The sequence below is a fragment of the Streptomyces sp. NBC_01591 genome, assembly GCF_035918155.1.
GTDB lineage: Bacteria > Actinomycetota > Actinomycetes > Streptomycetales > Streptomycetaceae > Streptomyces.
This window is the reverse complement of sequence record NZ_CP109327.1, coordinates 1,151,072-1,208,742: the sequence shown is the minus strand read 5'-3', so window position 1 is coordinate 1,208,742 and position 57,671 is coordinate 1,151,072. Positions and strand designations below refer to the sequence as shown.

General features: G+C 71.8%; 47 protein-coding genes and 2 pseudogenes (2 of these 49 running past the window's edge). 25 read left to right on the top strand and 24 right to left on the bottom strand.

All coding sequences use genetic code 11. The features are described from left to right. On the bottom strand, positions 1-2,279 hold the 5' portion of the coding sequence (locus OG978_RS05795) for an FdhF/YdeP family oxidoreductase (protein WP_326764147.1). Its footprint begins 55 nt before the window's first position; 2,279 of the gene's 2,334 nt are visible here — the first part of the coding sequence; it begins with the start codon at positions 2,277-2,279; the stop codon falls past the left edge of the window. Between the two features lie 297 nt (positions 2,280-2,576). Between OG978_RS05795 and OG978_RS05790 the strand changes: the two genes are divergently transcribed. Further along, positions 2,577-3,212 carry a DUF1345 domain-containing protein gene (locus OG978_RS05790; protein ID WP_326769945.1) on the top strand — a complete coding sequence of 212 codons (636 nt, stop codon included), beginning with the start codon at positions 2,577-2,579 and terminating at the stop codon, positions 3,210-3,212. A gap of 52 nt (positions 3,213-3,264) precedes the next feature. On the opposite strand, the gene OG978_RS05785 is transcribed toward OG978_RS05790, so the two are convergent. Together OG978_RS05785 and OG978_RS05780 are read right to left on the bottom strand one after the other, a co-directional pair. Beyond that, positions 3,265-5,475, bottom strand: a complete 2,211-nt coding sequence (locus tag OG978_RS05785) for a HelD family protein (RefSeq protein WP_326769944.1) — start codon at positions 5,473-5,475, stop codon at positions 3,265-3,267. A gap of 179 nt (positions 5,476-5,654) precedes the next feature. Further along, positions 5,655-6,743, bottom strand: coding sequence for a GH25 family lysozyme (locus OG978_RS05780; protein WP_326764146.1), 1,089 nt, complete (start codon positions 6,741-6,743; stop codon positions 5,655-5,657). Positions 6,744-6,872: 129 nt separating this feature from the next. Between OG978_RS05780 and OG978_RS05775 the strand changes: the two genes are divergently transcribed. Next, positions 6,873-7,745 carry a peptidoglycan DD-metalloendopeptidase family protein gene (locus OG978_RS05775; protein WP_326764145.1) on the top strand — a complete coding sequence of 291 codons (873 nt, stop codon included), beginning with the start codon at positions 6,873-6,875 and terminating at the stop codon, positions 7,743-7,745. Between the two features lie 143 nt (positions 7,746-7,888). Next, positions 7,889-8,509, top strand: a complete 621-nt coding sequence (locus OG978_RS05770; protein WP_326764144.1) for an L-threonylcarbamoyladenylate synthase — start codon at positions 7,889-7,891, stop codon at positions 8,507-8,509. Here the strand turns inward: OG978_RS05770 and OG978_RS05765 are convergent. Both OG978_RS05765 and OG978_RS05760 read right to left on the bottom strand, forming a co-directional pair. Beyond that, positions 8,493-9,248, bottom strand: coding sequence for a sirohydrochlorin chelatase (locus OG978_RS05765; protein WP_326764143.1), 756 nt, complete (start codon positions 9,246-9,248; stop codon positions 8,493-8,495). The genes OG978_RS05770 and OG978_RS05765 overlap by 17 nt on opposite strands. Beyond that, positions 9,245-10,372 (bottom strand): uroporphyrinogen-III synthase, encoded by a 1,128-nt coding sequence (locus OG978_RS05760; RefSeq protein WP_326764142.1) that lies wholly within the window; start codon positions 10,370-10,372, stop codon positions 9,245-9,247. Before OG978_RS05760 ends, OG978_RS05765 begins: the two co-directional genes overlap by 4 nt. Before the next feature lie 192 nt (positions 10,373-10,564). Between OG978_RS05760 and OG978_RS05755 the strand changes: the two genes are divergently transcribed. The 7 genes from OG978_RS05755 (at position 10,565) to OG978_RS05725 (ending at position 18,893) form a co-directional block, all read left to right on the top strand. Continuing rightward, the gene (locus OG978_RS05755) at positions 10,565-12,643 is read left to right on the top strand and encodes a molybdopterin oxidoreductase family protein (protein WP_326764141.1); all 2,079 of its coding nucleotides are present in this window, start codon (positions 10,565-10,567) and stop codon (positions 12,641-12,643) included. Next, positions 12,640-13,839 (top strand): NAD(P)/FAD-dependent oxidoreductase, encoded by a 1,200-nt coding sequence (locus OG978_RS05750; protein WP_326764140.1) that lies wholly within the window; start codon positions 12,640-12,642, stop codon positions 13,837-13,839. The genes OG978_RS05755 and OG978_RS05750 overlap by 4 nt, the downstream gene beginning before the upstream one ends. 66 nt (positions 13,840-13,905) lie before the next feature. Continuing rightward, positions 13,906-16,443, top strand: coding sequence for a nitrite reductase large subunit NirB (gene nirB, locus OG978_RS05745; RefSeq protein ID WP_326769943.1), 2,538 nt, complete (start codon positions 13,906-13,908; stop codon positions 16,441-16,443). After that, positions 16,440-16,841, top strand: coding sequence for a nitrite reductase (NAD(P)H) small subunit (locus OG978_RS05740; RefSeq protein WP_442817659.1), 402 nt, complete (start codon positions 16,440-16,442; stop codon positions 16,839-16,841). Before nirB ends, OG978_RS05740 begins: the two co-directional genes overlap by 4 nt. Then, complete coding sequence (locus OG978_RS05735; RefSeq protein WP_326764139.1) at positions 16,841-18,205, top strand: nitrate/nitrite transporter; 1,365 nt, start codon at positions 16,841-16,843, stop codon at positions 18,203-18,205. The genes OG978_RS05740 and OG978_RS05735 overlap by 1 nt, the downstream gene beginning before the upstream one ends. Positions 18,206-18,283: 78 nt before the next feature. Beyond that, entirely contained in the window at positions 18,284-18,439 is a 156-nt protein-coding gene (locus OG978_RS05730) for a DUF6131 family protein (protein WP_326764138.1), read from the top strand. Positions 18,440-18,485: 46 nt separating this feature from the next. Further along, positions 18,486-18,893, top strand: coding sequence for an amidohydrolase family protein (locus tag OG978_RS05725; RefSeq protein WP_326769941.1), 408 nt, complete (start codon positions 18,486-18,488; stop codon positions 18,891-18,893). Positions 18,894-18,975: 82 nt separating this feature from the next. Here the strand turns inward: OG978_RS05725 and OG978_RS05720 are convergent, their stop codons facing one another. Next, positions 18,976-19,512, bottom strand: a complete 537-nt coding sequence (locus OG978_RS05720) for a hypothetical protein (protein WP_326764137.1) — start codon at positions 19,510-19,512, stop codon at positions 18,976-18,978. 209 nt (positions 19,513-19,721) lie between these two features. Here OG978_RS05720 and OG978_RS05715 point away from each other — a divergent pair, with 209 nt between their 5' ends. After that, positions 19,722-20,609, top strand: coding sequence for a PucR family transcriptional regulator (locus tag OG978_RS05715; protein WP_326764136.1), 888 nt, complete (start codon positions 19,722-19,724; stop codon positions 20,607-20,609). A 149-nt stretch (positions 20,610-20,758) separates the two neighbouring features. On the opposite strand, the gene OG978_RS05710 is transcribed toward OG978_RS05715, so the two are convergent. Then, positions 20,759-21,457 carry a hypothetical protein gene (locus OG978_RS05710; RefSeq protein WP_326764135.1) on the bottom strand — a complete coding sequence of 233 codons (699 nt, stop codon included), beginning with the start codon at positions 21,455-21,457 and terminating at the stop codon, positions 20,759-20,761. A 28-nt stretch (positions 21,458-21,485) separates the two neighbouring features. Next, positions 21,486-22,649 (bottom strand): MFS transporter, encoded by a 1,164-nt coding sequence (locus OG978_RS05705; protein WP_326764134.1) that lies wholly within the window; start codon positions 22,647-22,649, stop codon positions 21,486-21,488. A gap of 186 nt (positions 22,650-22,835) precedes the next feature. Here OG978_RS05705 and OG978_RS05700 point away from each other — a divergent pair, with 186 nt between their 5' ends. Further along, positions 22,836-23,354, top strand: a complete 519-nt coding sequence (locus OG978_RS05700) for a nucleoside deaminase (protein ID WP_326764133.1) — start codon at positions 22,836-22,838, stop codon at positions 23,352-23,354. A gap of 46 nt (positions 23,355-23,400) precedes the next feature. On the opposite strand, the gene OG978_RS05695 is transcribed toward OG978_RS05700, so the two are convergent. Then, entirely contained in the window at positions 23,401-23,814 is a 414-nt protein-coding gene (locus OG978_RS05695; RefSeq protein WP_326764132.1) for a DUF5997 family protein, read from the bottom strand. 37 nt (positions 23,815-23,851) lie between these two features. On the opposite strand from OG978_RS05695, the gene OG978_RS05690 reads away from it, so the two are divergent. After that, positions 23,852-24,652 carry a LysR family substrate-binding domain-containing protein gene (locus tag OG978_RS05690; RefSeq protein ID WP_326764131.1) on the top strand — a complete coding sequence of 267 codons (801 nt, stop codon included), beginning with the start codon at positions 23,852-23,854 and terminating at the stop codon, positions 24,650-24,652. A 321-nt stretch (positions 24,653-24,973) separates the two neighbouring features. Here OG978_RS05690 and OG978_RS05685 read toward each other — a convergent pair whose 3' ends face one another. Further along, a complete protein-coding gene (locus OG978_RS05685; protein WP_326764130.1) occupies positions 24,974-26,302 on the bottom strand; it encodes a geranylgeranyl reductase family protein in 1,329 nt (442 codons plus the stop codon). Between the two features lie 400 nt (positions 26,303-26,702). Between OG978_RS05685 and OG978_RS05680 the strand changes: the two are divergent. Together OG978_RS05680 and OG978_RS05675 are read left to right on the top strand one after the other, a co-directional pair. Further along, positions 26,703-26,996, top strand: a pseudogene (locus OG978_RS05680) (amino acid:proton antiporter); the annotation flags it as partial. Positions 26,997-26,998: 2 nt separating this feature from the next. Continuing rightward, positions 26,999-27,574, top strand: a pseudogene (locus OG978_RS05675) (M20/M25/M40 family metallo-hydrolase); the annotation flags it as partial. Between the two features lie 25 nt (positions 27,575-27,599). Here the strand turns inward: OG978_RS05675 and OG978_RS05670 are convergent. The 6 genes from OG978_RS05670 to OG978_RS05645 all read right to left on the bottom strand — a co-directional run bounded on the left by OG978_RS05670 (position 27,600) and on the right by OG978_RS05645 (position 32,916). Then, positions 27,600-28,235, bottom strand: a complete 636-nt coding sequence (locus OG978_RS05670; protein WP_326769940.1) for a response regulator transcription factor — start codon at positions 28,233-28,235, stop codon at positions 27,600-27,602. After that, positions 28,235-29,371, bottom strand: a complete 1,137-nt coding sequence (locus OG978_RS05665; protein ID WP_326769939.1) for a sensor histidine kinase — start codon at positions 29,369-29,371, stop codon at positions 28,235-28,237. Before OG978_RS05665 ends, OG978_RS05670 begins: the two co-directional genes overlap by 1 nt. A gap of 374 nt (positions 29,372-29,745) precedes the next feature. After that, positions 29,746-30,408 carry a DedA family protein gene (locus tag OG978_RS05660; protein ID WP_326764129.1) on the bottom strand — a complete coding sequence of 221 codons (663 nt, stop codon included), beginning with the start codon at positions 30,406-30,408 and terminating at the stop codon, positions 29,746-29,748. 204 nt (positions 30,409-30,612) lie between these two features. Next, on the bottom strand, positions 30,613-31,044 hold the full coding sequence (locus tag OG978_RS05655; protein ID WP_326764128.1) for a pyridoxamine 5'-phosphate oxidase family protein: 432 nt from the start codon (positions 31,042-31,044) through the stop codon (positions 30,613-30,615). A gap of 67 nt (positions 31,045-31,111) precedes the next feature. Further along, on the bottom strand, positions 31,112-32,068 hold the full coding sequence (locus OG978_RS05650; RefSeq protein WP_326764127.1) for a DUF3048 domain-containing protein: 957 nt from the start codon (positions 32,066-32,068) through the stop codon (positions 31,112-31,114). A gap of 401 nt (positions 32,069-32,469) precedes the next feature. Then, positions 32,470-32,916 carry a LysR substrate-binding domain-containing protein gene (locus OG978_RS05645; protein WP_326764126.1) on the bottom strand — a complete coding sequence of 149 codons (447 nt, stop codon included), beginning with the start codon at positions 32,914-32,916 and terminating at the stop codon, positions 32,470-32,472. Positions 32,917-33,012: 96 nt separating this feature from the next. On the opposite strand from OG978_RS05645, the gene OG978_RS05640 reads away from it, so the two are divergent. Then, positions 33,013-34,458: a helix-turn-helix transcriptional regulator gene (locus OG978_RS05640; protein WP_326764125.1), complete on the top strand. Its 1,446-nt coding sequence runs from the start codon at positions 33,013-33,015 to the stop codon at positions 34,456-34,458. Positions 34,459-34,518: 60 nt separating this feature from the next. Here the strand turns inward: OG978_RS05640 and OG978_RS05635 are convergent, their stop codons facing one another. From OG978_RS05635 to OG978_RS05620, 4 genes are all read right to left on the bottom strand, one after another. After that, a complete protein-coding gene (locus OG978_RS05635; RefSeq protein WP_326769938.1) occupies positions 34,519-38,001 on the bottom strand; it encodes a M28 family peptidase in 3,483 nt (1,160 codons plus the stop codon). Between the two features lie 240 nt (positions 38,002-38,241). After that, complete coding sequence (locus OG978_RS05630; protein ID WP_326764124.1) at positions 38,242-38,805, bottom strand: hypothetical protein; 564 nt, start codon at positions 38,803-38,805, stop codon at positions 38,242-38,244. Positions 38,806-38,965: 160 nt separating this feature from the next. Further along, complete coding sequence (locus tag OG978_RS05625) at positions 38,966-40,195, bottom strand: serine/threonine-protein kinase (protein WP_326764123.1); 1,230 nt, start codon at positions 40,193-40,195, stop codon at positions 38,966-38,968. A gap of 254 nt (positions 40,196-40,449) precedes the next feature. Next, positions 40,450-40,935 (bottom strand): Lrp/AsnC family transcriptional regulator, encoded by a 486-nt coding sequence (locus OG978_RS05620; RefSeq protein ID WP_326764122.1) that lies wholly within the window; start codon positions 40,933-40,935, stop codon positions 40,450-40,452. Positions 40,936-41,189: 254 nt separating this feature from the next. Here OG978_RS05620 and OG978_RS05615 point away from each other — a divergent pair, with 254 nt between their 5' ends. The 7 genes from OG978_RS05615 to OG978_RS05585 all read left to right on the top strand — a co-directional run bounded on the left by OG978_RS05615 (position 41,190) and on the right by OG978_RS05585 (position 49,710). After that, positions 41,190-42,167, top strand: a complete 978-nt coding sequence (locus tag OG978_RS05615; protein WP_326764121.1) for an alpha/beta hydrolase — start codon at positions 41,190-41,192, stop codon at positions 42,165-42,167. After that, the gene (locus OG978_RS05610; RefSeq protein ID WP_326764120.1) at positions 42,160-43,323 is read left to right on the top strand and encodes an acyltransferase family protein; all 1,164 of its coding nucleotides are present in this window, start codon (positions 42,160-42,162) and stop codon (positions 43,321-43,323) included. Before OG978_RS05615 ends, OG978_RS05610 begins: the two co-directional genes overlap by 8 nt. 25 nt (positions 43,324-43,348) lie before the next feature. Then, entirely contained in the window at positions 43,349-44,719 is a 1,371-nt protein-coding gene (locus tag OG978_RS05605; RefSeq protein ID WP_326769937.1) for a sensor histidine kinase, read from the top strand. Further along, positions 44,716-45,387, top strand: a complete 672-nt coding sequence (locus tag OG978_RS05600; protein ID WP_326764119.1) for a response regulator transcription factor — start codon at positions 44,716-44,718, stop codon at positions 45,385-45,387. Before OG978_RS05605 ends, OG978_RS05600 begins: the two co-directional genes overlap by 4 nt. 166 nt (positions 45,388-45,553) lie before the next feature. Beyond that, on the top strand, positions 45,554-46,687 hold the full coding sequence (locus OG978_RS05595) for a glycosyltransferase family 4 protein (RefSeq protein WP_326764118.1): 1,134 nt from the start codon (positions 45,554-45,556) through the stop codon (positions 46,685-46,687). Positions 46,688-46,977: 290 nt separating this feature from the next. Continuing rightward, positions 46,978-48,486, top strand: a complete 1,509-nt coding sequence (locus OG978_RS05590; RefSeq protein WP_326764117.1) for an FUSC family protein — start codon at positions 46,978-46,980, stop codon at positions 48,484-48,486. Between the two features lie 153 nt (positions 48,487-48,639). Then, complete coding sequence (locus OG978_RS05585; protein ID WP_326764116.1) at positions 48,640-49,710, top strand: lactonase family protein; 1,071 nt, start codon at positions 48,640-48,642, stop codon at positions 49,708-49,710. 99 nt (positions 49,711-49,809) lie between these two features. Here the strand turns inward: OG978_RS05585 and OG978_RS05580 are convergent, their stop codons facing one another. Together OG978_RS05580 and OG978_RS05575 are read right to left on the bottom strand one after the other, a co-directional pair. After that, the gene (locus OG978_RS05580; RefSeq protein ID WP_326764115.1) at positions 49,810-50,733 is read right to left on the bottom strand and encodes a sirohydrochlorin chelatase; all 924 of its coding nucleotides are present in this window, start codon (positions 50,731-50,733) and stop codon (positions 49,810-49,812) included. Positions 50,734-50,852: 119 nt separating this feature from the next. Beyond that, entirely contained in the window at positions 50,853-51,929 is a 1,077-nt protein-coding gene (locus OG978_RS05575) for an N-acetylglucosamine kinase (RefSeq protein ID WP_326764114.1), read from the bottom strand. A gap of 152 nt (positions 51,930-52,081) precedes the next feature. Between OG978_RS05575 and OG978_RS05570 the strand changes: the two genes are divergently transcribed. Then, positions 52,082-52,759, top strand: a complete 678-nt coding sequence (locus tag OG978_RS05570; RefSeq protein WP_072486448.1) for a uracil-DNA glycosylase — start codon at positions 52,082-52,084, stop codon at positions 52,757-52,759. A 116-nt stretch (positions 52,760-52,875) separates the two neighbouring features. On the opposite strand, the gene OG978_RS05565 is transcribed toward OG978_RS05570, so the two are convergent. Together OG978_RS05565 and OG978_RS05560 are read right to left on the bottom strand one after the other, a co-directional pair. Further along, positions 52,876-55,719: a hypothetical protein gene (locus OG978_RS05565; protein ID WP_326764113.1), complete on the bottom strand. Its 2,844-nt coding sequence runs from the start codon at positions 55,717-55,719 to the stop codon at positions 52,876-52,878. A gap of 281 nt (positions 55,720-56,000) precedes the next feature. Then, positions 56,001-57,089, bottom strand: coding sequence for a WD40/YVTN/BNR-like repeat-containing protein (locus OG978_RS05560; protein WP_326764112.1), 1,089 nt, complete (start codon positions 57,087-57,089; stop codon positions 56,001-56,003). A gap of 215 nt (positions 57,090-57,304) precedes the next feature. On the opposite strand from OG978_RS05560, the gene OG978_RS05555 reads away from it, so the two are divergent. Then, positions 57,305-57,671: the 5' portion of a cupin domain-containing protein gene (locus OG978_RS05555; RefSeq protein WP_326764111.1), read on the top strand. Its footprint extends 350 nt past the window's final position; 367 of the gene's 717 nt are visible here — the first part of the coding sequence; its start codon is at positions 57,305-57,307; the stop codon falls past the right edge of the window.

Here is a 57,671-nt window from a genome sequence, read left to right as displayed (position 1 = left end):
TGGGAGCTGTAGTCGCCGAGCGCGCACAGCACGTTCATTTCCGGCATGTAGCCGGCCGCACAACCGCGAGGGATGTCGTACGGGATGGCGAGGTAGCCGTTGAGGGACCGCTGACTGCCGTCCTTGGCGGTGCTTTTGATGTCGACGGGGCCGAGGTCGGCGATACCGCGTTCACGCATGTCGGCCCGGTTCATGAAGACGAGCGTGCGCAGGTTCTTGATGCCGCGGTAGCGGTCGTTGTCGGAGTAGATGGTGGTGTTCCACTGGTCGTGCGACCGCATGGTGCACAGCGCCAGGGTGCCGGGGGCGGGAACGACGTCGGGCAGGGCGGCGGCGGAGAACTCGGCGCGTCCGGACGGGGTCAGGAAGACCAGTTCACGGGCGGGCTGCTTGATACGGAAGCCCAGAGGCAGGCGCACCCGGCGGTTGAAGTCCTCGAAACCGTCGAGGACCCGGGCCATGGTGTCGCGGATCCGGTCGTAGTCCTCGATGTACCACTGCCAGGGCGTGGCGCTGTCGGGCAGGGCGGCGCGGGCCATGCCGGCGACGATGGCCGGCTCGGACAGCAGGTGCGACGAGGCGGGGCGTTTCATGCCGATGGACAGGTGGACCATGCTCATCGAGTCCTCGACGGACGTGCTCTGGACGCCCTTGCGCTGACGGTCCTTCTCGGTACGGCCGAGGCACGGCAGGATGAGGGCCCGGCGGCCGTGGACGAGGTGGCTGCGATTGAGCTTGGTGCTCACCTGGACGGTGAGTTCACAGGTGCGCAGCGCCGCGTAGGTGGCCGGGGTGTCGGGTGCCGCGAGGGCGAAGTTGCCGCCCATACCGACGAACACCTTCACGTCGCCGCGCTGCATCGCCTTGATCGTATTGACGGTGTCCAGACCGTGCTCACGGGGCGGCCGGATCTTGCAGACCTCGGCGAGGCGGTCCAGGAACTCGTCGGCGGGGCGGTGATCGATGCCGCAGGTCCGATTGCCCTGGACGTTGCTGTGCCCCCGCACGGGGGCGGGGCCCGCGCCTTCCCGCCCCAGATTGCCGCGGAGCAGAAGCAGGTTGACGATCTCCCGTACGGTGTCCACGCCGTGCTCGTGCTGGGTGAGCCCCAGGCACCAGCTGACGATGGAGCGGTCGGCCTCGCCGTACACACGCGCCGCCTTGAGGATGTCGGCGCGGCCCAGCCCGGACTGCGTCTCGATCTCCTCCCACGAGGTGGCCTCGCACAGCGCGCGGTACTCCTCGAAGCCGTCGGTGTGCCGGTCGATGAACTCCCGGTCCAGCGCCTTGGGATCGGATTCGGACTGCTCCAGGATCGCCTTGGCCATGCCGCGCAGCAGAGCCATGTCGCCGCCGATGCGCGGTTGCAGGTTGAGGGTGCTGGTCCGGGTCGTCTTGAAGAGGGCCATGTCCGTGAAGTCGTGGGGGACGATGGTGCGTGTGGCCGCTGCCTCGACGAGCGGATTGATGTGCACGATCTGTGCGCCACGGTGGTACGCCTCGGCGAGGGCGGTGAGCATCCGGGGCGCGTTGGAAGCGGCGTTGACTCCCAGGATGAACAGGGCGTCGGCGGACTCCCAGTCCTTGAGGTCGACGGTTCCCTTGCCGGTGCCCAGGGATGCCTGCAGGGCTCGGCCGCTGGCCTCGTGACACATGTTGGAGCAGTCCGGCAGATTGTTCGTGCCCAGCTCACGGGCCATCAACTGGTAGAGGAACGTGGCCTCGTTGCCGAGCCGGCCGGAGGTGTAGAACGATGCCTGATTCGGGTCGTCGAGCTCACGCAGGGTGCTGCCGACCAGCTCGAACGCGTCCTTCCAGCTGATCGGGACGTAGTGGTCCGACTCGGGGTAGTAGACCATCGGCTCAGTCAGCCGGCCCTGGTTCTCCAGGTCGTAGTCGCTCCACCCGGACAGCTCGGTCACCGAGTGGGCGGCGAAGAACTCGCGCCCGACCCGCTTGCGGGTCATCTCCCAGGTGACGTGCTTGATCCCGTTCTCGCAGATGTCCAGGTGCAGGCCCTTGGTGTCGTCCGGCCACGCGCATCCGGGGCAGTCGAACCCGGTGTTCTCGTGGTTCATCCGCATGATGGCCCGCGGACCGTCGACCAGGGCGCCCTCGCGCACCAGGAAACGGCTCACACTCTTGGCCGCGCCCCAGCCCGCGGCGGGGTGGTGGTAGGGGCGGAACTCCGGATCGCCCTCGGGGGCGGGACCGACCGCGGGCTCCAGGGGCTGCTGCTCGTCTTGGTTGGCGCTCAAGGCCTTCAACCCTTCCGCCATTCGAGCGCGAGGTGAAAAACGATCCTGAGGTGAAAAGAACCTGAGGTGAAGAACGATCCTTTCGGGCAGGCTATGCAGGCGGATCCGCACCTGCCACTCGGCTTCCGCCGGTGCGGTACGCGGACCGCGGCCGGGGGAGTTCTGGGCAGGGTGCGCCCGTGGTGCTGCCGGGCTGCACCACGGCGCGTGCGCGGATAGTCTGCGATGTACTTTTTTGTTCGCCCTGTGTCTCAAGGGCGGCATCCCGGCCGGGCACGGTGATCCACCGAGCCATCGAGGTGGTCACCCGTGACGTCCATGAACCATCGGCCGGCGCTCTCCGCCGTTCCCCGGCTCCTCGGCTCCGCGATCGCCGGCACGGTGATCGGCGTGGTCACCGGTGTACTGGCCCACGCGCCGCTGGGAGTGCTCGCCGGAATCGCCGCGGCGGAGACGATCTTCGTGGTGACGGGATGGCTGGTGCTGTGGCCCATGGACGCGGCCACCACCCATCACAACGTCCGCCGCGAGGAGTTCCGGCCCGTCCTCGAAGAGCTCGTCGTCGTCGCGGCCGCCCTGTGCGGACTGGTCGGCATCGTGGTGCTGCTCCTGGTCGGCCGCTCGGACCTGAGTCACGTCGCGGCCGCGACGGCGCTCTGCGGCGTGTTCATGGCCTGGGCGTCGCTCCACCTGGTGTACGCCACCCGCTACGCGTACCTCTACTACCTGCCGTCCGAAGGCGGGATCGACTTCAACTCCCAGGACCGGCCGAAGTACGTCGACTTTCTCTACTTCAGTTACAACCTCGGGATGACCTACCAGGTCTCCGACACCGACGTCTCCAGCTCCACCATCCGCGCGATCGCCCTCCGGCACTGCCTGCTGTCCTATGTGTTCGGCGCGAGCATCCTGGCCACCACGATCAATCTCGTCGCCGGGATCGTCACGAGCTGATGCCGCGGCACCCACGGCCGGGGCCGCCCGGGGGTGCCGTGCCCCGACACCGTCAGCGCAGCGCCTCGGGCAGCTCCTCCCGGTGGACGATGCCCAGGCGCCGCGTGGCACGGGTCAGAGCCACGTACAGGTCGCCGGCCCCGAACCCGGCGGGCTCCACGACCAGTACATGGTCGAATTCGAGCCCCTTGGCCTGCCGCGGACCGAGCAGTACCACCGGCCGGGTCAGATCCGGCTCGGCACCGGCCGTGACCCCGTCCAGCGGAGCCGCGATCTCCTCGTGGAGCGCCTGCGGCGCGATCACCGCGAGGCGTCCCTCCTCGGGCGTCAGCTCCGCGACCGCCTGCGCCACGGCACCCGCCAGATCCTCCCCTGCGTCCCGCGTCCACGGCACCTCGCCGGTGGACCGCACCGAGCCGGGCGGCTCGAAGGAAGGGTCCTCGGCCCGTACGACCCGGGCGGCCAGCTTCATGATCTCGGCGGGCGTGCGGTAGTTGACCTTGAGCTGGACGTGTTCGAAGCGGTCACCGACGTACGGCTCCAGGATCTTCTCCCACGAGCCGACACCGGCCTCCTCGGAGGTCTGTGCCGGGTCGCCGACGAGGGTCATCGAGCGCGTCGGCGAACGGCGCATCAGCAGCCGCCACGCCATCGGCGACAACTCCTGCGCCTCGTCGACGATGATGTGCCCGAACGCCCAGGACCGGTCCGCGGCGGCGCGCTCGGCCGCGGTGCGGTGATCGTCCTCCTCCTGCCGCTCCGCCATCCGTTCGGCATCGACGATGTCGTGGGCGGCGAGGACCTCGGACTCCTCGTCCTCGAACTCGTACGTCTCCGAGCCCCTCGAAAGCTCCAGCACGCCCTGCGCGTACGCGATCCGCTCCTGGCGCTCGGCCTCGGCCGCCGCCCGTTCGGCACTGTCGTCGACCCCGAGGAGTTCCGCCGCCTCGTCGAGCAGCGGAACATCGGCGGGGGTCCACGTCCCGTCGCCGGGCGTGCGTCGGATGGCTTCGGCGTCCTCGTCCGGTACGTGCACGGGGTCGGCCAGATAGTCGGTGAGGAATCCCTCCGGGGTGAGGGCCGGCCACAGCTCCTCGATGGCGGAGTGCACCTCCTCGGCGGCCGCGACGCCCTTGCCGAGCTGGGCGATGTCGTCGGGGCCGAGGAGGTTGGGACCGCCGTACGGGTCGGCGCCGATCCGCTCGGTGAGCTGCGAGGTGAGGGCGTCGATGATCCGGAAGGCGAAGTACGGGCGGGCGAGATTGTGCGGCAGGCGGGTGTCGCGGGCCGCCTGCCGGGCTTCGTGGGCGATTTTCCGGTCGAGTACGAGATCCCCGTCGTCGTGCGGGAGGACCAGGGGTGCGCCGGGTTCGGGCAGCTGCTGCCGGTCGCGGACGGCGAGGGCGAGCGCCTCCGCCATCCGCTCACCACCCTTGACGGCGGCGGCGCGGGGCGTGTCGGTGCCGCGGGCGTGGACCCCGGGGAAGAGTTCGGCCTGCGTGGCGAGGAGGGCGCCGGTCTCGCCGAGCGCGGGCAGCACCTCGCCGATGTAGTGCAGGAAGGCGGGGTTGGGGCCCACGATCAGGACAGCGCGCCTGGCGAGCAGCTCACGGTGCTCGTACAGCAGGAAGGCCGCCCGGTGCAGCGCCACCGCTGTCTTGCCGGTACCGGGGCCGCCCTCGACGACGAGGACCCCGCGGTGCGGGGCACGGATGACGCGGTCCTGCTCCGCCTGGACGGTCCGCACGATGTCGCCCATGCGGCCGGTGCGGGCGGAGTTCAGGGCGGCGAGCAGCACGGCGTCGCCGCTCGGGTCCTCGAAGCCGGTGCGCTCCCGGTCCCGGAGGTCGAGGATCTCGTCGTGCAGTTCGGTGACGGCGCGGCCCTCGGTGGTGATGTGTCTGCGTCGGCGCAGCCCCATGGGGGTGTGACCGGTGGCGAGGTAGAAGGGGCGGGCGACCGGCGCACGCCAGTCGATCAGCAGAGGCGTGTGCGCGGTGTCGTCCTCGCGGATGCCGATACGGCCGATGTGGTGCGCGGCGCCGTCGGAGAGATCGATGCGGCCGAAACACAGCGAGCCGTCCACCGCGTTCAGGGCGGCCAGCAGACCTGAGCGTTCGGCGACGAGCACATCGCGTTCGAGACGGGCCTGCAGGCCGGTCCCGACCGGTGTCAGCGCGTCCTCGACGTCCCGCGCGGCGACTCCGCGCAGGGCATCGACACGGTCGTAGAGCCGGCCGATGAATTCCTGTTCCTTCTGCAATTCGGCGCGTTCCCGATTTGACAAAATGGCTCCCTGCCGGATACGGTGTTTCTTAGTGGCCCCCGGTGTGGGGCCTTTTCTGTGGGCACACAGAAACACTCAATATACCCGGGAAAATCCCCGGCCCGCATTACGGGCCGGGGATTTTCTTTGCTGTCGGTACCGTCGGTCCCCTGGTTTCAGTCCCAGCGGTCCTGGTTGATGAAGCGGCTGAAGCCCCGCCAGGAGCTGGGTCCCATCACGCCGTCGATGGGTCCGGTGTAGCCGTGTGCGGCGGCCAGTCGTTGGACCGCGGCCCAGGTGTTGGGTCCGGGTGCGCCGTCCACGGGTCCGGTGTAGCCCCAGTTGCGCATGTTCCGCTGGAGCGCGGCGTAGGTGTTGGGGCCCGGGATCCCGTCGATCGGGCCGGTGTAACCGGACTCGATCCGCAGCCAGTTCTGCGTCCGCTGCCACATCACGGGACCGGGAACACCGTCCTGCTCCGTCGCCGTCTTCGGCAAGGGGTCGTCCCCGGGGAGGGGCGGGTCGGTCGGCTCGGTCGGGTCGAATGCCCAGGGGCGGGCGAGGTTGAGATCGACGGGAGAGATGCCGCCGACGGAGCCCACGGAAGCGTACTGGTGGGCGGCCCAGTCGGGGTAGCGGCCGCCGAGGTCGGGCGGGCCGGGCCAGGTGCCGTCGTTGGCGCCCCAGGAGGCCGCCCAGAGGTGGGCGCCGGCGGCGACGGTGCGGGGCCAGGTGCCGGAGCGCAGCGCGCTCGTGCTGATGTAGAACCAGGGCACGTACGTGCCGACCCGTTCCCGCACCCGGTTGAACCAGGCGGACACGTCCGTGTCGTCCCACAGGCGGGTCGAGTCGTCGAGCACCTCGACGTCCAGCGCGAGCACGTCGCCGGTGCGGTAGTCGTGCAGATGGTCCACGAAGTAGTCGGCGGCGGCGGTGGGGGCGAGGAAGTCTCCCGACAGCCAGTAATGACCCACCCGCAGGCCCGCGGCGCGGGCCCCGTCGACATGGCCGGGATAGGAGGACGAGGTGTAGGGGCCCTCGGCGAGCTGGCACCCCCCGGCCTTGGCGATGACGAAATGCAGGCCCTCGGCGGCGGCGCGGGCGTAGTCCATGCCGGCCTGGTAGTTCGAGACGTCCACGCCCCGCAGTTCGTCGGCCTCGGCGGGGGTCGGCCCGGGGGTGGCCACGGCGCTGGTGGCCGTGATGATTCCGGCCGGGGTCAGGGCTGTCGCCACAGCTCCGCGGATCAGGGTTCTCCTGCGCATGTCTCCTCCGGTGGGGCGGGGTTTCGCGACAGTGGAATGTCATGCTCGTATCAAAATCTATGCGCGTAGGCTACCGTGGTACCGCGCCGCACTTCCAGGTCAAGTCACAGTATTTACAAAGGAGTTGCTGTGTGCGAGAACCATGAGGCCGACGACGGCCGGAAGAACCGGTCACGGACCGGAATGAGCCGGCGCACGCTGCTGCGCGGCTCGGTCACCACGTTCGGTCTGGCCGCTGGTGGTGTGCTGTTCTCGGCGGGCTCCGCTCGGGCTCTGGACATCTACAACCCGTTCAGCGCCTACCAGATCACCGGCAGCTGGCAGGAGCACCTCGACCGCGGTTCCCTGGGCGGAATCGACTACGGGATGGGTGTCGGCACCGCCCTGCCGGCCGCGGGAGCCGGTGTCGTCACCAACATCCCGTACAACGGCACCGGCGGACACACGGTGACCATCACCCACAGCGACGGGTACCGGACGCAGTACATGCATCTGTCGGAGTTCCTGCTGCCCGACGGCACCTCGGTCGGCAAGGGGGACATCGTCGGGCGCTCAGGCGGTGCGGCCGGCGCCCCGGGTTCCGGAAGTTCCACCGGACCGCATGTGCACTGGCATCTGATCACCCCGGGCGGCACCCGGGTCAACCCGCTGAACTACCTGGGCGGTGGCGGTGGCGGTGGGTTGCCGAAGACGGCGACGGAGCAGGACGGTGTTCCCGGTCCCGTGATGTGGCAGCGGACGCAGAACTGGCTGCGGATCGAGTCCGGTTACACCGGCCCGATCGACGGGATCCCGGGCCCCAACACCTACGCCGCGCTCCAGCGGAACATGCGCAACTGGGGCTACACCGGACCCGTGGACGGCGCACCCGGACCCAACACCTGGGCCGCGGTCCAACGACTGGCCGCCGCACACGGCTACACCGGACCCATCGACGGCGTGATGGGACCCAACTCCTGGCGGGGCTTCAGCCGCTTCATCAACCAGGACCGCTGGGACTGAAACCAGGACCACCAGGACCGGGACCGGAAGCACCGTCACGCGCCCGTCGGCGCCGACCGCGATACCGTCGGCGCGGACGGGAGACGCGGCCACACGCCCGCCGATGAGCGGACCGGTCCACGGACAGCCCTTAGACTCCGCGAATGGCGAAGTACTTCGACGTGCACCCCGAGAATCCTCAGCGGCGCACCATCAGCAGCGTGGCCGACAGCATCCGATCCGGCGCGCTCGTCGCGTATCCGACGGACTCCTGCTACGCACTGGGGTGCCGGCTGGGCAGCCGTGACGGCATCGGCCGGATCCGGTCGATCCGGAACCTCGACGATCGTCACCACTTCACGCTCGTGTGCCAGAACTTTGCGCAGCTCGGGCAGTTCGTGCACGTCGACAACGATGTGTTCCGTGCGATCAAGGCGGCGACGCCCGGCAGTTACACCTTCATCCTTCCCGCGACGAAGGAGGTGCCGCGCCAGCTGCTGCACCCGAAGAAGAAGACGGTGGGAGTCCGTATCCCCGACCATGTGGTCGCTCAGGCACTGCTCGCCGAGCTCGGGGAACCGCTGCTCTCCAGCACCCTGCTCCTCCCCGACGAGGACGAGCCGATGACGCAGGGCTGGGAGATCAAGGAGCGGCTCGACCATGTGGTGGACGCCGTCGTCGACTCGGGCGACTGCGGCACCGAGCCGACCACGGTCATCGACTTCTCCGGCGGCGAACCCGAGATCGTCCGCCGAGGGGCCGGTGACATCACGCGGTTCGAGTAGCCGCGCCGGGCGGACGCCACGCCATCTCCGCGGACGCCTTGTCGTAGCGCTTCAGCACCAGGCGCGCCACGTCGGGGTGCGCGCCGAGCGGGGCCGAGGCGAGGCAGCCGCCGGCTCCCTGCGCGCGGCGGGCGAAATGGCCGGGGGCCATCAGGTAGCGGGCCACCGCCACCCGCCGGTGGCCCGCTGCCCGCAGGGCCCGCACCCCCTCGGCCGGTGTCGGCGCGTTCGCGCAGAGGTGGCCGACGACGACCGGGCGCCCGATCCGTTGCCGCAGCAGACCGGCCATCACCTCGGTGTCCGCGCCGGCCGCCGGATCGGTGGACCCGGCGGCCGCGAGCACGACGGCGTCCGGCCCGGACGATCCGGGGCCGCCGGGTGTCCGGCCCGCATCGGCGAGCCTGTCCGCCAGGGCGGCGGCGAGCAGTGGGTCCGGGCCGAGCGGTGCCGTCTGCCGGATGTCCAGGTGGGGTGCGGCGGCCCGGACGGCGGGCAGGTCCACCGTCACGTGATAGCCGGTGTTCAGCAGCAGCGGGACCAGCACCACCGGTCCGCGCGAGCCGGCGAGCACCTGAGCCGGCGTCGGCAGGGCGAGGTCGAGGAAGGACAGATGGGCCGTCAGGCCGGGCCGCTGGGCACGGACCAGGTCGAGCAGCGCCCGGTAGGTGGCGATGCCCGCCAGGTCGCGGGTGCCGTGCGCGACGGCCAGCAGGGTCGGGGCCGCGGGCTCGTCCCTCATACCGCCGCCGCCAGGCTGTAGCCGCGCTTCGGGACCGTGCGCACCAGCCGGGCGTGCGCGTCCAGTGCCCCTCGCAGCCGGGCGACCGCCGCCTCCACCGCGTGCTCGTCGGCCTGGCCGGTGACCCAGACGCGGCGCAGCAGTTCGGCCCGGCTGAGCACCCGCCCCGGCTGCTCGGCCAGTGCCCGCAGCACCGCCGCGAGCAGCGGCGGGAGTTGCACGGGCGGCTCGTCGTCGATCAGTACGGCGTTGCCCTGGAGCACCAACAGGCTCGGACCGGCGCGGACTTCACGCCTGCCGTGCGCCGGCAGGGCGGCCTCGATGGTCCGCACCATGGCGCCGAGCCGTCCCCTTTCGGGGTGGAGCACGGCGACTCCGGCCTCCTCCAGCCGCCGGCCACAGACCGGACCCACACAGACCGACAGCACGTCCTTTCGCAGTACGGTCAACACCTCCTCGCCGAGCCCGAGTCCGTCCGCGGCGGCGAGGAAGGCGTCGATCGCCGGCGCACTGGTGAAGGTCAGCGCATGCAGTTCGCGACGGACGGTCTGTTCGACCAGCCGGCGCAGCGGCGACGGATCGTCCGGTGGGCCCCACCGGTAGACCGGAATCGGGATCACCTCGGCCCCCCGCTCGCGCAGCGCGGCGGTGAACGTGTCCAGCGGCACCCCGTGCTCCTGGACGGCGATCCGTCTGCCGGGCAGATCGCGCGCGAGCAGCCAGGCCAGCAGCTCGTCGGTGGTCTCGGTGACGGGGGAGAAGGTCTCGCTCAGGCCTCCGGCGCGCACCGCACCGGTCGCCTTCGGGCCGCGGGTGAGCACCACGGCCTCCCGGCACACCTCGGCCAGGCGCGCGCCGTACCCCCAGCCGTCGGCCGCGCTCAGCCAGCCGCGCCAGCCGACCCCGGTGGTCGCCACCACGTAGTCGAGCGGCCCGGTCAGACAGTGCGCGGTGGCCCGGCGCAGCGCCGCATCGTCCTCCAGCGGGAGGATCCGCAGGGCGGGCGCCTCGACCACCTTGGCGCCGCGCCGGCGCAGCAGTGCGACGAGCTCCTCCCGCCGGCGCGCGGCGGTGACCCCGACGGTGAAGCCGACGAGAGGGCCCGCCGGCTGGGTGCTGTTCATGTCCTGCAGGTTCGGACGGCGCTGTTTCGGCCACGTTGCGCCCCGATCACGTCGCCGTAAGCGGGCGGCCTTCGGACGTTACGCAAGATTTCCGCCACGTCACCCTGGGCCCGGCGGCCGGTGAAGGAGCCGTACCCCCGGCGCAACAGGGGCGACCCGGTCGCGTAACGGCGTCCGCCGACGCTCGGAGGCATGACAACGACCGACACCCACTGCCCGTACTGCTCGCTGCAGTGCGGCATGCGCCTGCGGGTGCCGCAGGACGGCGGCGAGGCGCAGGTACTGGAGCGTCCCGACTTCCCCGTCAACCGCGGCGCGCTCTGCGGAAAGGGCCAGTCGGCCACCGCCGTGCTCGGCGCGGGGGTCCGGCTGACCGCCCCGCTGGTACGCGACAAGCGGGGCGGCGAGCTGCGCGAGGCGTCCTGGAGCGAGGCCCTCGACCGGGTGGCATCCGGTCTGGCGGCGGCCGGGCAGCGCCACGGGCGGGACGCGGTCGCGGTCTTCGGCGGAGGCGGGCTCACCAACGAGAAGGCCTACCTGCTCGGCAAGTTCGCCCGGGTGGTGCTCCGCACCCCGAACATCGACTACAACGGCCGGTTCTGCATGTCCTCGGCGGCCGCCGCGCACCGGATCGCCTTCGGCCTGGACCGCGGACTGCCCTTCCCGATGGCCGACATCGCGACGGCGGGCTGCGTGATCCTGGTCGGCGCGAACCCGGCCGACACCATGCCGCCCGCGCTGCGGTACTTCCGCGAGCTGCGCGCGAACGGCGGCACCCTGATCGTGGTGGATCCGCGGCGTACCCGTACCGCCGAACAGGCCGACCTGCACCTGCAGCCGGTCCCCGGCACCGATCTGGCACTCGCGCTCGGCCTGCTGCACCTGGCGATCGCCGACCACAGGGTGGACGAGGCGTTCGTCGCCGAGCGCACCACGGGCTTCGAGGCGGCCCGCACCGCGGCGATGGCGCACTGGCCGGAGCGGGTGGAAGCGCTGACCGGCGTCCCGGTGCACCAACTCCGCGAGGCCCTACGGCTGTTCGCGGACGCCGACACCGGCATGGTGCTCACCGCGCGCGGCCCCGAGCAGCAGAGCAAGGGGACGGACACCGTCGGTGCCTGGATCAACCTCTGCCTGGCGCTGGGCAAGGCCGGCCGGCCGGGCTCCGGCTACGGCTGCCTGACCGGGCAGGGCAACGGCCAGGGCGGGCGGGAGCACGGCCAGAAGGCCGACCAGCTGCCCGGCTACCGCTCGATCGAGGACCCCGCCGCCCGCGCGCACATCGCGGACGTCTGGGGCGTGGACCCCGACGACCTGCCGGGAGCGGGCCGCTCGGCCTACGAGCTGCTGGACGGCCTGGGCACGGCGGACGGGGCCCGCGCACTGCTGGTGATGGGCTCCAACCCGGTGGTCTCCGCGCCGAACGCGGGCCACATCACCGAGCGGCTGCGGGCCCTGGACTTCCTCGCGGTCAGCGACCTGGTGCTCTCCGAGACCGCGCACCTCGCCGACGTGGTGCTGCCCGCCGCGCAGTGGGCGGAGGAGACCGGCACGACCACCAACCTGGAGGGCCGGGTGATCCTGCGCCGGGCCGCGCTGGCCCCGCCACCGGGCGTACGCACCGACCTGCACGTGCTGCGCGAGCTGGCCGCCCGGCTCGGTACGGCCGAAGGCTTCCCCGAGCAGGCCGAGGAGGTCTTCGAGGAGCTCCGCCGAGCCTCGGCCGGCGGCCCGGCCGACTACGCCGGGATCAGCTACCCGCGGATCCGGGCCGAGAACGGGGTCTTCTGGCCCTGCCCCGGCGAGGAGCACCCCGGCACACCCCGGCTGTTCCTGGACCGCTTCGCCACCCCGGACGGCCGGGCCCGCTTCACCCCGGCCACCCACCGCCCGGCCGCCGAGGAACCCGACCGGGAGTACCCGCTCCACCTCACGACCGGGCGGGTCCTCTCCCAGTACCAGAGCGGCGCCCAGACCCGCCGGGTGCCCGAGCTGAACAGGGCCGCGCCCGGACCGTTCGTGGAACTCCATCCACAGCTGGCGGCCCGGCTCGGAGTGAGCGAGGGGGAGCCGCTCAGGGTCATCAGCCGGCGCGGCCGCGCGGTGGCCCCCGCCCGGGTGACCGGGACCATCCGGCCCGACACCGTCTTCATGCCGTTCCACTGGGCGGGCGCCGGGCGCGCCAACACGCTCACCAACCCGGCCCTCGACCCGGTCTCCAGGATGCCCGAGTTCAAGGTCTGTGCCGTACGTGTGGAGCGGGTCCGATGAGCCGCCGGATCGCGGTGGCCGGCGCCGGGATGGCCGCCGCAAGGTTCGCGCAGCAGTACCGGGCGCACGGCGGCGACGCGGAAGTGGTGCTGTACGGCGCCGAGCCGCGCGGCCCGTACAACCGGGTGCTGCTGGCCGACGTGCTGACCGGGCGCCACGACCCGGAGGCGATAGCGCTGCCGCACGGTGCCGGAACGATCGTGCGCGCCGGCTGCGAAGTGGTCGGTCTGGATCTGCCGGAACGCCGGTTGCGGCTGTCCGGAGGCGGGTTCGCCCCCTACGACGAACTGGTCCTGGCCACCGGCGCCAACCCCGTACTGCCGCCGCTGCGCGGCCTGTACACGCCGGACGGGCTGAAGGAGGGCGTACACGCCTTCCGCACCCTGGCCGACTGCGCCCGCCTCGCCGAGGACGCCGCCGGAGCCGAACGCGCTGTCGTGATCGGCGGCGGGGTGCTCGGGGTGAGCGCCGCCCGGGCGCTGGCCGCGCTCGGCCTGCCGGTGGAAATCGTCCACCAGGCACCGCACTTGATCGAACGACACCTGGACGAGCAGGCCGGGAACGCACTGCGCGGCCACCTCGCCGCGCTGGGCGTGGAGACCTACCCGGGCAACCGGGCGCGGGCCCTGCGCGGGGGAGCGCGGGTGACCGGGGTCGAACTGGCCAGTGGCTATCTGCTGGACGCGGACCTGGTGGTGCTCGCCTGCGGCGTCCGCCCGCGCACCGGCCTGGCCGGCGCGGCCGGGCTCACGGTGCGTTCCGGAGTGGTGGTGGACGACCGGCTGGCGGCCTCCGCGCCCGGGGTGTACGCGATCGGCGACTGCGCCGAACACCGGGGAACCGTCCACGGGCTGGCCGGCCCCGCCTGGGAGCAGGCCGATCTGCTCGCGGCCCGGCTGGCGGGCGCGGACGAGGACGCCCGCTACACCGGCTCGCGCCCGATGACCCGGCTCACCGCGGGATCCCTGGAGTACGCGGCCTTCGGCGAGGTGGGCGAGGACGCCCCCGGCACCGACGTGCTGCGCCTGGTCGACCCGACCCGTGGCTCGTACAAGAAGCTCGTGCTCCGCGGCGACCGGCTCGTCGGCGGCATCCTGCTCGGCGATCTGTCCGCGGTCGGCGACCTGACCCGCGCCTACGAGCGTGACGATCCGCTGCCCGAGAACCCCCTCGACCTGCTCACCACCACCCGATGACCTCCGTGACGCCAATCGAGGAGACCGCCCGTGATCGAGAAATCCCTGATCCTCGTCGGCCACGGCATGGTCGGACAGCGCTTCCTGGAAGCCCTGTTCGAGCAGCCGGCCGCCGAGCAGAACCACCGCTGGCGGGTCACCGTGCTCGCCGAGGAACCGCGCCCCGCCTACGACCGGGTGCACCTGACCACCTGGTTCTCCGGCACATCGGCGGAAGAACTGACCCTGTGCCCGCCCGGGTTCATCGAGCGGCACGGCATCGATCTGCGGCTGGGCGACCCGGCCACCGGGATCGACCGCGGGGCCCGCACCGTCACCACCGGCAGCGGTGACGTACTGCGCTACGACGCCCTGGTGCTGGCCACCGGCTCCTACCCGTCCGTACCGCCGGTGCCCGGCCACGACGCCACCGGCTGCCATGTCTACCGGACCATCGAGGACCTGGAGGCGATCACCGCGAGCGCCGGGCACGCCACGGTCGGCGCGGTGGTCGGCGGCGGACTCCTCGGCCTGGAGGCGGCCGGTGCGCTGCGGGCCATGGGTCTGGAGACCCATGTGGTGGAGTTCGCACCCCGGCTGATGGCCCTCCAGGTGGACGACGGCGGCGGCGCGGTGCTCCGGCGCAAGATCGAGGACCTCGGCGTTCATGTGCACACCGGGGCCGGAACTCAGCGGATCGACACCGACGAGCACGGCCGGGCCCGCACCATGGCGCTCTCCGACGGCACCGACCTCGCCGTCGACCTGGTGATCTTCTCGGCCGGCGTGCGACCGCGCGACCAGCTGGCCCGGGACTGCGGACTGCCGGTGGGCGAACGCGGCGGCATCGAGGTGGACGAGCACTGCCGCACGGCGGACCCGCACATCTGGGCGATCGGTGAGTGCGCGCTCGCCGTCGACGGCCGGGTCTACGGCCTGGTCGCCCCCGGCTACGCGATGGCCGACACGGTGGCCCGCGAACTGACCGGCACCGCAGCCGAGTTCACCGGATCCGACACCTCCACCAAGCTCAAGCTGCTGGGCGTGGACGTGGCCAGCTTCGGCGACGCGCTGGGCGCCACCGAGGGCGCCCTGGAAGTGCTCTACGCCAACAGCAGGGCCGGAATTTACAAGAAGCTGGTGGTCAGCCCGGACGGCCGGCTGCTCGGCGGCGTACTGGTCGGCGAAGCCGAGTCGTATGCCACACTGCGCCCGCTCGCCGCAGCCCGTTCCCAACTGCCCGCCCCGGCAGAGGAGTTGCTGGTGCCGGCTGCGGACGGGCGGCGCGGCCCCCTGGTACTGCCGGACGAAGCGGTGGTCTGCTCCTGCCACAACGTCACCAAGGGCGCCATCCGGACGGCCGTTTCGGAACAGGGCATGCGCACCGTCCCCGAGATCAAGAAGTGCACCAAGGCGGGCACCGGATGCGGCAGTTGCGTCAAACTGCTGGGCTCCGTCGTGACCGAGGAACTGGAAGCGGGCGGGCACGAGGTGGCCCGCGGCCTGTGCGAGCACTTCACCCACACCCGTGTCGAGCTCTACGAGATCATCCGGGTCAAGGGCATCACGGGCTTCTCCCGGCTGATCGACGAGCACGGCAACGGCGAGGGCTGCGACATCTGCAAGCCGACCGTAGCCTCCATCCTGGCGGGCCTGGGCAACGGCCATGTGCTGGACGGCGAACAGGCCGCCCTGCAGGACACCAACGACCACTTCCTGGCCAACCTCCAGCGCAACGGCTCCTACTCCGTGGTGCCGCGGATCCCGGGCGGCGAGATCACCGCCGAGGGCCTCATCACCATCGGCGAGATCGCCCGCGACCACGGCCTCTACACCAAGATCACCGGCGGCCAGCGGATCGACCTGTTCGGCGCCACCGTCGACCAGCTGCCGGGCATCTGGCGCCGCCTGGTGGAAGCCGGCTTCGAGTCCGGCCACGCCTACGGAAAGGCCCTGCGCACGGTCAAGTCCTGTGTCGGGCAGACCTGGTGCCGCTACGGCGTACAGGACTCCGTGGCCCTGGCGATCGAACTGGAACTGCGCTACCGGGGCCTGCGGGCACCGCACAAGCTCAAGTCCGCGGTGTCCGGCTGCGCACGGGAGTGCGCGGAGGCACAGAGCAAGGACTTCGGGGTGATCGCCACGTCGGAGGGGTGGAACCTCTACGTCGGCGGCAACGGAGGCATGACGCCACGTCATGCCGATCTGCTGGCGGACGGCCTGGACCACGACACCCTGATCCGCACCATCGACCGGTTCCTGATGTTCTACATCCGCACCGCCGACCGCCTGGAGCGCACCGCCCCCTGGCTGGAACGCCTGGAGGGTGGCCTCGACCACCTGCGCGCCGTCGTCCTGGACGACTCGCTCGGCATCTGCGCGGACCTCGACGAACTGATGGCACGGCACGTCGAGACGTACGAGGACGAGTGGGCGGCGACCCTGGCCGACCCCGAACGGGTACGCCGCTTCGTCTCCTTCGCCAACGCCCCGGGAACACCCGACCCCACCGTGCGCTTCGTCCACGAACGCGACGGGATCCGCCCGGCCCGCCCCGACGAGGACGGGTTCCCCCTCACTCCGGCCCTGATCGCCGGCCCGGCCCTGGAGGTACGCACACGATGAGCGGGACCATTCCGAACGAGAACACCGAACCCATGGTGGAGATCGACGACGGGCAGGGATGGGCGCCGGTCTGCCGATACCGGGATCTGTTCCCGGGACGCGGAATCGCGGTGCTGGTCGGCCCGCGGGGCGACCAGGTCGCGGTCTTCCGCGAGCGTGGCGGCACGGTGCACGCGCTGGCCAACCGCGACCCGTTCAGCGGCGCCCATGTCATCTCCCGCGGCCTGCTCGGCAGCCGGCTCGGGGTACCGGTGGTGATCTCGCCGATGCTCAAGCAGGCCTTCGAGCTGCGCACCGGACGCTGCCTGGACGAGGAGTACGCCCCTGACGGCACCCCCGCCGACCTGCGCGTCTGGCCGGTGCGTGTGGTCGCGGCGGTCCCCGCGGAGGTGTGCTGATGAGCACCGCGACCGTACCCGTGACCACCGGCCGGACCGGCTCCCGGCGGATCGAGGACTGGGACCCCGAGGACACCGAATTCTGGACCCTGGCAGGCGCCCGGATCGCCCGGCGCAACCTGATCTACTCGGTCATCGGCGAACACATCGGCTTCTCCGTCTGGAGCCTGTGGTCGGTGCTGGTGCTCTTTCTCGGCCCCGAGTACCACATCGACGCAGCCGGGAAGTTCACCCTCACCGCCCTGCCCACCGCACTCGGAGCGGTGCTGAGGATCCCGTACACCGTCGCCGTGGCACGCTTCGGCGGGCGCAACTGGACCGTGTTCAGCGCCCTGTTGCTGCTCGTGCCGACCCTGCTGGCCGGAATCGTGCTCAAGCCCGGCGTCTCGTACGGCACGCTGCTGGCGGTGGCCGCCGTGGCCGGTGTCGGCGGCGGCAACTTCGCCTCCTCGATGGCCAACATCAACGCCTTCTATCCGCAGCGGCTCAAAGGCTGGGCGCTGGGCGTCAACGCCGGCGGCGGCAACCTCGGCGTGCCGGCCGTCCAACTGCTCGGCCTCCTGGTGCTGGCCACCGCGGGCGCCGGCCACCCACGGCTGGTGATCCTCGTCTACCTGCCGCTGATCGTGCTGGCGGCGCTCGGCGCGGCACTGCGGATGGACAACCTCGCCACCGGACGCGCCGAACGCGGCGCCATGCGCGAGGTGCTGGGGGACGCGCACAGCTGGGTGATGTCGCTGCTCTACATCGGCACCTTCGGCTCGTTCATCGGCTTCGGCTTCGCCTTCGGGCAGGTTCTCCAGGTGCAGTTCCACCAGCAGTTCGACACCGCGGTGAAGGCGGCGGCCCTCACCTTCCTCGGACCACTGCTCGGCTCGCTCTCCCGTCCGCTGGGCGGTCTCCTGGCGGACCGCTACGGCGGCGCCCGGGTGACCTTCTGGACCTTCGCGGCGATGGCGCTGGGCGCGGGCGCGGTACTGGAGGCATCACGGCAGCACTCGCTGCCGCTGTTCCTGGGCGGGTTCATCGCGCTCTTCGTCCTCAGCGGGGCGGGGAACGGCTCGACGTACAAGATGATCCCGGCGATCTTCCGGGCCAGGGCACGGGCGGAGATCGCCCAGGGCGCGCCGCCGGACGAGGCCGAGCGACGCTCGCGACGCCGGGCCACGGCCCTGATCGGAGTGGCGGGGGCGATCGGCGCCTTCGGCGGGGTGCTGGTCAACCTGGCCTTCCGGCAGTCCTTCCTGGAGACGCAGAACGGGCAGGCGGCGTACGTGGCGTTCCTCGGGTACTACGGCCTGTGCCTGGTGGTCACCTGGGCCTGCTACCTGCGCCGTTCCGCCCGCCGACTGCCCGGTGTGTGATCGCGGCCGCGCCGCCTCGGCGGCGCGGCCGAGGGGCCCGGGCGCATACTGGGAGAAGCCGCACGATTGGAGGACGCCATGATCGTCCTCGGTGTCATCCTGCTGCTCATCGGCCTGGTGGCCGGAATCTCGATCCTGTGGACCATCGGGATCGTGCTCGTCGTGATCGGCGCCATCCTGTGGATCCTGGGCGCCGTCGGGCACGCGGTGGGCGGCCGGCGCCACTACTGGTAGCGCTGCCGCACCGGCTCCGGGGTACGGGGTCACAGGGGACGGACTTCTGGCGGCGCTGGGACCCGAACGGTCCCGACTGGTCTACCGGATGCGGTCGTTCCTCGACGCGGGCCTGGTTCCGCCCGGCTCCTCGGACGCCCCCGCGGTCGCCTCCGACCCGTTGCTGAGCATCCACGACATGGTGAACCGGCGGACCGCCTCGGGTGCGCCGATCGGCCCGCACGAGGCGGTGACGGCACGGGAGGCGCTGACCGCGTACACGGTCGGATCGGCCCACGCCGTCCACGAGGAGCACATCAAGGGGACCCTCGCCCGGGGCGCGCTCGCCGATTTTGCGGTTCTCAGCGACGACCTGCTGGGTGTGGCCCCGGAACGCATCGGAGAGCTGACGGTGGGGGCGACCGTGGTCGGCGGCCGGGTCGCCCACGACACGGGCGCACTCAAGGTCTCCTGAGCGCGCCCGGCGGCGGGAGCGGCGCTGTCGGTGCCGTACGGGGGGTGCTCCGGCCCGCCCCGTACGGCCCGGGGCCGCGGGCTCAGGCCCGGAAGGCCGAGGCGAACACGGCCGGCATCCGTGTCCAGGACGGCCGCTGTGCCAGCCGGGTGAGTCGACGGCCGGTCAGGGCGCCGCTGCGCGCCGTGACGAACCACGGCGGCTTCGGGAACAGCGCGAACTCGCCTCCCGCGACGGACCTCGGGAAGGGCCGGAACGGGCCCCGGACGACGGTGCGTTCCGGTGCGTCGATCAGCAGGGCGTTGTGCACGACACCGATCCCGCTCCCGGCGTCCGCGACGGTGTGGCCGGGGAAGGCACCCCAGGGAGCCGTCGCGGTGAGGAAGCCGAGCGCGGTCCAGGCGTTGACGGCGACCGTTCCGTACCGCAGCGCCGCCACCGCACGGTCGAATGCCCCGCCGAGGCGCTTCATGGTGGCCGGGTCGATCACGATGTTCGCCCCGAGGGTGCCGAAGAGGTCCCGGTTGGCCCTCTCGACGGCCCGGTCGAGGAACTCGACGCCCCGGCCGGGCAGGGTGAGGACGCCGAGCACGGGTGCGAAGTACTCGGTCGTCCCCACCTCCGCCGTGGCGTCGCCGTCGCCGAGCTCGACCAGCAGGCGTGAGCCCTCCGCGCCCTGCCACTCGGCACCCGGGTGGCTGCGCGCCGCGTCGGCGAGCCGGTCCGCGCTGCCCGGATACCAGGCGGGGCGCGCCGGAGCCGTCCGCAGGGCCTCCCGGAGATGCCCGAGGAACGCCTCGCGCTGCGGACGCCTTCCGGCTCGGCGGCATGGAGATCTGGGAATGGGCGATCGCCCGCGCCACGACCGGCGACCAGGCCGACGCGCTGCTGCGCCGCTCCACGCACTTCTGGGCCGTGCTCGACGGCTGCTCCACGGCCGCCACGGAGGCCTACCGAGAGGTCGCCGACGACCGGGAACGCCAGGAGCAGGTGGCGCGACGGGTCACGCTGCTCAGCGTCTTCGAGGGATCGAACGATGTCCGGTTCGGGAGCGCCGCGGGCGTCCAACGAGCCCTGGGCCTGCCGGAACGGGCCTCGTACCGCGTCGTGGCCGGCGAACTCGGCCGCAATGGCGAGGATCCGCTTCCCGGGGTCACCGCCCGGCTGGCGAACGTCGATGTGGCGTCCGTGTGGACCACCGAACTGGGCGAGCGACTGGGCCTGGTCGCCCCGACCGGCGAGGCCGAGGCCGCCGTGCTGCTCAGGACCGTGCAGCAGGCGGCGACCGCACGGGTGGGGGTGAGCCGGCCGTTCCCCACGCTTGCCGCGGCGCCGGAAGCGGTACGCCAGGCGCGGATCGCCCTGGAGTGCGTGCCCCCGGCCGGGGTGGGCGTCCACTGCTACGGCAGCGCCCCGATCGACTCCCTGATCGCGGCCCACGCCGAGTCCGCGGCCGAGCTCAGCGAGAACGTACTCGGACCGCTGCTGTCCGGCGAGGGAGGCGAAGCGGCCCTGCTCGACACCCTGGACGCGTGGTTCACCGCGGACGGCTCGACCGCCGAGGCGGCACGGCGGCTCCACTGCCACCGCAATACGGTGCTGTACCGGATCGCCCGCATCGCGGAGCTGACGGGCCGCGCTCCGACCCGTCCGGTCGACGCCGCCGAGCTCTATGTCGCCCTGCGGGCGCGGCGGCTCGCCGGCGGCGCCCGGTAGCGCTCCGCAGCGTACGGCGGCGGAAGGGGCCGCGAACCGCGCGCCGCGTGGGGTGCCCTGTGGTCGCTGTTCGCGCTGTCCCGGACGGTTCCGCTCTCGTTCGCGCTGATGGCTTGCATCGGGTTGATGAGCGCCTCGTTCGGGGTGCTTCAGACCACCTTGCTGCTGATGACGACCGAGCCGGAGGTGCGAGGGCGCGCCCTCGGCCTCCAGGAACTCGCCATCGGTGTCATGCCCTTCGCCTCGCTCGGGCTCGGCACGGCGGCCCAGCTGGTGGGGGTCGGTACCACCGCGTTCCTCAGCGGACTCCTGCTGGTCGCGGTGCTGCTGACGCTCGCGGTCCGGGTGCCCCAACTGCTCGGGTACAGCGGCGTGCACGTCCCGTAGCGCGGCCGTGTCGCGGGGGACGGCTTCGCGGCATCGCCGTCGAACGCGGCCACCGCCTCGCGGACGACCTCGATCCCGCGCAGTCCGACACCGAGGTCGACATCCACGTGGCTGCGTACCGCCGTCGTGCCGTGCCGGAGGAACTCGCCGAGCACGGCGGTGGCCGAGGGCACGCTCGGGATACCGAGTCCGTCACGCTCCGCGCGTTCGTGGGAAATGCGCCCCTGGGTCGTGGCCTCCCCGCCGTAGGAAACCCATGGCTGCCCCCACCAGCTCTTGTCGAGATGGGCGTGCGCGTTGATGAAGCCGGGCAGGGCGAGGAGACCGCCGCCGTCGAGGCGATCGCCGTCGTCGCTCGCCGTTCCGGCGGGCACTACGGAGAGGATCTCGGCGCCGGACATCACGATGTCCACAGGCGCCGCACCCCAGGGGCGGACGTTCGGCAGTATCACATGGACCATGAAGCGATGGTATACCAAATGCCTCGGTTCAGCCGGCCGAGTGGCGGGGGCCGGTGCCGCGTCGACGGGCGAAGGCGAGGGGCAGCGTGACGAGGGAGAGCACGGCCGTGGCCACGAGTGCCAGGGAGAACGAGGCGCCCGTCGCGAGGTAGCCGACGAGCAGGGCACCCAGTCCCGTTCCGGCATCGAATCCGATGTTCCACACGGCGCTCGCGACACCGCTGGACCGGCGGTCGACGGCGGCGAAGGCATCCACCAGGGTCAGGTTCTGGAGTCCGCCGTAGCTGACCCCGGCCAGGGCCATCCCGGCCAGCAGCGGAACCACGCCCGTCGCCTCCGGTTCGCTGACCGCCCAGGCCGTCAGGATGAGCCCGACGGCCGTGACGATCACGAGCGGCCAGAGGAACGGCCGGGTGCCGTACCGGTCGGCCAGAGCCCCGAACCGCCAACGGGAGACGGCCGCCGTTCCCGTCAGGAGCAGCAGCCCGGCCAGCGTCGCGGTGGGGTCGCTGCTCATCTGCGGGGCGAAGGTGATCAGGGCGCCACCGGCCGTTGTGGCACCGAGCAGGAGCAGCATCGGCGGGAGGAGAGGAAGGTACGCGGCGCGCCCGCCCTCCGCGGCGTCCCGGTGCGGCGGGTCCTCGGTCCCGGCCGGGTGCCCGCTCAGTCGGCGGGCGAGCCGCAGTGCGGGCAGTACGCCGAGCAGGGGCAGCGCGCCGACCGCGAACACGACCTCGAAGCCGAGGTTCTCCGCGGCCCAGGACGCGGTCGAGACCAGGATGAACTGAGGCCCCGCGATCGCCAGACCGTACGCACCGACCGCCTTCCCGCGCCGTGCGGGCTCGACGAGTTCGGCGACGGCGGTGGCGCCGCAGACCGTGAGCACCCCGAACCCGAGTCCGCGGACCGCGGACAGGGCGAGCACCACGCCGAGGTCCGTGGTCAGCAGGTGCGGGAGCGCGGGTGCGCCGAGCAGGACCATCCCGCAGACCAGGGTGGTCCGCCAGCCGAGGCGGCGTATCGCCGTCGGAACCAGGGTCTGGGCGAACACGGTGCAGAGCATCAGGACCGCGTTGACCGAACCGGCGCCGGCGGCGTCGGCCCCGCCGTGCACGGCCCAGAGCGGCGCGGTGGGCAGCAGTACCGCGAAGCCCGAGAATCCCGTGGCCGTCAGGAGCAGCAGTGCGGGCATGCCCGGTGCGTTCCAGACCGTTCCCCGCGCGGCGCTGTTCGCCGGAGCATTCCTCACTGGCTCGTGCCTCCGTGGCGCCGTCGACGGACCGGCTGTCGCGGCCCGGTCGGCATGTGAAGGAGGGCCGCAGCGAGGCCGTCCACTGTGACGCAAATGGTATACCGTTGGGCTGTTAGCCTGGTGCTCATGAGCACAGTGAACGAGTCACGGACTGTCACAGAGGGGGACCGCGAGTTCCTCCGCCGTTGTGTCGACCTCGCACGCGAGGCGCTCACGGCCGGTGACGAGCCGTTCGGCTCGCTCCTCGTGGACGAGCACGGCACGGTCCGGTTCCAGGACCGCAACAGGGTCAAGGACGGCGACGCGACCCGCCACCCGGAGTTCGAGATCGCGCGCTGGGCGGCCGAGAACCTGTCCCCGCAGGAGCGGCGCACCAGCGTCGTCTACACATCCGGTGAGCACTGCCCGATGTGCAGCGCGGCCCACGCCTGGGTCGGCCTGGGCCGCATCGTGTACGCGTCGAGCAGCGAACAACTCGTGGCGTGGCGCCGGAGCTGGGGCTTCGACGCGGGGCCGGTCGCGGCCCTTCCCATCAACACCGTCGCTCCGGGCATCCCGGTGGCAGGCCCCGAGCCGTCGCTCGCCGACGAGGTCCGCGCGCTGCACGCCCGGCTGCTGGGCGTCGACATGGACATCGACGGATAAGGGCCTGCCCGGCCGGCGGATCAGGGCCAGAGGCCTGCCCGGCGGATCAGGCCTGACGGTCGTCGCGCGCCGCGTTCTTCTCCTTGATGCGCACCGCTTCCTTCCGGACCTCCGCCTGGGTGGCGCGTTCCTGCTGGAGCCAGTCGGGGGCTTCGTCCTTCAGCGCGTCGATCTGCTCCGTCGTGAGGGCCTCGGTGATCCCGCCACGGGCGAGACCCGAGATCGAGATGCCCAGCTTCGCGGCGACCGCCGGCCGGGGGTGCGGGCCGTTGCGTCGCAGTTCCTGCAGCCACTCGGGCGGCTCGGCCTGCAGTGCGTTCAGCTCGGTGCGTGAGACGACACCCTCCTGGAACTCGGTGGGGGTGGCCTCGAGGTACACACCCAGCTTCTTTGCCGCGGTTGCGGGCTTCATCGTCTGGGCGGTCTTGTGCGACGTCATGCCGACAAGGGTATCGAGCATGTGCGCTACCTCTGACCAGGGCCGGTAACCTGGCGGAGTGACAAGCTCGGAAGAAACCCCTTCGTTCCGGCTCGCTTATGTCCCGGGGGTGACCCCCGGCAAGTGGGTGCGGATCTGGAACGAGCGGCTGCCCGACGTCCCGCTGACCCTCGTGGGGGTGTCGGCCGCCGAGGCGTCCGACGCGCTGCGGGGGCGTGCGGCCGACGCCGGTCTCGTACGGCTGCCGATCGACCGGACGGCCCTCAGCGCCATCCCCCTCTATACCGAGACGACGGTGGTCGTGGTCCCGAAGGACCACGTCATGGCGACGGTCGACGAGGTCTCCGCCGCGGACCTGGCCGATGACATCGTGCTGCACCCCCTCGACGACACCCTCGCCTGGGAGCAGCGCCCGGGACGGCCCGCCATCGAGCGTCCCGCCACCACGGCGGACGCCGTCGAGCTGGTGGCGGCGGGGGTGGGGCTGCTCGTCGTACCGCAGTCGCTCGCCCGCCTCCACCACCGCAAGGACCTCACGTACCGGCCGGTTTCGGACGCCCCTGAATCGGGCGTCGCGCTGTCGTGGCTGGAGGACGAGACCACCGATCTGGTGGAGGAGTTCATCGGGATCGTCCGGGGGCGGACCGTCAACAGCACGAGGGGCCGCCCCAAGCCCCCGGCGCAGCAGCCGAAGAGCAAGCGCGCCGATGCGAGCGGTGCGCGGCGGAAGCCCGCAGCCGGCAAGACGACCGGCAAGTCGGGCAGCAAGACGACCGGCAAGTCGGGCGGGAAGAGCCCGCGGACCGGCTCCGGTGGCCCCAAGGCCGCCAAGCGAGGCAAGCCCCGCCGTCGGCCGTAGGGCCGGCACGCACCGCCCCGGCCGTCGGCCCGGGGCGGGCGGAGTCCTGACCGCGGCGCGCTCTCCGTACAACCCTTTTGCCTCACGCGCGGTCAAACAGGACGCCGGACAGGAACGGGCCCTTTCAGGCCACTGCCCCCGCACCCGCCCGGTCATCCTTGGACCAAGGAGCCGCTCGTGCGCAAGTACCGTTCGGCCGCCGTTGTCGCGGCCTCATTCCCGGCACCGCCGAGAAGGGCGACCGCTGGGGCGGCCAGGTCAGGCTGACCGATCCGAACCGGGACGACCGCTACGGCCTGCTGGCCGCCGCACCGGCCCGCCTCAGCGCCTGCGCCGCACCTTCGGTTCCGGTACAAGACGCACGACGCCGTTGAGCAGATGGTCGACCAGGTCGTGCGAGGGCTTGTCCGTGAGGTTGGTGAGCAGCCGGGCCAGGGTGTTGAGCAGGAACGGCGACCCCATGACGTAACGGTTGAGGACCGGCTGGAAACCGGAACGGCTGAAGACCAGATCGGCGGCCGTGTTGCCGAGGCGGTAGTAGCGCCCCCAGCGGCGGTTCATCTCGACCGGGTAGCCGCGCAGCACCTGCTCGCGCCTGGGTCCCCGGGGCAGGGCGAGGGCCAGCGTGGCGGTCTCGGCGGCGACCTCACCGGCTTCCATGGCCTGGCCGATCCCCTCGCCGTTCCAGGGGCTGATCATGCCTCCGGAGTCGCCGACGAGCAGGAGCCCGCGGGTGTAGAGGGGATGGCGGTTGAAGCCCAGCGGAAGGGCCGCGCTGCGGACGGGGCCCTCCGCGTTCTCCTCGCGCAGTCCCCAGGCCTCGGGAGTACGGGCCAGCCACTCGTCCAACGTGGCGCGCAGGTCCGCCTTTCCGTGCCGTCGGTGCGGCAGCGCGCCGAGACCGACGTTGACGCGGCCGTCGCCCATGGGGAAGATCCAGCCATATCCGGGCAGGTAGTGATCGCTCCCGGGGAACCGGAGGTCCGCCCACAACTCCAGGTACTCCTCCTGGGAGCGCTCGGGACTGCGGTAGTAGCGGCGGGCGGCCGTCGCGATCTGCCTGCTCGTGTCCCGCTGCAGCCCCATGGCGAGGGCGAGGCGGGCGGAGGCGCCGTCGGCGGCGATCACGATCGGTGCGTGGAAGGACAGGGGCTCCTTCGCCTCGGTGACGGCGGTGACACCGGTGATGCGTCCGGCCCGGTCGGTCAGCGGCTCGGTCACCTTCACACCGCTGCGCAGCCGCGCTCCGGCGGCGACGGCGTGCCGGGCGAGGATGTCGTCGAAATCGTGCCGGCTGCGCGAGAGGCCGAAGTCCGGGTAGCGGCCGAGCGCGGGCCAGTCGATGTGCACCTGATGGTCCCCGGCCACCCAGCGCATACCGCGCGAACGGGTCCACCCCGGAGCCTTGATGTCGACGCCCATCCTGATGAGCTGGTGCACCGCACGCGGCGTCAGACCGTCCCCGCACACCTTCTCCCGGGGGAAGTGGGACTTCTCCAGCAGCAGGACATCGACGCCCGCCCTGGCGAGGTGGAAGGCCGCGGCCGATCCCGCGGGCCCCGCCCCCACCACGATCACCTGGGCCTCCTCGTCCGGGCCGTGGTCGGACCGGGCGTCCGACTCGGACCGGTCTGGCGTCGTTTCCCGCATGGGAACCCCTTCCTGGAGCCGGTGCCGTACCGGGGACGGCAGTCATCCGTTTCATCATCGATCAAGGGCGGCCGGTGCGGAGCCCGGTCCGGAAATCCGGCGCCATCCTGTGCGGACCTCAAGATGCGAAACGTCTGAAACCGTGACAATTTACCCTTGCTGACCAGCTGCTCGGGTGAAAGGGGCACTCTGATGGAGCGTCGTCCGGTGGGTCGAAGACTCTTACGCGATCGCAACTCCCCGAGGGTTCCGGCACCGCCGCACCGGCCGACGCCGCGTCACCCGGCACCGCCGCGCCGCCGCACGCCGAGGCTCCGTCCCGTCCGCACCCGCCGCGCCGCCGCATGAGTTCCGTCGCCCCTTCCCGCCAGCACAGTTCTGCCGCCGCAAGGAGTGCCGTATGAGCACCATGGACGTCCCCTCGGAAGCCGAGTCGGAGATCCCCGCATCGCAGCCACGGGCCAAGAAGCCCGCGGTGCCGGGGATGACCTGGGTCACGCTGGCGCTGATGACCACCGCCTCGGTGGCCAGCCTGCGGTCCGCCCCGACGATGGCCGTGTACGGACTGGCCTGCGTCTTCCTCTATGTCGTCCCGGCGATCGTGTTCCTGATGCCGACGGCGCTGGTCTCCGCCGAGCTGGCGTCGGGGTGCAACGGCGGTGTCTACCGCTGGGTGAGCGAGGGGCTGTCCAAGGTGAGGAGCAGTTCCGCCGCGACGCCGACGTGCTGGACGGGGTGTCGCTCACCGGTTCCGGCACCGTCTCCGACCGGCTCTGGGCCCGCCCCGCCGTCACCGTCCTGGGCATCGACTGCCCGCCGGTCGTCGGCTCGTCCGCCGCCATCCAGGGCACCGCACGGGCCCGGGTGAGCCTGCGCGTACCGCCGGGAACGGACGAGGATGCAACCCTGCTGGCCCTGACCACCCACCTGGAGAAGGCCGCCCCGTGGGGCGCCCGGGTCTCGGTCGAACCGGAGGGGACCGGCGCACCGTTCCGGGCCGCCACCGACGGTCCGGCCTACGCGACCCTGGGCCGGGCCATGGCCGATGTCTACGGAAAGCCGATGGCCGCCCTCGGCCAGGGCGGCTCCATCCCGCTGTGCAACGTCTTCACCAGCGCGTATCCCCGTGCCGAGATCATCCTGATGGGCGTGGAGGAACCGCAGTGCCTCATCCACGCCCCCAACGAGAGCGTCGACCCCACCGAGATCCAGCACATGGCCCATGTCGAGGCCCTCTTCCTGAGCCGGTACGGCGCGGCACGGCGGAACTGAGCGGTGGCCGAACCCGCCGGAGGGCCTAGGACTCCAGATAGCGCAGGACTGCCAGCACCCGCCGGCTGTAGCCGGTGGTGCGTGGCAGATCGAGCTTCTCGAAGACCGCGTTCAGGTTCTTCTCGACCGAACTGAGCGAGATGTGCAGCTGCTGCGCGATGGCCGCGTTGCTGCGGCCCTGCGCCAGCTCCTGCAGGACACTGCGCTCCCGGGGAGTCAGCCTGGCCAACGGGTCGACGTGCGTGGTCCGGACCACCAACTGCCGTACGACTTCCGCGTCGATGGACGCCCCGCCCGCGTGGATCCGTTCCAGCGATTCCAGGAACTCGTCGACCTGCGCGACCCGGTCCTTGAGCAGATAGCCGACCCGCTCGGCGTTCTGGGACAGCAGCCGGACCGCGTAGTTGCGCTCCACGTGCTGGGAGAGCACCAGCACACCGACCAGGGGCCAGCGCTCGCGGATCTCCAGCGCGGCCCGCAGCCCCTCGTCGGTGTGGGTCGGGGGCATCCTGATATCGACGACGACGAGGTCCGGCGGGTCCGCCTCGACCGCCCGGACGAGGGAGGTGCCGTCACCCACCGAGGCGAGGACCTCATGCCCCTCCTCCGCGAGCAGCAGGGCGAGACCCTCTCTGAGCAGGGTCGAGTCCTCGGCGAGCATTACGCGCACGGCAACTCCGCGGTGATCGTGGTGGGGCCCCCGCAGGGGCTGTCGATGTACAGCCGGCCATCCAGCGCGTCCACCCGGCTGCGCAGCCCGGACAGTCCGCCGCCCAGGGGATCCGCGCCACCGGTGCCGTTGTCCTCGACGGACACGGACACCCGGTCCCCGTCGCCCCCGACGCTCACCCGGATGCGGGTTGCCCGGGAGTGCTTGGCCGCGTTGGTCACGGCCTCGCAGACCACGAAGTAGGCGGCGGTCTCCACCGGCCGGGGCAGTGGCAGCGGCAGGTCGAACTCGATGTGCAGGGGGATGCCGCAGCGTTGGGCCACCCCGCCGAGCGCCTCTTCGAGCCCCAGGTCGTCGAGTGCCGACGGGTAGACGCGCCAGGCCACTTCGCGCAGTTCGGTGAGGACCTCCTGGGAGGCATGGTGGGCCTGCCGAAGCAGCAACTCGGCCTGCTCGGGCGTCCGGTTGCGGCGGGCCCGGCCCAGCAGCATGGCCAGAGCCACCAGCCGCTGCTGTACGCCGTCGTGGAGATCGCGTTCGATGCGCCTGCGTTCCGCGTCGACCGCCCGGAGCACACCGGCCCGGCTGGCGGCCAGTTCGGCGATGCGCCGCTCCAGCAACTCCCGCTCGGAGGGCCCGAAATGATCGCGTGCCAACCGGGTGTCGAGTGCGTTCAGCGAGAAGAGCCCCTGGAGGTCCAGGAAGAGCAGGACACCGCCGAGGACCGCCTGGGGCAGCAGCCCCTGCCAGTCGGTGGGGTCGCGGAGCACACCCGCGGCCAGCAGTCCGGCCAGCGCACCCCCGTATCCCAGCAGTGCGAGCACCCCGGCGAACAGGGTCCCCGCGCAGGTGCGGGCGGCCAGATACCGAAGGACATCCCGGTCGGACGCGTGGTGTGCCGGGAACACATCGCCGAAGAAGACACTGCGGCGGATCCGTTCCAGGCCGGTGAGCCTGCGCGCCCCGGCACTCAGCAGGGCCAGAGCGCGCAGCCGGGTACGGGGCCACAGCACGAACGGCAGCGACAACAAGCCCGGCACGGCGAAATACAGCAGCCCGACCAGGGCGGTGCAGCAGCCGAGCAGCGCGCCCGCTGCTCTGCGGGGCCATGGATACGGGTGCCCCACGACGTCACCCGCCTCCTCGCGCCACGGGCCGGTCAGACCCGGAACATGACCGGTCGCACCGTCCGCGAAGTCCCCCTCCACGCCTGCCGACCCCAGGGCCTCTCGTCTGGACGACACCGGGCTCGCGTGCCCCGGTGCCGCGCCTTGCCGCGTTGTCGTCGGTCGCCAGGGCTCCTTCCCCGAGCTCTCGGCTCCGCTCGAGCAGGGGAGACCCCATCTGCCTCCGTCCTCCGCCTTGCGATGCACGGCACCGGACCCCACTCCCTGATCCGACCTGATCCGAACGAAAGACCCTAGCCGTGCGGCATGACCACGGCAAGATCGTTCCGACCGGGCACGGGAGACCGCCGGAGTGGGGGCCCCTGACGCCGGGCTCAATGGACCCGGCGGTGCTGCGCCCGGCCGCGGGACCGCAACCGCACGGTCAGGTACCCGGCGAAGGCCACCAGGACCAGGACGAGAACGGCCTTGGACAGGACCCCGACATAGGTCTCCACCAGATCCCACCGGTCGCCGAGCCAGTAACCGGCCATCACGAGCACCGAGTTCCACATCAGGCTGCCCAGCGCGGTCAGTGTCACGAAGAGCGGCAGCGACATGCGCTCCACGCCGGCGGGCACGGAGATGAGACTGCGGAAGATCGGCACCATGCGGCCGAGGAGGACGGCCTTGGTACCGTGCCTGGCGAACCACCGTTCCGTACGTTCCAGATCGGAACTCTTCACCAGCGGGAGCCTCGCCCAGATAGCGTGCATGCGCTCGCGGCCGAAGAGCATTCCGATCCAGTAGAGAGCCACCGCGCCCACCACCGAACCCAGCGTGGTCCAGAAGAGCGCGGAGGCCAGAGTGATGACACCCTGCCCCGCCGCGAAGCCGGTCAGCGGGAGAATGACCTCGCTGGGCAGTGGCGGAAAGAGATTCTCCAGGGCGATGGCGAGGCCGGCTCCCGGACCTCCCATGGTGTCGACGAGGTCGGCTGCCCAGCCGGCGACACCGCCCGCGGGTTCCTGGGGGAGACCCAGAATGACGAAATCCATGAACTGACTCCTGGCCGTTGTGGTGAGGCGCGAGAAGTCCGCCGCGCCTCACCGGCAACGCTAGGAATCGACGACCGGCGCCGGTACGAGGATTGCCACCCGACCAAGTGCTGTTCTCCGCACCCGCCACCCTGCGGTTTTCCGTAACCGCGGTCGGACAGTGCAGTTGACCGCCTCTGCTCTCTGTCTCTGTCTCAGCAGTACTCAGACGGAATAGCTGAGGTCCTTCGCGACCAGGGAGTCGGGGCGCAACCTCAGCCAGACAGTTCCTCGTTCAGCCGGGTCGTCGAGCAGGTAGTGCCGGAAACGGTCGTCCCACTCCACGTCGTCCGCACCGAGATACCGGTTGAGCTTGCGCCGGCCCCGAGCCACGTCGAAGGGCAGGATCTCCGCATTCCCGCGGGCGATGACCTGTCTGACCAGACCCGTGCCGACATCACACACGTCGACGACGAGGGCGATCGAGGGGTCGGCCTGGACGTGGCTCAGCAGTCTCGCCCAGGGGCCGGTCAGGATCCAGAAGGCTCTTTCCTCCCAGAGAAACCACGTCGGCCGCACGGTCGGCCCGTTGGTCGCCACCCGGGCGGTGAGCGGCTGAGAGAGGAAGGCGTCGACATCGAACTCTCGCTCTGTCATGCCTTGATCATGTCGATGATGAGCCTCTGCCGGCTACTGAGACTGCGCACTGCGGTCCGGGCGTCCATCATTTCTGTGCGAAGACGATCCAGACCTGGCCCGGCGCGAACGTCATGCGCTCACCGTCCCGGGTGGTGAAGGCGGTCGCGGAACCGGCCGCCGGCCGTGACCAACGGACGTCGTACTCCTTGCCGTTGCGCAGCACCACGGCGGCGCCGGAGCCCACGGTCCGGGTGTACGGGGACGTGCTGCCCCACCGGTCCTGATACAGCGAGGGGCGCACGGTCACGTACTGCACCACCACATCGGCCGCGCCGAGCCGGGCGCCTTCCGCCGTGCGGGCCGGGGTGCCGTCCATGGAAACGAGCCACTGGCGCCGTTCGGCGGACCAGGTGAATGTGAAGCGCGCCGCCGGATACCGCACCGTGCGACCGGCGACCGGTTTGCCGCCCGGCACGGCTGCGGCGAAACGCACCCCGATGTCCTCGGCCGCGTTCACGCCGGTTGTGGCGTGCGGTGTCCGGCCGGGGCGCAGATACAGGTTGTGCGGTGCCGCGCGGTCGCTGCCGCGGAAGTACGCGTTCGGGGCCTTCTCGGGAGGCAGCGGATCCAACGGGGCCGCCGCGATGGCCGGGAGGAGCTTGGCCTGGGCCCCGGAGAAGGCGAGCGTCGGCCGGTCGAACTGGCGGAGCAGTTCCAGATCCGTCTCCCGGGCGCTGCGCACCGGGCCGACCACGGGCGGCAGCCGGGACGAGTAGGCGGCGAGTATGCGGCTGAGACCGGCCTCGACCTGCTCCACATAGACGATGTCCGCCTTGTCGAGCCCGGTCTGCGGGCGGGCAGGACCGAGATTGTCGATCTTCACGGCGAGGACGTGGGCGCGTGATCCGGCAGGCGTGGATGGCTCGGGGCTGCTCGGCGGGGAAGTCGTTCCCCCGCCCTGGCAGCCCGCCAGTGCGGCGATGAGCAGTGCCAGTGCGAGTGCTGATGCCGTGCCCGGCCTCCGCGTCCCGAATGAATGCATGACGGCCACCCCTTCCGAGTCGGCCGACGCGACGCCTCCGGCTGTGGCCGCTCGCCGCGACGGCTCCCTGCCCATCATCACGCAGAAGGGCGCCCCAGGGGTTCCCACGGGGCAGGGCGGACGGTCCTCGGCGGCGTACAGCGAGGCGTCGGGCCCCGCGCTCAGTACGGCAACGGGCGGCCCGACGGGGTCCTCAGGTCGAGGGGCGGCGGGCGGGACGGCAGTTGCGGTCGTCGGACGATCCTGATGCGGCCCATTGCCACCACCCCTGTCGGTCTCCCGTCATATGCCCGGCGCGTGAGCCGTTCATGCGGCTCCCGCATGAATCTTCGGGTCACGGGGTCCGAACGGTCGCTGCTCCCATCCTGCTTACGGCCCGCATGACATGACGGACCGTCGGTTCAAATTGTGCTGCCGCCGGCCTCGGGCAGGATCTGTTCGCCGTACCGATCCACACGGATGTCCTGGAGCCTGCGCGACATGTCCGAGAGCATTCCTGCGGCATGGTGCCGCCGGTCCCAGACCGCGAAGAGCCGGATGTCCAGCGGGTGCCTGACCGCGCTGATGGGCACGCCCACCAGCCCGAAACGCGGATCGTCGGAAACCACGGCGATGCCCCGCCCGGCCGCCGCCAGCGCTTGGGCCACCTGGGCGTTTCCGCACTCGACGACATCGCCGTCGACCAGCCCGTCGGCGGTCAGCGCCTCCTGGAGGACGAGCCGGGGCCGGAACGACCGGTCGAGCAGGATCAGTGGCTCGCCCACGAGCTCGTGCAGGGCCACCGAGGCCCCTCCTGACCGGCCGTCCGGGCAAGGGAGTTGCGCGGTGGCGCCGTCTTCCCGTCGCACAGGGGACAGCCCGCCCGCGCGCTCGCTATCCTTCCCGGCTATGAGCCATGAGCGTGGCACGGGTGGAGTATCCGGCGGGGCTCCGCGGAGTTCCGGGTGACCGAGGGCATGGGCCCCGCGCCGGATGCCCGTACGGCGGAGGCGTGGCGAGCCTTCGGCGCCCGGTTGCGTCAGTGGCGCAGGCGCGCCGGGCTCACCCAGGCCCAGGTGGGTGCCCGAGTCGGCTACGACCACACCGCCATCAGCAAACTGGAGCACGGCACCCGCAGGACACCGCTGCCGCTGGCCCGCAGGCTGGACGAGCTGATGGCGGCGGGCGGTGCCCTCCTCGCCGCCTGCGAGGCGGCGGAGGCCGAGGACGCGGGCGGTACGGGCGAGGAGAGCGCGGCAGTACTTCCCGCACCGGCCCCCGCACGGCAGGGCCCGCTGCCCGGGGAGCCCGCAGGAGGTGCCCTGCTCGCGATGCTGCCGCCGGACATCGTCCTGCCCAGCCGTCTGCCCAGCTACGGGCTGATGTGCCCGGTGCACGGGCGTGACGGCTGCACCGTCCCCGTGCTCGCCGACGTCATCGCCCTGCACTCGGCCTTCTGCTCCCTCGGCCCGGCCACCGTGTCGTGCCCCGCGCTGGACATCGACACGGTGCATGCCCTGACGGCGCTGCTCGCCGTCTGCCTGCGGGCCGACGAGGAGCGCGCCTGGCCCGGAGCGACCGCCGTGGTCGAGCGCACCCTGCACGCCATGCTCCGCTGGATGGCGCTGCCCGCGGCGCCGTACCAACGCCAACTCGCCCCACTGGCCGCCGAGTACGCTCAGTCGGCCGGCTGCCTGCGGCTGCTGTGGGGCCGCAACGCGACGGCGATGGCCTGGCTCGACCGGTCGCTGGTCTGGGCAGGGCTGGCCGGTCATGTCGGAACGGAGGTGGCCGCGCTCAGCGACATGAGCACACTGGCGCGGCTGGAGGGCGACGGCCCGTCCGCCCTCGCCTACGGAGGCGCGATCCGGCAGGCGGCCGCCGGCCGGTACTGGGCGGGCGCGATGAGCGATCTGTACCTGGCGCGCGGACACGCGGTACGGGGCGACGCGCGGCAGACCCTGGGCCACATCGACCGTGCCTGGTCGCAGCTGGACCGGGTCGGGGAACAGGACGAGACGGAGGCGCCCTGGCTGTCCGTCGCCTCCGTACGCCTGCGGGTGGAGTCCGGCGCCGCCGGGGCGCTGCGGGACCTCGCCGCGGCGACCGGGGACCGCCGGCTGGCGCTGCGCGCGGTGGGGGCGGCCCGCACCGCGCTGGGTCTGCTCCCGCCGGGGATGCACTCGGCACGGATGCTGTTCCTGGTACGGATGGCGGACGCCCATGCCTGCGCCCAGGACCCGCAGGCGGCGATCGCCATCGCCGGACCGGTTCTGGACACCACCGAGGTCACCGCGTCGACGCTGCTGGGGCAGGAACTGCGCGGACTGCACAGCCGGTTGGCGGCCCGGCACGACAACCGGCCGGAGACCGACGACTTCACCCGCCGGCTGGCGGCCGTCGTCCGCTGACACACCGGAGGCGGGACGTGTGTGCACACGCCCCGCCCCGGATGGTTCATTGACGGAGGATCAACCGGCGTTCAGCGTCACGTCGTCCACGACGAAGCTGGTCTGCAGATAGGCATCCTCACTGCTGGTGAATCCGAGGGTGACCGTCTGGCCGGCGAAGGCGCCGACGTCGAAGGTCTTCTGGGCGTAGGAACCCTCGGCGTCCACGTTGGAGTACGTCGCGAGCGTCTTGGTGCCCAGTTTCACGGTGAACGTGTCGTACGCGGTCGGGTCGCCCGCCGACTCGTCCGTGTCGGTGCGCAGATAGAACGACAGCTTGTACGTCGAGCAGCCCGACGGAATGGTCAGCGACTGCGAGGCCGTGTCCGAGTGCGTGGATCCCCAGCCCCCGAACCAGGCCGTGTACGCGCCCGTGTGGGCCGGCTTCTCCGATGTCCGGTTGTTGATCACACCGTCCGTCTGGGTCCACGGCTCGACGCCGTCCTCGAAGCCGCCGTTGGCGACGACCTGGCGGGCCTGGCAGCTGCCGCCGCCACCGACGACGAGCGAGTACGTGGTGGCGTGGGTGGCCGTGCCGGTCCCGGTCACCGTGACGGTGTACGTGCCCGCCGCGGCCTGGGCCCCGGCGGAGACGGTCATCGTCGAGGACGAGCCCGACTGCACGGAGGCCGGGTCGAACGAGACGGTGACACCGCTCGGCGCGCCGGAGGCCGTCAGCTTCACGGTCTGCGCGGAGCCGCCGGTCGTCGCGGTGGACACACTCGCGGTGACCGTGCCGCCCGGCTGGACGTTGCCGGTGACCGGCTTCACCGAGACGGAGAAGTCGTCGGCGGGCGCGGTGGTGCCGACGGAGGTCTTCCACACGGTGTAGGCGACCCCGTCGGCGCTGCGGTCGAGTGCCGTCGCGTTGATGTTGGCCGTGGTGTCACAGGCCGAGTGGTAGCAGGAGTCGTAGGAACGGCCCGCCGTGCCGCCCCACTTGGTGGCCTGTGCCGACGTCTTGGTGTCGCTGGCGCCGGTCGCGTAGCCCGAGGTGGGGATGCCGCCCTGCTGGAAGGAGTAGTCGTCGGACCGGCCCTGGCCCTCGACGTTCTCCTCCGGCGCGAGGTTCAGCGAGTCCCAGTACTCCTTCATCGGCGCCGAGGCGGCCGAGTCGACGTTGTTGATGAAGTAGCCGCCGTTGGTCGAGGCCACCATGTCGAAGTTGTAGTACGCCTTGATGGCGCTGCGCTGGGCGGAGGTGAGCTGGCCGACGTAGTACTCGGAGCCCTGCAGGCCCTGCTCCTCGCCGTTCCACCAGGCGAAGCGGACGTGCTTGGTCATGGTCGGGTTCCGCTGGGCCAGTGCGAGCGCGTTCTCCAGCAGGGTGGCCGAACCGGAGCCGTTGTCATTGATGCCGGGACCGGCCGAGACACCGTCCAGGTGGGCGCCGAACATGATCGTCTGGTCGGACGGGCCGCCCGGCCAGTCGGCGATCAGGTTGTTGCCGCGGTAGGTGCAGCTGGTGCAGGTCTGCTCGCTGACGGTGTAGCCGGCGGCTTGCAGCTTGCTCTTCACATAGGCGACGGAGGCCGTGTAACCGGCGCTGCCGGCCCGGCGGTTGCCGCCGTTCTGGGTGGCGATGGTGTTCAGCTGCGTGAGGTGCGCCTGCACATTGGCGACGCTGATGTCCGGTGCACTGCCGCCCGGATTGCCGCCCCCGTTGTCTACGGTCAGGGTGTACTGCGCGGTGTGGCTCTGGGTGCCGTCACCCTTCACCGTGAAGGTGTACGCGCCGGGCGTGGCGTTCGCGGACGCCGACACGGTCATCGTCGAGGACGCCCCGGCCTGCACCGACGACGGGCTGAAGGCCGCGGTGACACCGCTCGGCAGGCCGCTCGCCGTCAGTCCGACCGTCTGCGCACTACCGGAGCTGACCGCGGTCCGCACCGTGGCCGTCACCGAACTGCCCGGCTTCACGGAGCCCGACCCCGGGTCCAGGGACATCGTGAAGTCGTTGTTGCCACTGGACGTACAGGTCGGGTCGCCGCTCTGCGCGGGCACGCTGATGGCGTCCCAGGCGGCCTTGGTCCGGTCGAAGAGCACACAGCCCGGGTCGAGGTTCTTCGCCGCGGTCAGCGTGGCCGTGCGGTAGCGCTTGTACGTCATCCCGCTCGTCTTCAGCAGCATGCCGCCGTAGAAGACCTTGCCGGCGCTCTGGATGCCGACACCGGTGACCGACGAGCTGTTGCAGGTGGGGCTGGACGGCTTGCCGCCACCCGGGTTCGAGCCCTCGGCCAGCAGATAGAACCAGTGGTTGAGCGGACCGGCCGCGGCGTGCTCCTCGGTGTTGGGTATCGAGGAGCTGTAGCAGTTCGGGTCGCCGATCTGCCCCGGGTTGTACATGATCCGGATCGGCCCGTCGCCGACCAGGTCGATCTTCTCGCCGACGGTGTAGTCGGGGTCGTCGTACGGAGCGGGCTCATTGGTGTACGCCTCGGTCAGGGCGCCCATGATGTCGCCGGTGGCCTCACCGAGACCGGACTCGTTGTTGGCGCCGCCGGGCGTGAACTGGTCGATGCCGTGGCCGAACTCGTGGCCCACCACGTCCATCGCGCCGATCCACTGATTGGCGTTGTTGTGGCCGATGGAGACCGACGAGCCGTCCCAGTAGGCGTTGACGTCGTTGAGCCCGACCTTGACCGGCCAGCTGCCGCCGTTCCCGTCGTGCCCGTTGCGGCCCAGCCAGTCCTTGAGCATGTTCCACTCGTGCTGCGCCGCCCACATGACGTCGACGCAACCGGTCTCCTTGCTGGAGGCGTTGCCGGTGCCCCAGGAGTCGCTCGACTTGGTGAAGACACTGCCCGTGCTGTAGTCGGCACAGCTCAGACCGGGCCGGTTCGGATCGCGCAGCGAGTAGCTGCTGCCCGACGCGGTGGTGTCGATGGCCAGCGGTGACGGACCGTTCCACTGGCTGTTGCCGGTACCCGCCTTGACGTCGTCGTAGCTGTCGATCACCTTGCCGGTGCCCGCGTCGACGAAGACATGCAGCCGGCTGGGGGCCTTGGCGGTGCGGCCGGTGAGTACCGTCTCCCACGCCAGCTTGGAGGATTTCTCCGTGGCACGGACCACGAGCCGGCGCGACTCCACCCGCTGTACCGTACGGAGCTTCTTGCGGGCGGTGGTCTCGGCCGCCCCGGCGGAAACGGCCGGCGTGGTCGGCACGTTGATCCGCCGGGACACCGCGGACTGGGTGCCGCGGACCCGGCCCTCGGAGTCGGCCACCACGACGGCGTCCCCGCCGACGACCGGCAGGCCGCGGTAGGTGCGCTGGTACGCGACGGAGTACATGCCCTTGACCCACGGGGTCACCATCTGGCGCTCGTACCGCTCCTCGGGCCCCTTCGCCAGGGTGTCGAGACCACTGGCGGCGGCCCGGTCGGCCGCCGAAACGGCGACCGAGAGCGCGGAGGGGGCGGGCGGGGACGGTTCGGCGGATGCCGACTGGCCGCCGGTGACGACCAGCATTCCGGCGAGGACGGCCAGGGTCGTCCCGGCCGTCATCGGTCTGAGTTTCATCGAGGCTCCTTGATTCGGGGGCCTCGATCACGGGCAGCCGCGTACGATGACGCACTTGCCCCGGCCGTCGTCGGCCGCCCGCGTCCCGGTGTCCGTGATCGAGCGACCGAACACTCACACGTCGCCATGGACTCGTCAACGAACTGCGAGGGGTGCCGGGGGACTTGGCAAGTTTGGTCAAGCCGCGGTGGTGGGATCGCACAACGGCTCCGGTGCGCCGGGTGGTTACTCCAGTCCGGAGATCGTGAACACCGTTCGCGCGTGCCTGCGGTCGATGCGGTCGGCCAACTGCCGCAGTGCCGTCACTCCGCACCGCAGCGTCCCGCGCTCCACGCAGCCGCGGGCGTCCTCGTCCAGCCGGTGCCACAGCGCCGGATTCGCGAGGAACACCTCGGGGTCGATCTCGACCCGGCGGCCGTCGGCGTCCCGGAGCACCAGGCGCTGGGCGACGCCGTCCGACCAGCGCGCCGACACCAGCCGGTCGGTGCGCACGGTCCGCTCGCGCAACAGGACCCGGCAGGAGAGCCACCCGGAGCCGGCGCGGACCCGTGGCGGCACCAGGACCGCACACAGCAGGGCGGCCAGCCCCGTCCACAACAGGGCGCGCGGCCAGGTGAGATGACTGGCCGCCGCATCGACGGCCAGCAGCATCCCGAGGAGCACGACGGCGCAACGGACCGCGAAGCGCAGGTCCGCGGTCCAGCCGTGGTCGTGGGCGGTCATGTCGCGGGGAGGCTTTCCCCGGCCGGTACGACGGCCGGGCGCGCTCCGGATGATGCGGCGTTCCATGCAGGTGACGCTAGGCAGCCGACCGGTCCGACGGGCCTGCGTTGACGAACCGCTGACGTCGCGACGGAGGGTCCTGACGGTTGTTTGACACCTCGCCACCTGGACCGGCCCGGCGGGCCCCCGTGCACGGGGCCTCGTCCGTTCGGGCCCGGCGACGGAGTCAGTCCTCCTCGTCCTCCTCCTCGCCCTGGGCCGGCTGCGCCGGTGCGGACGCGGGGCCGGACGGTTCGGGCCCGGTGGTCGCGGTCGAGCCGGTGTCCGGGGTACCGGCCGAGCCGGAGTCCGGGGAGAACAGGGTCATCCCGAGGTACACGGCCGCGATGAAGGCGACCGTACCGGCGATGGCACTCGCCACCCTGGGCCGGCGCCTGATGGCCTCCCGGGCGCCGGTGCGCCGCCGGACGGGCGCGGCCCGGTCCGCCGGGCGCCGTCTGTGGCCGCCGGGCTGCGGCAGCCGATACGTCGTCACGCCGCCCTGCTCGGCGGAGCCGGGCGTCGGGGCGGGGCCGAACGCGGGAGCGGCTGCCGGGGTGCGCGGAACGCCGGCCCCGGCCGGAGCGGGGGCGGGGGCGGCCGGAACACGGGTCGCCGCGGGCGGAGCCGGGGCGTACATCGGCAGCGGCTCCGGCTGCCCCCGCCAGGCATCGCTCTGGAACCACTCGGCGACCTGCTGGGCGCTGGGCCGGTCCTCGGGCTGCTTCGCGAGCAGCCCCAGCAGATAGGAGTCGAAGGCCGGGGACAGGTCGACACCCCGCTGTCTGAGCGGCACGGGCGGCGTGTCCACATGTTGATAGAGCGTGGCGGTCGCCGTGTCCGAGCGGAACGGCGGATCGCCCAGCAGGAGCTGGTAGATGACACAGCCGAGGGAGTACATGTCGGACGCCGCACCGGCCGTACGGCCCAGGGCACGCTCCGGGGCGAGATAGAGACTGGTGCCGACGATCTGTCCCGTGGTGGTCAGCGCGGCGGACGGGTCGTCGACGAACTGGGCGATGCCGAAGTCGCCGATCTTGACGGACCCCTCGGCGTCCAGCATCAGGTTCCCGGGCTTGATGTCGCGGTGCACGATGCCCTGGCGATGGGCGGCGGCGAGCCCGGCGGCCGCCTGCCCGGCGATCCGGGCGACCTGTCCGGCGCCGAGCCGCTCCTCGGCCGTGAGCAGATCGCCCAGGCTCCTGCCCTCGACGAGCTCCATCACGAGGTAGAAGCGGTCCTCCCAGGCCCCGAAGTCGAACACGGCCACCAGATGCGGGTGGCTGAGCCGGGCCGCGGTCTGCGCCTCCAGACGGAACCGGGCGGTGGCCGACTCGTCCGCGTGGTCGCCCAGCAGCAGCTTCACGGCGACCGCTCTGCCGAGCACTTCGTCCGCGGCACGCCACACCTCACCCATACCGCCACGGCCGATGGGGGATATCAACCGGTACCGACCAGCTACCAGCACCTGTGCACCAATCTCGAATTGTGGGCCGCTTCTGCTGCCACGGCGGCGCCCCGACCAGGGTCGGGGCGGGGTGGGGGGCGCGCGGCAAGATCAGGATATCGGGCCGCCGGACCTCGCGGTTCCGTGGAGCGGCCCAGCCGCCCGCGTCGGGCTCCGGCGGGCGGCCGCGGCCGCGTACAAGGTCCCAGGGACCGAGCCGGTGATCACTTCCGGCCGCCCGCCGCCGTACGGCCCACCGATTCGACCAGTGGAAGCAGCCGGTGCGGCACCCGTTCCCGCAGCGCCACCTCGGTACGTGTCCTGACCACTCCGGGCAACTGGATCAGCCGCTGGATCACATCCTCCAGATGCCCGTTGTCACGGGCCACCACCCGGGCCAGCAGATCCCCGCCGCCCGTGGTCGAGAAGGCCTCGACGATCTCCGGCACCGCGGCGAGCGCCTCGCCGACCTCGTCGAGATGCCCCTGGGTGACCTCCAGGTGGGCGAAGGCCAGCACCGGGTGGCCCAGCGCGGCGGGGGACAGGACCGGCCCGGTACCGGTGATCACACCGTCCCGCTCCAGCCGGTCGATCCGGGCCTGGAGGGTGCCCCGGGCGATGGAGAGGATGCGCGCGTACTCACGGACGCTGGTACGCGGCTGCTCGATGAGCAACCGGAGGATACGGGTGTCGAGGGCGTCCACCGCCATGGTCCGCTGACCTCTTCCTGGTACGACGATCCGGGCTGTGACTGTACCAATGGCACAGCGGAAGGCCCTGCCGGAGTGTCCTGGCCGGGTCCTGACCGCGTGTCATACCTGTAGTCCCTGAGAGCTACGGAAAAGGTTCACACCCCGGTGGGACGCCAACTACAGGGCCCCGTCCATAGCTTCTGTACCGAAGCACCGAAGCGCGGAAGAAACCGAAGCGCAGAAGCCACCAGGTAGGGAAGGAACAACCCGTCATGCCGTCCCATCCGCGCAGATCCCGCCTGCGCCGCGGCCTGCTCGCCGCGCTGGTGGCCGCCTCGGTGGCCGTGCCGGTCTCGGGCGCGGCGGGCCCCGCGGCCGTACCCGCGCCCGCCCCGGCCGTCCGGGGTCCGCTGCGTACCGCCGCGCCCGAGGCCCTTGCCGAGCGGTACGCCGCGACGCGCGCCGACATCGGCGCGGCGGAACGGGCGGCGGTCCGCCACGGTGACCACAAGCGGGCTGCCGCGCTGCACACGATGGCCGGTCCCGCCCGCCGCTTCCTCGCCTTCGACGGCCGCGACGGCGGCCGCGGCGTCGAGGTCGTCGGCGATCTGTCCCACGCGGAACGGATCGCCGTGCTGGTGCCCGGTGCGGGCGTCGACATCGACCACTACTGGCGCTTGCGCAACGGCGCGCTCGCGCTGCGCAAGGAGCTGGGCGAGCGGTCCGCGGTGGTCGCCTGGCTCGGATACAGGACGCCGACGACGGTGAGCCCGGCCTCGCTCACCTCGGGAAGGGCCATCGAGGCCGCCTCCGAACTGGTGCGGTTCACCGGGGAGTTGAAGCGTCTGAAACCTGCGGCCCGCACCACCCTGCTCTGCCATTCCTACGGCTCCGTCGTCTGCGCGCGGGCCGCGCACGGACTGCAGGTCTCGGACATCGTCCTGTACGGCAGCCCGGGCACCGGCTACCGGAACGCCGCCGCCCTGCACACCCCGGCCACCGTCTGGGCGGGCCGCGGCAGCGACGACTGGATCGCGGACGTACCGCACATCGAGCTCCGACTGCCCTTCGTGGACATCGGGTTCGGAACGGACCCCGTCTCGTCCGGGTTCGGCGCCGAGATCTTCGCGGCGGGCTCCGGCAGCCACAGCGACTACCTGAAGACCGGTTCCGAACCGCTGAGGAACATCGCCCGGATCGTGGCCGGAGCGGCCGGATCCGCAGAGCCCCCGGGAGAGCGCCATGCGTGATGTCGTGAGGCGGATCGGATCCGCCACCCCCGCCGACCGCGACCGCGCGGTCGACGCACTGCGCGCCATCGCCATCCTCGGCGTCGTCCTGGGCCACTGGCTGGTGACCGCGCTGGTCGTCGACAGCGGAACCGTGCACGGAGCGAGCCCGTTGCGGTACCTGCCCGGGCTCACACCGGTCTCCTGGATGCTCCAGACCCTCGCGGTCTTCTTCCTGGTCGGTGGGCTGGTCGGTGCGAAGAGCCACGCCTCCGCCCGTGCCAGGGGCGAGAGTTACGGTCAGTGGCTCCGGGCGCGGATGAGCCGGCTGCTGCGCCCGTTGGCCGTGGTGCCGGTCGTCTGGACCGTGGCGGCGTGCACGATGCTCGCCTCCGGGGTGGACCAGGACACCGTGCGCGCGCTGTGCAAGCTGGTGTGGTCCCCGCTCTGGTTCATCGTGGTCTTCGCGGCGCTGACGGCGGCGACCCCGTTGGTGGCGAGGCTGCATCCGCTGTGGCCGTTCGCCGTCGTGCTGCTCGTCGACCTGTACCGGTTCGGCCTGGACGCGCCCGGCGGATTCGCCTCGGTCAACGTGGTGGCCGGCTGGCTGGTGCCGTACTGCCTGGGCGCGGCCTGGGCCCGGGGTGAGCTGCTCGGTCGCCGGACCGGCTGGACGCTGCTGCTCGGCGGCGCCGCGGCCACCGCCGGACTGGTCCGGTGGGCCGGCTATCCCGCGGCCATGGTCGGGGTGCCCGGTGTGGGGATCTCCAACCTCGACCCGCCGACCCTCGCCGTGGTCACCTTCGGCCTCGCGCAGTGCGGGGCGGCGCTGCTGCTGCTCGGCCCGCTGCGCCGGGCGCTGCGGCGCCCCGCGCTCTGGGCGGTGGTGGCGACGGTGAACCTTTCGGCGATGACGGTGTTCCTGTGGCATCAGACCGCGATGATCGCGGTCACCGCGACCGGCCTGGTGGCGGGCGGGGCGCTGCCGGGCCTGCACACCTTGCCCGACCAGCCCGGCTGGGTACTCGCCCGGCTGGCCTGGCTGCCGGCGTTCGCCGCGGCACTGCTGATCTGCTGGCTGGCGTTCCGCGGTCACGAACAGCGGCGGCCGCGGACCGAGAGCCTGGTCGTCCGCAAGGGACGCCCCGCCCGGCCGGTGGCGGCGCGACGTGTCTAAGGTGCGACCCGTGAACCGGGGGAACATGATGAAGCGTGCGACGCAGGCCCTGCGGTCATTGCCCCGCACCCTGCGCAAGGATCTCCTGACGTCGGCGGCCGACCCGAACGGGCAGGCGGGACGGCCGCGTTGGCTGGACTGGCGGCCGGTGCTCACGGTGCCGCTGGTGATGCTCGCGGTGGGGGCGCTCGTCGCGGGCAGCAACCAGTACGCCTTCGGCCTGGGGATGGGCATACAGCTCGGCATCCTGTTCGCCGGGGTCCAGTCGGCGGCGATCGTCATCGCCCTGTACCGCCCGGTCCAGGCCTGGTGGGCGTCGATGCTCGTCATGGTGATGGTGACCCCGTTCGCCGCGAACGCCGGTTCCGGGACGCGGTTCCCGTGGGACGGTGCGTTTCCCTGGAGCGGGGCCGGGATCGCGATGCAGGCCGGGGTGCTGTTCCTGCTCGCGCTGCGGCTGCGCCCCCGGATCGCCGCCGAGACCCTGACGATCACCGTGCTGGCGGGGCTCCTCTGCGGATCGAGCACCCCCTGGCGCAGCGCCAACGACATCCGCCTCGCCATCGCCGGCCTCGTCATCACGGTGGTGATGGGCGTCGCGCTGCGCGGCCTCGCGGTGGCCCGTACACAGCTGGTCGTGCAGGAGGAGCTCACCGCCGAAGAGCGTTCCAGGCGCACCCTGCTGGAGGAACGCAACCGCATCGCACGCGAGCTGCACGACGTGGTCGCCCACCACATGTCGGTCATCTCCATCCAGGCGCAGGTCGTTCCGCACCTGGTCGACAACCCGTCCGACGAACTGCGGGAGAACGTCGAGGGCATCCGCAGGAACGCGGTCGACGCGCTCACCGAACTGCGCCGGGTGCTCGGCGTACTGCGCTCCGAGGCCCCCCTGCCGCAGGCCGCACGGCACGCCCCGCAGCCCACTCTCGAACGGCTGGACGAACTGATCGGCAATGCGCGCGGCGCCGGGCTCACGGTCACGGCCGAGACCACCGGGGAGCCGCGTCCGCTGTCGCCGGGCGTCGAGCTGTCGGCGTTCCGCATCGTGCAGGAGGCGCTCAGCAACGCGATGCGGCACGCACCGGGTGCCCGGGTGCGGGTGGAGATCCGCCACCAGGGCACCGGGGTCACGGTACGGATCACCAACACCGCGCCGGACCGACCCGCCCCGCCCACCACGGGCGCGGGCCACGGCCTGCTCGGCATGCGCGAGCGCACCGCGATGCTGGGAGGCGAACTCGCCACGGGACCGACTCCTGGCGGTGGATACGAAGTCACTGCGATACTGCCCGCACTGCCCGCACTGCCCGCACTGCCCGCACTGCCCGCACTGCCCACTGCGGAACCCGCTGGTCCCGCCGAGCCCACCGACCCTGCCGAGGACACCCGATGACGGCCATCCGCGTTCTGATCGCCGACGACCAGATGATGGTCCGGCAGGGCTTCACGGTGCTGCTGAACGCCGAACCCGACATCGAGGTCGTCGGCCAGGCGGTGGACGGCGCCGACGCCGTGGAAAAGGTGGCCGAACTCGCCCCGGACGTCGTCCTGATGGACATCCGCATGCCCCGGCTCGGCGGCATCGAGGCGACGCGTACCATCACCGGGGCCGCGGGTGCCACCGTCAAGGTCCTCGTCCTGACCACCTTCGATCTCGACGAGTACGTCTACGAGGCGCTGCGCGCCGGCGCGTCCGGATTCCTCCTGAAGGACGCATCGGCCGACGAACTCGCCCATGCGGTAAGGGTGGTTGCGGAGGGCGAGGCCCTGCTCGCCCCGAACATCACCAAGCGGCTGATCGCCGAGTTCGCCCGGGTGAGCGCCGGTCCGCGAGCCCCGCGCAAGGACCGCGCCGGCGAACTCACGGAACGTGAGACCGAGGTTCTGGCCCTGATCGCGCAGGGCCTGTCCAACACCGAGATCGCCGCGCGTCTCGTGGTGGCCGAACAGACCGTGAAGTCCCATGTGGGCCGGATCCTGACCAAGTTGGGACTGCGCGACCGGACCCAGGCCGCGGTCCACGCCTACGAGACGGGCCTGGTGCGTCCGGCCGGCTACTGAGCCGGCTCCATCACCCACGTAAACCCACCCAACACGGCGTCTGCACCCACCACTTGCACCCGACGCCTGCTCCCGCACGCCCGGGAACGGCAGGAGCGGTGCAGCGCCGACCGATTCCGTCCGAATTCCGTCCGAATTCCGTCCGAATGAAGGAACCGAAGAATTCATGGGGTCCACCCTTGTCATTACCAATGACTTCCCGCCGCGTCAGGGCGGCATCGAGACTTTCGTGCACGCGATGGCCACCCGGGTGCCGGACGACGACGTGGTCGTCTACACCTCGCACGAGCCCGGTGACGCCGCGTACGACGCGAGCCTTCCGTTCCCCGTCGTACGGGATGCGAGCCGCACGCTGCTGCCGACCGGCCGGGTGACCCGCCGGGCCGTCGAGATCGCCGAGGCCCACGGCTGCGACCGGGTCTGGTTCGGCGCCGCCGCACCGCTGGCCCTGATGGCGCCGGCCCTGCGGCGCAGCGGCGTACGGCGCATCGTGGCGACCACCCACGGCCACGAGATCTGGTGGGCGAGAACGCCCGGTGCGCGCGGGCTCATGCGCCGGATAGGCGGGAGCGTCGACGTGGTCACGTATCTGGGCCAGTACACGCGCGCCCGGATCGAGCCCGCGCTCGGCCCGCGTGCGCGCATGAGCCGACTGGTTCCCGGGGTCGACGCAGAGGTGTACCGGCCCCGCGCCGGTGCCGGACCCGACCTGCGTACCGAACTCGCACTGCACGGGAAGCGCGTCATCCTGTGCGTGGCCAGGCTCGTTCCCCGCAAGGGCCAGGACACGCTCATACGGGCCCTGCCGCTGATCCGGGACAAGGTGCCCGACGCCGTGCTGGTGGTGGTCGGCCAGGGGCCCGACGAGGCACGGCTGCGCAAACTGGCGGCGCGGCACGCCGAGGGAGCCGTCCACTTCGCGGGCGGCGTCTCGCACACCGATACGCCGCCCTACTACGCCGCGGCGGACGTCTTCGCGATGCCGTGCCGCACCCGGAGGGCCGGTCTGGAGGCGGAAGGGCTCGGGATCGTGTTCCTGGAGGCGGCGGCGAGCGGTCTGCCGGTGGTCGTCGGCGACTCGGGCGGTGCTCCGGACACCGTCCTGGACGGCAGGACCGGCCGGGTCGTGGACGGTACCGACCCCGCGGCCGTCGCCACGGCGCTGACCGGGATACTCCTCGACCCCGACCGGGCGGCGATGGGTGCCGCGGGCCGTGAATGGGTCCGGGAGTCCTGGTCCTGGGACGCGTCGGCCCGCCGTCTGACAGACCTTCTGACCCCCGTCGAGCAGGTGCGGTGACCCTGCCGGGCGAGGAGTAGAGAGCCGCCGCGGGACCGGAGCGCCGCCCCCGTCGACGCCGACCCGCCGCTTCGAGGCGCGGCCCGGGGGCGGTGCGGCCGCCGGTCCGTTGGCTTACTGATGGTGCACCCGGCCCAGTGATGGCTGTGCCAATGGTTCAGTGATACCTGCTCGAGTTGAGCCATGGGCCGCAAGGATGTTGTGATGTACCCGTCGATGGCGCTGCGGATCTCCGCGGCGCCTTTTTCATGCCGGTGCGCAGGGCCGGTGTGCGGAAGCGGGAGCGTTTGGTGCTGAAGAGGATGTTCGTTGCCCCGGACCCGGGTCGAACGAGGCTGCGCAGCGGTGTCCGGGCCGTCCTCGGTATCGGACTGGCCGTCGTGGTGTGCGGTCTGGCCGGCCACTCCCTCGTCGCCGCCATCACCGGCGGCCTCGCCGCGCTGCTCGCCCTGTTCACGGTGCTGGACACCACGGTGCGGGGGCAGGCGATCACCACGGCCCTGCTGCCTGTGGCCGGTTTCCCCGTGCTCGCCCTCGGCGCGGGGCTGCACGACTACCCGGTGGCCCGGGACGTGGCCTTCCTCGCGGTCATCGGCGCGGGCGTGTACGCCCGGCGGTGGGGGCCGCGCGGCCACTCGCTCGGCGTGTTCGCCTTCATGGCCTTCTTCACCACGCAGTTCCTCCACACCCTGCCCGGCCAGTTGCCCGAGCTGTACTCCGCGGTCGCCCTCTCCCTGCTCGTCTCGTCGACCGTCCGCTTCGGGCTGTGGTGCTACGAGCGGCGGCAGCCCGCCGTCGTCGTCGTACCCGCCCCGGTGACCGGTAGCGGGCTGGGCCGGGCGACCACGCGCCAGGCGATCCAGGCGACCGCGGGCGCGGCCTTCGCGCTGATGGCGGGGCTCGTCCTCTCCGAGGAGCGCTGGTACTGGGCCGTGGGCGCCACGTGGTGGGTCTTCGTGAACACCGCCTCACGCGGCGAGACACTGGTACGCGGCTTCCGCAGAGTCCTGGGAACACTGGTCGGCATTCCCATCGGCCTGGCCGTCGTCGTTCCGCTGCACGGGGCGCCTGTGCCCACCGCGGTCGTGGTCGCGGCCGGCGTCTTCGGGATCTTCTACACCGCCGCGGTCTCCTACACCTGGATGGTGTTCTCGGTGACGGTGATGGCCGGGGCGCTCTACGGGCTCCTCGGCGTGCTGGACCCCGCCCTGCTCCTGCTGCGTCTGACGGAGACCGGCGTGGGCGCGCTCGGCGCGATGCTCGCGGTGCTGTTCGTGCTGCCGGTCACCACGCACGCCACGACCGACGCGTGGATCCAGCGGGCCCTGCGCTGTGTGCACGCCTGTACCGCGGAAGCCGCCGCACGGCTCTCGGGATCCACGACCGCTGATCCCACACCCCGGATCGCCGAGCTGGAGGCACTGCTCGGCCGGGTACGGATGTCCCTGGCCCCGCTGGTCCACCCGCTCAGCCCGCTGAGCGCCCGCAAGGCCCGTGCCGGTCAGGTGCTCGCCCTGCTGGACGCCTGCGCACGCGAGGTGCACGGACTGGCCTCCGTTGCGGCGGACCCGGAGGCATCCCACGACGCCCGCCTCGCCGCTGCCTGCTGGCGGGTCGAGGCATCCGTGGAGGCCCTGACGGCCCCTGATCCGCGGCACCGGGCGGGCGTACCGGGCGTCCCGCCGCACTCGGCCGCGGCCGAGCCCGCGCTCGCCCATCTGCACGGCCTGGAGCGGGCACTCGCCGAACTCGCCGCACCGCTGCACAGCGACCCGCGCGCTCCGTTGATGGCTGTGTGAAACGGCCTCGCGGGTGATCGGTGCGTGAAGCGGCCTCGGGCAAGCCCGGCAGCCGAGGCACTGGTCTGGACCTGACGGGCGACTGCTACCGTCGCCCCGGAAGATCACGACGGTACGAACCGTCGTGATCAGTCGGCGGAGAGGGGCAGTGCGGTGAGCAGCGACGACGGCGCGGTACGGGCATTCATCGGATCGTTCACCTCGGCGGGCGGGCGGGGAATCACCGTCGCCGCCGTGGACCAGGAGACCGGGGCGCTGACCGTCCTCGGTGCCACGGACACGGTCCCCGACCCCTCGTATCTCGCCCTGGGCCATGGACCGGGGCCGGGCGGCGGCGCGCTCTACGCGGTCAGCGAGACCGAGCCCGGTGCGGCAGCCGCCCTGGACATCACCGGTGATCTGCCGCAGCCGATCGACGGGATCCGGCCGGTGGACGGCAACGGCCCGACCCATCTCGCGCTCGCGGGCGGTCATCTGCTCACCGCCAATTACGGCTCCGGCAGCGTCAGCGTCCTGTCCGTGCGGGCGGACGGCTCCCTCGGCCCGGCCATATCCGTGCTCCGGCACGAGGGCAGCGGCCCCGTCGCCGACCGTCAGCGGGCGCCGCACGCCCACCAGGTGCTGCCGGACCCGTCGGGGAACTGGGTGCTCAGCGTGGACCTCGGGACCGACTCCGTACGGATCTGCGCGCTCGACCCGGTGACCGGGGCGTTGCGGCTGCACAGCGAGACGGCCCTGCGGCCGGGCACGGGCCCGCGCCATCTGGCCTTCCACCCCGCCGGCGGTCACGCCTACGTCCTGAACGAACTCGAACCGACCGTCACCACATGCAGGTGGAACGCCGCCGCGGGCGCCCTGGAACCGGTCGGGGAGACATCCGTGCTGCCCACGGAACCGGCGGAAGGCGGCGACCCGGCGACCTACCCCTCCGCGGTGGTCGTCTCGCACGACGGACGGTTCCTCTGGACCGCCAACCGGGGGCACGACAGCATCTCGGTGCTGGCACTCGACACGACCGGCGAGCAGGCGACCCTGGTCACGACCGTGGACTGCGGCGGGCACTGGCCGCGCGACCTCGCACTCGACCCCACCGGCCGCCGGCTGTACGCGGCCAACGAGCGGTCCTGCGACGTCACCTGGTTCGACATCGACCCGGCGACCGGCATCCCGCGTCGCGCGGGCTCGCTGGATGCCCCCGCCGCGTCCTGCCTGATCTTCGCCTGACCCCACGCCACGCACAGCACGATCGCCGGACGGGCCCGGAGAATCGGGCCCGTCCGGCGATCATGGACCGACGGGCTGCCGGGCGCACCCGGCACCGGGTCAGTGCGCCTGGGCACCCTGCGGCGCAACGGGCGTGATCCCGAGCGTCGTCATGTACATCGACAGCACGAGCTTGCCGATCGCCGGATACGCGCCGAGCGGCTCGGCCGTCGCGCAGCCGGCCTCCTTCGCGGCGGCGTCCAGCAGCCCCTCGGCCACCTCCGGGCCGACGAGGTACGGGGCCACCGCGAGCTGCACCGAGCCGGAGCTCGTGAGCTGCTCGGCGATCGACGCGACTGAACCCTCGACGTCGAGCGCCGCGGCCATCACCGGTACCGCGAGCCGGGCGGCCAGCAGCATGCCGGTGATCCCGGCCGCCTGCACCGCCTCGTCGCCACCCACCGTGGCCAGCACGATGCCGTCGGCGGCCGTGGCCACCGTGAAGAGCCTGGCCCGGTCGGCGCGGGCCAGCCCGGCCTCGGAGAGCCGCACGTGCAGTGCCTCGGCGAGCAGCGGGTGCGGGCCGAGCACATCGGTCAGCTCGACCTGCGTACCGCTGTCCATCACGGCCTGTCGTATCCGCCGGATCAGGGCGCTGTCCGGCCCCGCGAGCAGCGGCACGACGACGGCGGACGGCCCCGCGGGCTCGGCGGCCTCACGGCCCGCGGCCTGCGCCTGCTCGAAACGCGCGACGCGCTCGGAGGCGCAGTGGGTGAGTACGGCGGAGAGCGTCGGGTACTCGGCATCGTCGCCGTCGAGGTAGCCGATCCGGGCGTTGAGGCCGGGCAGCTCGGAACGGGCGATGCTGATCACCTCTTCGGCCAGACTGCGCGTGGCCGGAGAGGGGGTGCCGGGAACGGCGAGAACGAGCGCGGCAGCGCCCTCGGGTGCGACCACGGGCTCCGGGCGGCGGTGCCGTCCGGACTGGCGAGGTCGCGGCATTCGTACAGGCAGGCCGGAAGCGGGCCCAGTGGGGGTGCTCATGGCGCCGCATGCTACTGGTTTTGGGTGCGGCTCTGTTCGGGGAGGGCCCAGGCAGGCGTTATCTGTCCGCTTTTATCCGATGAGCGGCTTACTGGTCGACTGTTCCGCTCTGTCGGTATCTATTCGGGCTTCTGCTCAGGCCCGTCACCAGACACCCGGAGCAGCGTCGGGTGGCGGGGCAGCCGCAGATCCCCGGTCGCCAACGCCCGGGCGATGGACAGCGCACCGGTCAATGGATCACCCGAACCGGGGACCGCCCGTGCCTGCGGAAGCTGTCGGGACAGCTCCTCGCGCAGTGGCACGAGCAGCGGATCGCCCATCCGGAACAAACCGCCCGTCAGCGCCACTTCGCACGGCTCGCCGTCGGCCCCCGCCTTCGGGCACACCGCCGCGGCGGCCTCCGCGATGTGTTCCGCCGCCTCGCGCAGAATGCCCGCGGCGACCGGATCGTGCCCGGCGCACGCGGCGACCTCGGGCGCGAACGAGGCCAGCACGGCAGGCCGGTCGGTACGCGGATAGAGCAGCCCGGGCAGCTCCGGCGCCGACCCGAACACTGCCTCCAGCCGGGACAGCAGAGCGGCGGATCCGCCGCGCCGCCCGTCATGGGCACGCATGGCCGCATCGAGCCCGGCCCGGCCGATCCAGGCTCCGCCGCCGCTGTCGCCCAGCAGGTGCCCCCAGCCGTCGGCCCGGCGCCAGCTCGTCAGATCCGTACCCAGCGCGATCATGCCCGTGCCACCCGCGACGACCGCCCCCGGGCGCTGACCGACCGCACCCGCGTACGCGGTCACTGCATCGGCGGCCAGAGCCAGCCGCCGCACCCCGAGCGCGCCCTCCAGGGCCGACGGCAGCTCCGCGCGCAGCTGCCCGCCGAGCGTCGCCATGCCTGCGGCGCCGATCGCCACGGCGCCGATTCCGGAGCCGTCCCCTCCGCCGCACTGCTCCAGCAGCCGTCGGGCGGCGGGCAGCAGTTGTTCCAGCAGATGGTCCGCGTCGATCCCGGCCGGTCCGGTGCGCACCGGACCGTCACAGACCGCCGTCGCCACCGGGGCGGACAGGCCGACGGCACCCAGCGCCACGCGCAGCCCCGAACCGCCCGAATCCACGCCGAGCACATACGGCCCCGACGCGGCCGTCGCCGCGCCCTGACGCACACGAGCGCCGGTGCTTTCCGGCGATCGCCTCGGTGAGCTCATGGACCGGCTCCAGGAAGGAAGAGGAATGACGGCCGCAGCCTATCCCCAGTACCGCGGGCCCGGTCCGGGGGAGTGCGAGTTCGGCTTCGGGGAGCGAGAGTTCGGCAGCTCGGGCCGGGGGCGGGCCGTTTACGCCGGTAGAGTGACGTCCCGTGGCACCACGACCGTTGAATGAAGTAGTCGAGCCCGGCTGGGCCGAAGCACTCGCCCCCGTGGCCGGACGCATCGCCGCGATGGGCGATTTCCTGCGTGCGGAGGTGGCGGCGGGACGCACCTATCTGCCGGCCGGAGCGAACGTGCTGCGCGCATTCCAGCAGCCCTTCGACGAGGTACGTGTCCTGATCGTCGGTCAGGACCCCTACCCGACGCCCGGAATGGCGATGGGGCTGAGCTTCTCCGTGGCCCCCGAAGTACCTCAGGTACCCGGCAGCCTGGAGAACATCTTCCGGGAAATGCACACGGACCTGGGGCTTCCGCGTCCGTCGAACGGCGATCTGACGCCATGGACGCGGCAGGGCGTACTGCTGCTGAACAGGGCGCTCACCACGGCGCCCCGCAAACCGGGCGCGCACCGCGGAAAGGGCTGGGAGGAAGTGACCGAACAGGCCATCCGGGCCCTGGCCGCCCGCGGCAAGCCGCTGGTGTCCGTGCTGTGGGGGCGCGACGCCCGCAATCTGCGGCCGTTCCTCGACGGCTTCCCGGCGATCGAGTCCGCGCACCCCTCGCCCATGTCGGCGGACCGCGGCTTCTTCGGCTCGCGCCCGTTCAGCCGCACCAACGAACTCCTGCTGCGCCAGGGGGCCCAAGAAGTCGACTGGCGGCTGCCGTAGCGCCCCGGTCCGGGCATCACACAGGCCCGGGGCACACGCCTCGCCGATCCGGAGTGGCACCGGCTCCTTCGCGGGGCCGGTGCCATGTCCTTGGCTGGCGCGCTGCGTGTCCCTGGTCAGGACGCGTCGCGCACCGTGCCGGTGAACACCGGCCCTTCCTGCGGCTCCCAGGACTCGTCGTAGGTGATCATCCGCAACCGCAGGGATTCCTCCGGCTCCTTCAGCCCGTCGGTGACCGTGGGCACGGTCACCTCGGTACTCAGCTCACCGGCGGGCAGGCTGACCGGTAGATACGGCGTCTCCACCACCTCGGACAGCGGCCGGGCCGGGCTCGGCGACTCACCGAACGTGTCCCGCAGCCATGACTCGTCGACGTCCAGGCTGGACAGCTCCGCCCCCCGTTCGACCGGCAGGATGTCGAAACCGATGGAGCCCATGTCGACATCGGTGACCTCGGAGAGCGAGATCCGCCAGCGCAGGCTCTGCCCCTCGGTGACATGGTCCGCGACCGGCTTCACCTCGATCGTGGGCATCGGATCGTCGTTCTTCACGGTCACACCGCCGAGGTGGGAACCGACGACCGCGCCGCGAACCGCCTTGACGTACGCGCTGTGCGAGACGTCGTAGCCGAAGCGGGTGTTGCCCCGTACCTCGACCGGCACATCGATGTCATGGCGGCCCGGACGCACCGTCACCGTCCGGTGGCCGACCTCGTCCTTGCCCGGCTCGGCGACGAAAAGCCGGACCCGGCCGCTGCCGTGCCCGGAGACCCGCACCGGAACGCGGTAGGTCCGGACCCCGGAGTCACCCTCCTCGACCGTGAGACGGCCGATGTCCACGCGCGGCAGCGAGGCCGCCCGAACCGCGGGCGTACCGGGGCGCCAGCCCCAAGCGTCGACCAGCCAGGCCTGCCCCGATTTGCTGCGCGGAGTCAGTTCCAGGGTCTTCACCCGCTGCAGGTCCACCTTGCTCCGCACGGCGGCGGAGAGCGGCACCCGGATCTCGCGGCCCCAGTAGGACGCGGTCCGGTCGCTGCCCGGCAGCCCGTCGATCCGGACTCCACCCAGCGTCACCCGTCGGCCCCTGGTGTCGGTGAGAGCGACGTCCAGGCGGGTGCCGGCGGTGTTGGGCGGCACGATCACCCGGAGTGCCAGCGACCCGGCACCCGCCATGGAGACCGGATGCGCGGGACGGATCCGCACCGCGGTACCCGGCTTCGACCAGCGCATCGCGACCGCGTGGCGGCCGGGCTCCCGCGCGGTCTCCCACATGGCGAAGTGCGGGGAGACGGCGGAACCCTCGGGCGGCAGACAGGCGCGGCCCGGATCGGGATCCACCTGCGCGCACACCCGGCCGCCCGACACGGTCATCGAGGTGTCCGGCAGGAACGCGGGCGTGCGCTTCCCGCCGACCGCGTGGGTGAGCACGCGTGCCGGGCCGGCCGAGGGCGCGCGCCGGTCCGAGCCGTCCAGCAGCGGGCGTACCCGGTCGTCACCCGCGACGAAAAGCCGGGCCGCCGCGGCGATGTACGTGGCCCCGGCGGCCTGCTGCCGGGTGGCGGTGAGGCGGGCCTTCTTGCCCGGCGTGCACACCGGGTCCGGGGTGTCGTCGTCCCAGAAGTCGTCGTCGGCGGGTGCCTCGGCCTGACCTGGCGTCCACTCACTGTTGAAGAAGTTGTGGTTGGCGCCGACCATGTAGACCGCGCTGTGAAGTGCGGCGCCGCGGCTGACGCCGCGTGTGCCGTCCACGTAGATCTGGCCCTGGAGATCGGACACGTCGCCGTCGCAGCCCGGCAGGATGGTCATGGACGGGACATCGGGAACCGGGTTCTGTCCGAAGACGGTCGGACCTATCAGAACGGTGCCGCGAATGCGCCAGCGCACCGGGCCCCGGTAGCCGTCCTGGTCCGCGGGCGGACGGTAGAGGCTGTCGAGTGCGGCCCGGTTGACGCCCTCTCCGCCTCGGGAGTGGCCGACGAGCAGCACCCGGGACATGTCGGCCGGCGGTGCGGCGCGCACCGCCGCGGGTGCCTCGGCCCGTTGGGCGGCCCAGTCCGCCCAACGGGCGAGGTGGAGCCGCACCAGGGACGAGCGCGCCTGGGCACCACCGTCCTCGGCGATGTCGTCCTGCCCGTTTATCCCGTTGGCCGAGATGGATACCGTGACGTAGCCCTGGGAAGCCAGGAGCTTCTGGTCGCGCAGATAGCCTCGATGGCTCGGCACCGGCCGAGTGCCCGCCTCGCAGGGCCAGGAGATGCCCTGGTCGCCCTTGGCGTTGTAGCACGTGTAGTGACGGCCGTGGAGGAACAGTGCGAGTGGGCGGCGCCCTGGTGCGCCGACCGGTGACACCACCGCGGCGCGCATCTCCACCGGGGCGGTGAAGCCGGGCAACCGCACCGACTTCAGGGCGTATTCACCGCTGACGGTCCGGTACTTGCCCGGCACGCCGGGATCGACCGGGTTCACGGGAAGGGGAGCCGCAGGCCGCGCCGCCTCGGCGGCGCGCCGGGCGTCCGGGGCCCGCCGGGCTCCGGACGCGTCGAGACGCCGTCCGCCCGCCAGTGCCCTGAGGCTCGTCACCGGCCCGATGCGCGCGCCGTCGAGCTTCAGCCGGAACGCACGCCGGTCCCGCGTGGCCACCGGCCGGCCGAGGAGCTTGTCCCCGGCGTAGAACTCGACACGGGCATCGCCCATGGGCACCGGGCCGGGCGAGGTCCAGACGAGCTGCTGCCCGTCTCCCGTACCGGTGATCCGCCAGCCTGCCGGGAGCCGGTCGTCCGGCCCTCCCGTCGAAGCGGAGGGCGATGCGGAGGGTGTTGCGGAGAGCGGTGCGGAGGATATGGAATCGGCGGAGCGCTGCGTGTGTGCCGGTTGCGGCGAAGCGCGCGCCAACTCCGGCCATCCCACGGTCAGGGTGAGTACCGCCAGTGCGGCGGTAACCGTGCGCGAGACACGGATCAAGGTGGTCCTCCTGGTCATCGGCCTTCTCGAACACCCCGGAGATCCCTGGAGATCCCTGGGCCCCCGCTCCCGGAGGACGGAGAGCGAAGCCCAGAGGTTGCCTCGGACCGCGTCACATGGCGCGGAACTGCTGCTTCGGGGGAATGAGTTGGGCAGATGACCGGCCGGAACGAGCCATGTGTCGGCACGCCGCCGGCCGGGGGCACCGGATGGTCAGGCGTCGGCTGCGCGTACCCGCTGCCGGTGGTCAGGCGTCGATCACACGCACCGGCTGCGGGTGGTCAGGCGTCGATCAACGCCGCCCGCACGCACAGGACATCCGGCAGATGCGAGGCGAGCTGCTGCCAGCTGTCCCCGTCGTCCGCGCTCGCGTACAACTCGCCGTTGCGATTGCCGAAGTAGACACCCGCCGGATCGGCGTCGTCCGTACAGAGCGCGTCGCGCAGCACCGGGCCGTAGTGTGTCTCGGCGGGCAGGCCCGCCGACAGCGGCTCCCAGGTGATGCCCGCATCGGTGGTACGGAACACCCGGCAGCGGTGCTCGGCGGGCACCCGGTCGGCATCGGCGTTGATCGGGAAGATGTACGCCGTGTCCGCGCGGTGCGGGTGCGCGGAGACGGCGAAACCGAAGTCGGACGGCAGTTCCTGCCCGATGTCGGTCCAGTTGTCCCCGGAGTCGTCGCTCCGGAACACTCCCCAGTGGTTCTGGAGATAGAGCCGGTCGGGATCGACCGCGTCCCTCGCCACCTTGTGGACGCACTGACCGAACTCCGGATCAGGGTCGGGGAGGAAGACCGCGGACACCCCCTTGTTCGACGGAGCCCAGCTTGCACCGCCGTCCTTGGTGCGGAACACCCCGGCCGTGGAGACCGCGACGGTCACGGCGCGGGCATCCCTCGGGTCCGTCAGGATGGTGTGCAGCCCCTCACCACCCCCGCCGGGCACCCATTTCGAACGCGTCGGGTGCTCCCACAGCGGGCGGACCAGCTCGAACGACTCCCCGCCGTCCTCGGAACGGAACAGCGCGGCGGGCTCGGTCCCCGCGTACACGACATCGGGCGCCTCGGGGCCCGCCGGATGCAGCTGCCAGACCCGCTCCAGCGATGTCTCGGTGAACCGGGGGAACTTCACGGCCGGTTGCTCCGGTTCGACCCAGGTCCTGCCCAGATCGTCCGAGCGGAAGACCGACGGGCCCCAGTGCGCGCTGTCACCGCCGACCAGGAGCCGTGGGACCTGCCTGCGGGTGTCGATGGCGATCGAATAGATCGCCTGGGCATTGAAATGCGGGCCGTCGAACTCCCACGAGCCACCGCTCCTGCGGCCGATGAAGAGTCCCTTGCGGGTGCCCACGGTGAGCAGTACGTCGGTCATGGCCGAACCTCCCGAAACGCCGTTGTGTCGGATACGGGCCAGTCTGCACCCGACCACTGACAGAGGCCCGCAGGGCAGCCCCTGACACCCGGGCCCTGTTGCGTCACGGTCGGCGGGAGTACGGTGCAGCAGACGTAGAAAGCGCTTGCCGAACCTCATGATGCCTGCATGTGAACACCATGTGGGCCGCATGGCAGAGAGACCGAGGAGCAGCTGTGCCGACCTTCGAAGGGTTGCCCGGAGCCGTCGCCGTGTCCCACCTGCGGGTGTACGACTGGCCCACCGCGGACGGCCTGCGCGGCGGGACGCCCCATCTCCACCTCACCTGTTCCGAGGGGTACGTGGTGGTCGGCGGTACGGGTTCGGTGCAGACCCTCACCGCGTCGGGATTCAGGCAGACGCCACTGGTTCCGGGCGCGCTGGTGTGGTTCACACCGGGCACGATCCACCGGCTCGTCAACGAGGACGGGCTGCGCATCGTCGTCCTCATGGAGAACAGCGGGCTGCCGGAGGCGGGCGACGCCGTACTCACCCTGCCGCCGGATCGACTGGCGGACCCCGATGCCTATCGGGCGGCGGTCG

What these genes read in the sequence shown, in the direction of transcription:
- OG978_RS05660 (WP_326764129.1), bottom strand. Translation starts at nt 30,408, where the DNA reads ATGGATTTCGTCATTCTGGGTCTCCCCCAGGAACCCGCGGGCGGTGTC.
- OG978_RS05655 (WP_326764128.1), bottom strand. Translation starts at nt 31,044, where the DNA reads ATGACAGAGCGAGAGTTCGATGTCGACGCCTTCCTCTCTCAGCCGCTC.
- OG978_RS05600 (WP_326764119.1), top strand. Translation starts at nt 44,716, where the DNA reads ATGACGGCCATCCGCGTTCTGATCGCCGACGACCAGATGATGGTCCGG.
- OG978_RS05750 (WP_326764140.1), top strand. Translation starts at nt 12,640, where the DNA reads ATGAGCCGCCGGATCGCGGTGGCCGGCGCCGGGATGGCCGCCGCAAGG.
- OG978_RS05715 (WP_326764136.1), top strand. Translation starts at nt 19,722, where the DNA reads ATGGAGATCTGGGAATGGGCGATCGCCCGCGCCACGACCGGCGACCAG.
- OG978_RS05610 (WP_326764120.1), top strand. Translation starts at nt 42,160, where the DNA reads ATGCGTGATGTCGTGAGGCGGATCGGATCCGCCACCCCCGCCGACCGC.
- OG978_RS05595 (WP_326764118.1), top strand. Translation starts at nt 45,554, where the DNA reads ATGGGGTCCACCCTTGTCATTACCAATGACTTCCCGCCGCGTCAGGGC.
- OG978_RS05580 (WP_326764115.1), bottom strand. Translation starts at nt 50,733, where the DNA reads ATGAGCACCCCCACTGGGCCCGCTTCCGGCCTGCCTGTACGAATGCCG.
- OG978_RS05760 (WP_326764142.1), bottom strand. Translation starts at nt 10,372, where the DNA reads ATGAACAGCACCCAGCCGGCGGGCCCTCTCGTCGGCTTCACCGTCGGG.
- OG978_RS05560 (WP_326764112.1), bottom strand. Translation starts at nt 57,089, where the DNA reads ATGACCGACGTACTGCTCACCGTGGGCACCCGCAAGGGACTCTTCATC.
- OG978_RS05630 (WP_326764124.1), bottom strand. Translation starts at nt 38,805, where the DNA reads ATGGAACGCCGCATCATCCGGAGCGCGCCCGGCCGTCGTACCGGCCGG.
- OG978_RS05620 (WP_326764122.1), bottom strand. Translation starts at nt 40,935, where the DNA reads ATGGCGGTGGACGCCCTCGACACCCGTATCCTCCGGTTGCTCATCGAG.
- OG978_RS05765 (WP_326764143.1), bottom strand. Translation starts at nt 9,248, where the DNA reads ATGAGGGACGAGCCCGCGGCCCCGACCCTGCTGGCCGTCGCGCACGGC.
- OG978_RS05625 (WP_326764123.1), bottom strand. Translation starts at nt 40,195, where the DNA reads ATGGGTGAGGTGTGGCGTGCCGCGGACGAAGTGCTCGGCAGAGCGGTC.
- OG978_RS05575 (WP_326764114.1), bottom strand. Translation starts at nt 51,929, where the DNA reads ATGAGCTCACCGAGGCGATCGCCGGAAAGCACCGGCGCTCGTGTGCGT.
- OG978_RS05790 (WP_326769945.1), top strand. Translation starts at nt 2,577, where the DNA reads ATGAACCATCGGCCGGCGCTCTCCGCCGTTCCCCGGCTCCTCGGCTCC.
- OG978_RS05670 (WP_326769940.1), bottom strand. Translation starts at nt 28,235, where the DNA reads ATGCTCGCCGAGGACTCGACCCTGCTCAGAGAGGGTCTCGCCCTGCTG.
- OG978_RS05770 (WP_326764144.1), top strand. Translation starts at nt 7,889, where the DNA reads ATGGCGAAGTACTTCGACGTGCACCCCGAGAATCCTCAGCGGCGCACC.
- OG978_RS05780 (WP_326764146.1), bottom strand. Translation starts at nt 6,743, where the DNA reads ATGCGCAGGAGAACCCTGATCCGCGGAGCTGTGGCGACAGCCCTGACC.
- OG978_RS05635 (WP_326769938.1), bottom strand. Translation starts at nt 38,001, where the DNA reads ATGACGGCCGGGACGACCCTGGCCGTCCTCGCCGGAATGCTGGTCGTC.
- nirB (WP_326769943.1), top strand. Translation starts at nt 13,906, where the DNA reads ATGGTCGGACAGCGCTTCCTGGAAGCCCTGTTCGAGCAGCCGGCCGCC.
- OG978_RS05605 (WP_326769937.1), top strand. Translation starts at nt 43,349, where the DNA reads ATGATGAAGCGTGCGACGCAGGCCCTGCGGTCATTGCCCCGCACCCTG.
- OG978_RS05730 (WP_326764138.1), top strand. Translation starts at nt 18,284, where the DNA reads ATGATCGTCCTCGGTGTCATCCTGCTGCTCATCGGCCTGGTGGCCGGA.
- OG978_RS05705 (WP_326764134.1), bottom strand. Translation starts at nt 22,649, where the DNA reads ATGCCCGCACTGCTGCTCCTGACGGCCACGGGATTCTCGGGCTTCGCG.
- OG978_RS05735 (WP_326764139.1), top strand. Translation starts at nt 16,841, where the DNA reads ATGAGCACCGCGACCGTACCCGTGACCACCGGCCGGACCGGCTCCCGG.
- OG978_RS05700 (WP_326764133.1), top strand. Translation starts at nt 22,836, where the DNA reads ATGAGCACAGTGAACGAGTCACGGACTGTCACAGAGGGGGACCGCGAG.
- OG978_RS05650 (WP_326764127.1), bottom strand. Translation starts at nt 32,068, where the DNA reads ATGCATTCATTCGGGACGCGGAGGCCGGGCACGGCATCAGCACTCGCA.
- OG978_RS05710 (WP_326764135.1), bottom strand. Translation starts at nt 21,457, where the DNA reads ATGGTCCATGTGATACTGCCGAACGTCCGCCCCTGGGGTGCGGCGCCT.
- OG978_RS05685 (WP_326764130.1), bottom strand. Translation starts at nt 26,302, where the DNA reads ATGCGGGAAACGACGCCAGACCGGTCCGAGTCGGACGCCCGGTCCGAC.
- OG978_RS05695 (WP_326764132.1), bottom strand. Translation starts at nt 23,814, where the DNA reads ATGCTCGATACCCTTGTCGGCATGACGTCGCACAAGACCGCCCAGACG.
- OG978_RS05755 (WP_326764141.1), top strand. Translation starts at nt 10,565, where the DNA reads ATGACAACGACCGACACCCACTGCCCGTACTGCTCGCTGCAGTGCGGC.
- OG978_RS05740 (WP_442817659.1), top strand. Translation starts at nt 16,440, where the DNA reads ATGAGCGGGACCATTCCGAACGAGAACACCGAACCCATGGTGGAGATC.
- OG978_RS05615 (WP_326764121.1), top strand. Translation starts at nt 41,190, where the DNA reads ATGCCGTCCCATCCGCGCAGATCCCGCCTGCGCCGCGGCCTGCTCGCC.